Annotated in this window: 39 protein-coding genes (1 of these 39 running past the window's edge); 7 read left to right on the top strand and 32 right to left on the bottom strand. The window is 55.2% G+C overall.

Going from position 1 to position 57,671, the window contains the following annotated elements; genetic code table 11:
* Window positions 1-527: the 5' portion of a MurR/RpiR family transcriptional regulator gene (locus Tam1G_RS05875; RefSeq protein ID WP_101625785.1), read on the bottom strand. It extends 343 nt beyond the left edge of the window; only the first 527 of its 870 coding nucleotides appear in the window; the start codon lies at window positions 525-527; its stop codon lies off the left edge, out of view.
* Between the two features lie 166 nt (window positions 528-693).
* Here Tam1G_RS05875 and Tam1G_RS05870 point away from each other — a divergent pair, with 166 nt between their 5' ends.
* A complete protein-coding gene (locus Tam1G_RS05870) occupies window positions 694-3,024 on the top strand; it encodes an alpha-L-arabinofuranosidase C-terminal domain-containing protein (protein WP_101625784.1) in 2,331 nt (776 codons plus the stop codon).
* 12 nt (window positions 3,025-3,036) lie between these two features.
* Here the strand turns inward: Tam1G_RS05870 and Tam1G_RS05865 are convergent, their stop codons facing one another.
* On the bottom strand, window positions 3,037-4,215 hold the full coding sequence (locus tag Tam1G_RS05865) for an anion transporter (RefSeq protein WP_101625783.1): 1,179 nt from the start codon (window positions 4,213-4,215) through the stop codon (window positions 3,037-3,039).
* 484 nt (window positions 4,216-4,699) lie between these two features.
* Here Tam1G_RS05865 and Tam1G_RS05860 point away from each other — a divergent pair, with 484 nt between their 5' ends.
* The 4 genes from Tam1G_RS05860 to phnX all read left to right on the top strand — a co-directional run bounded on the left by Tam1G_RS05860 (window position 4,700) and on the right by phnX (window position 10,831).
* The gene (locus Tam1G_RS05860; protein ID WP_101625782.1) at window positions 4,700-5,488 is read left to right on the top strand and encodes an ABC transporter ATP-binding protein; all 789 of its coding nucleotides are present in this window, start codon (window positions 4,700-4,702) and stop codon (window positions 5,486-5,488) included.
* A 3-nt stretch (window positions 5,489-5,491) separates the two neighbouring features.
* Window positions 5,492-8,371, top strand: coding sequence for an extracellular solute-binding protein (locus Tam1G_RS11785; RefSeq protein WP_207553075.1), 2,880 nt, complete (start codon window positions 5,492-5,494; stop codon window positions 8,369-8,371).
* Between the two features lie 291 nt (window positions 8,372-8,662).
* A complete protein-coding gene (gene phnW / locus Tam1G_RS05850; RefSeq protein ID WP_101625781.1) occupies window positions 8,663-9,871 on the top strand; it encodes a 2-aminoethylphosphonate--pyruvate transaminase in 1,209 nt (402 codons plus the stop codon).
* 177 nt (window positions 9,872-10,048) lie between these two features.
* Window positions 10,049-10,831, top strand: a complete 783-nt coding sequence (gene phnX, locus Tam1G_RS05845; protein WP_101625780.1) for a phosphonoacetaldehyde hydrolase — start codon at window positions 10,049-10,051, stop codon at window positions 10,829-10,831.
* Here the strand turns inward: phnX and pdxR are convergent.
* From pdxR to alr, 12 genes are all read right to left on the bottom strand, one after another.
* Window positions 10,819-12,321 (bottom strand): MocR-like pyridoxine biosynthesis transcription factor PdxR, encoded by a 1,503-nt coding sequence (gene pdxR / locus Tam1G_RS05840; RefSeq protein ID WP_101625779.1) that lies wholly within the window; start codon window positions 12,319-12,321, stop codon window positions 10,819-10,821. The genes phnX and pdxR overlap by 13 nt on opposite strands.
* A gap of 199 nt (window positions 12,322-12,520) precedes the next feature.
* Window positions 12,521-13,159: a pyridoxal 5'-phosphate synthase glutaminase subunit PdxT gene (gene pdxT, locus Tam1G_RS05835; RefSeq protein WP_101625778.1), complete on the bottom strand. Its 639-nt coding sequence runs from the start codon at window positions 13,157-13,159 to the stop codon at window positions 12,521-12,523.
* An 81-nt stretch (window positions 13,160-13,240) separates the two neighbouring features.
* On the bottom strand, window positions 13,241-14,116 hold the full coding sequence (gene pdxS, locus Tam1G_RS05830) for a pyridoxal 5'-phosphate synthase lyase subunit PdxS (RefSeq protein WP_033889567.1): 876 nt from the start codon (window positions 14,114-14,116) through the stop codon (window positions 13,241-13,243).
* A 250-nt stretch (window positions 14,117-14,366) separates the two neighbouring features.
* Window positions 14,367-16,544 carry a S8 family serine peptidase gene (locus Tam1G_RS05825; protein WP_165781920.1) on the bottom strand — a complete coding sequence of 726 codons (2,178 nt, stop codon included), beginning with the start codon at window positions 16,542-16,544 and terminating at the stop codon, window positions 14,367-14,369.
* 221 nt (window positions 16,545-16,765) lie between these two features.
* Window positions 16,766-19,585, bottom strand: a complete 2,820-nt coding sequence (locus Tam1G_RS05820; RefSeq protein ID WP_101625776.1) for a transglutaminase domain-containing protein — start codon at window positions 19,583-19,585, stop codon at window positions 16,766-16,768.
* A 171-nt stretch (window positions 19,586-19,756) separates the two neighbouring features.
* On the bottom strand, window positions 19,757-21,847 hold the full coding sequence (dnaG, locus tag Tam1G_RS05815) for a DNA primase (protein WP_101625775.1): 2,091 nt from the start codon (window positions 21,845-21,847) through the stop codon (window positions 19,757-19,759).
* 78 nt (window positions 21,848-21,925) lie between these two features.
* On the bottom strand, window positions 21,926-23,212 hold the full coding sequence (locus tag Tam1G_RS05810) for a deoxyguanosinetriphosphate triphosphohydrolase (RefSeq protein WP_101625811.1): 1,287 nt from the start codon (window positions 23,210-23,212) through the stop codon (window positions 21,926-21,928).
* 218 nt (window positions 23,213-23,430) lie between these two features.
* Window positions 23,431-24,900 (bottom strand): NfeD family protein, encoded by a 1,470-nt coding sequence (locus Tam1G_RS05805; protein ID WP_101625774.1) that lies wholly within the window; start codon window positions 24,898-24,900, stop codon window positions 23,431-23,433.
* Between the two features lie 412 nt (window positions 24,901-25,312).
* Window positions 25,313-25,879, bottom strand: coding sequence for a transposase (locus tag Tam1G_RS05800; protein WP_207553076.1), 567 nt, complete (start codon window positions 25,877-25,879; stop codon window positions 25,313-25,315).
* Between the two features lie 243 nt (window positions 25,880-26,122).
* Window positions 26,123-27,727, bottom strand: a complete 1,605-nt coding sequence (locus Tam1G_RS05795; RefSeq protein ID WP_101625773.1) for a SpaH/EbpB family LPXTG-anchored major pilin — start codon at window positions 27,725-27,727, stop codon at window positions 26,123-26,125.
* A 213-nt stretch (window positions 27,728-27,940) separates the two neighbouring features.
* A complete protein-coding gene (locus Tam1G_RS05790) occupies window positions 27,941-31,657 on the bottom strand; it encodes a Spy0128 family protein (protein ID WP_101625772.1) in 3,717 nt (1,238 codons plus the stop codon).
* A 777-nt stretch (window positions 31,658-32,434) separates the two neighbouring features.
* A complete protein-coding gene (alr, locus tag Tam1G_RS05785; RefSeq protein ID WP_101625771.1) occupies window positions 32,435-33,793 on the bottom strand; it encodes an alanine racemase in 1,359 nt (452 codons plus the stop codon).
* Window positions 33,794-34,076: 283 nt separating this feature from the next.
* On the opposite strand from alr, the gene Tam1G_RS05780 reads away from it, so the two are divergent.
* Window positions 34,077-35,552, top strand: coding sequence for an APC family permease (locus Tam1G_RS05780; RefSeq protein ID WP_101625770.1), 1,476 nt, complete (start codon window positions 34,077-34,079; stop codon window positions 35,550-35,552).
* A 52-nt stretch (window positions 35,553-35,604) separates the two neighbouring features.
* Here Tam1G_RS05780 and Tam1G_RS05775 read toward each other — a convergent pair whose 3' ends face one another.
* The 13 genes from Tam1G_RS05775 to Tam1G_RS05715 form a co-directional block, all read right to left on the bottom strand.
* Window positions 35,605-36,147, bottom strand: coding sequence for a GNAT family N-acetyltransferase (locus Tam1G_RS05775; RefSeq protein ID WP_033889560.1), 543 nt, complete (start codon window positions 36,145-36,147; stop codon window positions 35,605-35,607).
* A gap of 163 nt (window positions 36,148-36,310) precedes the next feature.
* Window positions 36,311-36,805, bottom strand: coding sequence for an S-ribosylhomocysteine lyase (locus tag Tam1G_RS05770; RefSeq protein ID WP_033889558.1), 495 nt, complete (start codon window positions 36,803-36,805; stop codon window positions 36,311-36,313).
* A 124-nt stretch (window positions 36,806-36,929) separates the two neighbouring features.
* Window positions 36,930-38,864, bottom strand: coding sequence for a DNA helicase RecQ (recQ, locus tag Tam1G_RS05765; RefSeq protein ID WP_101625769.1), 1,935 nt, complete (start codon window positions 38,862-38,864; stop codon window positions 36,930-36,932).
* A 50-nt stretch (window positions 38,865-38,914) separates the two neighbouring features.
* Window positions 38,915-40,099, bottom strand: a complete 1,185-nt coding sequence (locus tag Tam1G_RS05760; RefSeq protein WP_101625768.1) for a cystathionine gamma-synthase — start codon at window positions 40,097-40,099, stop codon at window positions 38,915-38,917.
* 147 nt (window positions 40,100-40,246) lie between these two features.
* The gene (locus tag Tam1G_RS05755; RefSeq protein ID WP_101625767.1) at window positions 40,247-41,311 is read right to left on the bottom strand and encodes a pyridoxal-phosphate dependent enzyme; all 1,065 of its coding nucleotides are present in this window, start codon (window positions 41,309-41,311) and stop codon (window positions 40,247-40,249) included.
* A gap of 436 nt (window positions 41,312-41,747) precedes the next feature.
* Entirely contained in the window at window positions 41,748-42,686 is a 939-nt protein-coding gene (locus Tam1G_RS05750; protein WP_033889554.1) for a hypothetical protein, read from the bottom strand.
* Window position 42,687: 1 nt separating this feature from the next.
* Window positions 42,688-43,608, bottom strand: a complete 921-nt coding sequence (locus Tam1G_RS05745) for an ATP-binding cassette domain-containing protein (RefSeq protein WP_101625766.1) — start codon at window positions 43,606-43,608, stop codon at window positions 42,688-42,690.
* Window positions 43,605-43,985 carry a GntR family transcriptional regulator gene (locus tag Tam1G_RS05740; protein ID WP_242689671.1) on the bottom strand — a complete coding sequence of 127 codons (381 nt, stop codon included), beginning with the start codon at window positions 43,983-43,985 and terminating at the stop codon, window positions 43,605-43,607. Before Tam1G_RS05740 ends, Tam1G_RS05745 begins: the two co-directional genes overlap by 4 nt.
* 221 nt (window positions 43,986-44,206) lie before the next feature.
* A complete protein-coding gene (locus tag Tam1G_RS05735) occupies window positions 44,207-45,055 on the bottom strand; it encodes an ABC transporter ATP-binding protein (protein ID WP_101625765.1) in 849 nt (282 codons plus the stop codon).
* Window positions 45,048-45,839, bottom strand: a complete 792-nt coding sequence (locus tag Tam1G_RS05730) for an ABC transporter ATP-binding protein (protein ID WP_101625764.1) — start codon at window positions 45,837-45,839, stop codon at window positions 45,048-45,050. The genes Tam1G_RS05735 and Tam1G_RS05730 overlap by 8 nt, the downstream gene beginning before the upstream one ends.
* Window positions 45,836-46,735, bottom strand: coding sequence for an ABC transporter permease (locus Tam1G_RS05725; RefSeq protein WP_101625763.1), 900 nt, complete (start codon window positions 46,733-46,735; stop codon window positions 45,836-45,838). Before Tam1G_RS05725 ends, Tam1G_RS05730 begins: the two co-directional genes overlap by 4 nt.
* Window positions 46,732-47,709, bottom strand: coding sequence for an ABC transporter permease (locus Tam1G_RS05720; protein ID WP_101625762.1), 978 nt, complete (start codon window positions 47,707-47,709; stop codon window positions 46,732-46,734). The genes Tam1G_RS05725 and Tam1G_RS05720 overlap by 4 nt, the downstream gene beginning before the upstream one ends.
* A gap of 87 nt (window positions 47,710-47,796) precedes the next feature.
* Window positions 47,797-49,434 (bottom strand): ABC transporter substrate-binding protein, encoded by a 1,638-nt coding sequence (locus tag Tam1G_RS05715; protein ID WP_101625761.1) that lies wholly within the window; start codon window positions 49,432-49,434, stop codon window positions 47,797-47,799.
* Between the two features lie 141 nt (window positions 49,435-49,575).
* Between Tam1G_RS05715 and Tam1G_RS05710 the strand changes: the two genes are divergently transcribed.
* Window positions 49,576-50,355 (top strand): type III pantothenate kinase, encoded by a 780-nt coding sequence (locus Tam1G_RS05710; protein WP_101625760.1) that lies wholly within the window; start codon window positions 49,576-49,578, stop codon window positions 50,353-50,355.
* A gap of 175 nt (window positions 50,356-50,530) precedes the next feature.
* Here the strand turns inward: Tam1G_RS05710 and Tam1G_RS05705 are convergent, their stop codons facing one another.
* From Tam1G_RS05705 to Tam1G_RS05685, 5 genes are all read right to left on the bottom strand, one after another.
* Window positions 50,531-51,952, bottom strand: coding sequence for an ABC transporter substrate-binding protein (locus tag Tam1G_RS05705; RefSeq protein ID WP_165781919.1), 1,422 nt, complete (start codon window positions 51,950-51,952; stop codon window positions 50,531-50,533).
* Window positions 51,953-52,099: 147 nt separating this feature from the next.
* A complete protein-coding gene (locus tag Tam1G_RS05700) occupies window positions 52,100-53,443 on the bottom strand; it encodes an ABC transporter substrate-binding protein (protein WP_101625808.1) in 1,344 nt (447 codons plus the stop codon).
* A gap of 450 nt (window positions 53,444-53,893) precedes the next feature.
* Window positions 53,894-55,975 carry a beta-galactosidase gene (locus Tam1G_RS05695; RefSeq protein ID WP_101625759.1) on the bottom strand — a complete coding sequence of 694 codons (2,082 nt, stop codon included), beginning with the start codon at window positions 55,973-55,975 and terminating at the stop codon, window positions 53,894-53,896.
* Window positions 55,976-55,978: 3 nt separating this feature from the next.
* Window positions 55,979-56,977 carry a carbohydrate ABC transporter permease gene (locus Tam1G_RS05690; RefSeq protein WP_165781918.1) on the bottom strand — a complete coding sequence of 333 codons (999 nt, stop codon included), beginning with the start codon at window positions 56,975-56,977 and terminating at the stop codon, window positions 55,979-55,981.
* Between the two features lie 58 nt (window positions 56,978-57,035).
* On the bottom strand, window positions 57,036-57,671 hold a 636-nt coding region (locus Tam1G_RS05685; RefSeq protein ID WP_101625757.1), incomplete at its 5' end, for a carbohydrate ABC transporter permease.

Raw genomic sequence — 57,671 nt, 5'->3', positions numbered from 1 at the left:
ATCTGCTGCAGGTAAGCGTCCGTATTGAGGCGGCATGTGAGCCCCAGATACTCGAACTTCGTGAACAGATCCATAGCCGGCGTCAGCGAATTCTCCACGCCGAAAATATCAATTAATCCCGCTTCGGCAATAATCTCAATCGCCTTACGGTACGCTTTGGCGTCCAATGCCCCGCGCATTTCATCAATCAGCGCCTTGGCACCATCCGCAGCCTTTGAGGGAATCTCATCCACACTGTCCCACGGATTCAAATCGAACCCGGACAGCGGATCGAACGTCACCTCATGCGCGGCGGTCGGATGCCGCAGCACATAACGCAATTCACGGTAACCGCCGAAACCAAGTTTGCGAGAAAAACGAATAACCGTGGGCTGACTGACATGCGCCACATCAGCCAACTGTCCTACTGTGAGTTCGGCAGCCTCATCCGTGTGATCGCGAATATACTGCGCCACAGCTCGTTCGGCCGGACGTAATGTTGGATATACGTGGTCGATACGCTCGCGTATTCCCACCGAGGATTGCACAGGCCCGCTCCTGATCGTCGCCATCATTAATTATTCACTGCCTTCGAGCGTACCGGCTCGCACGTGGAAAACCCCCGATTTGCATTAACCGCAATATGAACTGTGAGCGAACTTTTTCGTTTACCTTCGCCATGCCATCACGCAGCCAGCACCTACAATTGGAGACATGGTTCGGATTACGGTCTCAGACCCTACTCATCGTACGAGTGAGCGGCTGTACGGCGTCTTTTTCGAAGATATCAATCACAGTGCCGATGGTGGCCTGAACGCCAATATGGTGAATAATTACAGCTTCGACGGCGTCTATCTCGACCATCGCACTTGGAGATTTTCCGGCTCTGATCGTTGGCGTACCGAAGCCGACCCGTTACGCTTCTGGCATTTCATCAACTGTTCCGCTGAAAGTTATGGCACGGAAATTCGCGGCGAGCATGGTCAGATACTTGCCACATACTGCCCTGATCCTCCGATTCATGCACACAGTCGGTACGCACGCGTGCGCGCCACGCTTCCCGCATATAGCTGCCAAACCGATACGGCCGGCGCCATTCGTTCGGACGAGTCTGTTTGCATTGAAAACTTTGGTTATAACGGCGGCGGCAGCAACGGCAACGAGCCTGCTTTCTCCATTGTTGACGGGCATTCCTATGACATTGACTTCCAGTTGCGCCCGGTATTGGGGCGCGCTGTGCTGGACATCAGTGTGATTGATGAGCAGGGCAATCCATTGACTGAAGTCGCCCGGTTTGATTGTGCTGCTGCGCATTCCGTTGGCTCCAGCAATGATGTTCATCATGATTCCGAGGATTCCAAGGATTACGCTGGCGAGCAGAGCAACTGGGTACACTGTAGAGCGCAGGTGCGCGGCACGGGGACCGACTATGGCATTTTGCGCATTGCCGTTGAGCCGGCACCCAGAGACGATACTGTGCCCAATGACTACACATCAAGCGATGATGCACCGACCGCCGCCGACTACCCTACTACTCCTATCCGCACTGGTGTGATGTTTGATCTGGACACAGTGCAATTCATGGATGCCGATTATTGGGGCGCGGGAGACCCGAAATGGCGCTATGGCAAGCTTCGGCGTGATTTGGTGGAAACCATTCAGGCGTTGCATCCAACCTTTATGCGATTCCCCGGCGGCTGCATTGTGGAAGGCGTCACTCCCGGCAATGAATATCGTTGGAAGGATACAATCGGCGCGCTTCCCGCTCGGCGCCCGCAGTATTCCATGTGGTCGTTCAAAATGCCGGATGGTTCCAGCTACTGCCAGAGTTATCAAATCGGCTTTTATGAATACTTCTGCCTATGCGAGGATTTGGGTGCCAAGCCGCTGCCGACGCTGTTTGCCGGTATTGCATGCCAGTCTCCCGGCCGCGATCCGAAGCATATGGATATTGATTCCGAAGCGTTCCGGCACAATGTGGTTCAGGATTATCTGGATTTGATTGAATTCGCCAATGGGAACCCGGATACGAGCCCGTGGGCTGCGGTTCGCCGAGACATGGGGCATCCGGAACCGTTTGGTTTGGACATGATTGGCGTGGGCAATGAGAATTTCGGCGCGGATTATGTGGCGAAGTTCACGCGTATCAGCGAAGCGATTCATGAACGCTACCCGCATATGCTGTGCGTGATGAGCGCTGGTCTTTTCCCATTCCAGCCTGCAATGAAACGTACATGGGATTATGCGCGCACTGCGGCATCCACCGGCAAGGGAGCGCAGGATTCCGCCACCGGAGATGCAATCATCGTGGATGAGCATTCCTATCATTCGGCACAATGGTTTGAAGCGCAAGCCTATCGTTTTGACCATTACCCGCGTTGCGGTGCCGGCGTGTATTTTGGCGAATACTCCGCGAACGGGTATTTTGCAGGCCAGCCACAAACCGAACAGGGCGCGAATACGTGGAAGTCGGCGCTTGGCGAGGCCGCGTTTTTGACTGGCTGCGAACGCAATTCGGATGTGGTGAAGATGACGTCTTATGCTCCACTACTGGCTCATATTCCAGCGAAGGGTTGGGCACAGAATCTTATTGAATTCAATCCGGCGCATGTGAACCCCACATTGAACTATGAGACGGAACGCATGTTTTCCACGCATGTGGGCGAGCTGACCTATCGGGTGGATACGGAAAAGACCGAGGAAGCGCAACACTTGTATGTGAGCGCGACCGGTGGCAACAAGCCCGGCAACTATCGATATATCAAAATCGTCAACACCGGTGCCACTGCCGTGGATGTGACGTTGGAAATCGAACGCGGATTGGCGGTATTGGGCAGCAGCTCCAACAGGACGGGTGCGGTCCACCTTGATATTGAGACGCTGGCCGCCGCGCCGAAAGCCAAAACCACTATCGACTATCGCGGTGAGGCGCAGGGCGCTATTGTTCCAGAGCTTCGCAAAGTATCTTTGCCTGCTACGAATTCGCTGATGGCAATGAAAATCAAGCCTTACAGCCTGACTGTGGTCACCGCTCGCTGGCAGTAAATCAAATCATCGCTATTCGATAATCCAGCTCAAGCCTACGAGTACTACGAGGAACAGTACGTTGACTGCCGAGCAGATGGCCAGATAACGGCCTTTCCTATCGGGATACTGACGTACCACGTTCTTGTAGGAAATCAGCGAAGCCATTGAAGCAATCAGCGTACCCATGCCACCCAAGTTGGTGCCGATGATCAGTTCACGCCACTGATCGCAGAAGCCGGAAAGCAGAATTGTAGTCGGTACGTTGCTGATCACCTGACTGGAGGCCACGGCCACTTCGAGCGGATGGCCGCCGACCAGCGAGCGCGCCAATTCATAGAATTCAGGCACGCGCTTCATGTTGCCGATGAAGATGAAGAACATGCAGAAGGTGAGCGGCAGGCCCCAATCCACGTAGCGGAATACGCGGCGGTCGGTGAACAGGAACACCACTACCACGATCACGCACATGGCCCACAGCGGAATCACATCGGAGACGGCAAGCAGGCAGACCACGAACAGCAGCGTGTAGACCACGGTTCGCCAACCGCCGTAGCCGGCTCCATAGCCGGTGATGCGAATTTCGTCAGGCTGATGCTTGTTGCGCTCAGGGGCCAGTACACCGGTTTCGAGGTTGCCGAGATTGCCGACCGGCTGCTTGCCGAATACCACGCTGGCCACAATCACCAGCAGTATGGCGGCAACGATGGAATATGGAGCCATGATGCCAATGAATTCCAGCGTCGGCATGCCAGTGAGGGCTTTTAAGTACAGGTTGTGTGCGTTGCCAATCGGGGTGAGCATACTACCCACGTTGGCGCCGATGGTCATCAACGTGACCACTAAGATCGTGCGCTCCTGCTGGCCGGCCATGATGAGTACGGCTACTGCAAACGGTACGAATGTCACCAGCGCCACATCATTGGTGATGAGCATGGCGGAGAAGAAGGTAAGCGATACCAGTGTGATGACGAGGCCGCGCATTGTGCTGGTTTTCTCCAGCAGGCGAGAGCCGATGATGCGGAAGACGCCGATGCGCTGGAATCCACACACCACAATCATCAGACAGATGAGCTGGCTGATGGTGCTGGCGTGAATGTAACCCTTGTAGTCGGCGTCTGGCGGAACTATGAAACAGGAGATGAGTGCGAGTACTGCGGCGACCACCAGAATCGTCTCGTTCTTCAGCAGCTTGATCAGCCAGCGCCGCATGAATCCTCCGTGTTTAAGCCATTCTGACGTGGTTAATAGTATCGGAACGCCTTGCCTAGTACGTAGTCTCGGCGTGCTGTTTTCCGACCTTTTTTGCGCAAATTGGCACTTATCCTTACTGGCGATTGGGCTGCGCTCCCGACTTTTTTATTAGAGCCTTGTTTACGGCAGGGTGAACGGATAGCAAATTGCAGATATATGCATGTTGTTGGAAGTAAAGCCGTTGGCAGGAACTCAGCTTGGTCGCTTTCGAGGCAGCGCACCTACGCAATTATCGACAAACTACGGCGACTACGGGTAAAACATGTAGTTTTACTTACTGTTCACCGTCGCTTCCTTGAGCTTTCCCCAATGTAAGATTCACGCCACCCACTTTTGCCGGACTATGAAAGTACGACCTAGCGGTTTTGGCCGCGCATAACTGAATGTTGAATGTCCGGAAAATTCAATTCTGCAGTGAGCTGCGGAAGGCAAGTTGGGAAATATGCTCGAACTGAAAAACATCACCAAATCGTTCGGTGACACTCATGTGTTGAACGGCATCAGCCTCACCTTGGGCGATGGCCAAATCATGTCCATCCTTGGTCCCTCCGGCGGCGGCAAAACTACGCTGCTCAACATCATTCTTGGCATTACCGATGCCACCAGCGGCCAGATCTTGTACAACGGCGAGGATCTGACCCAGGTGCCGATGGAGAAGCGCGGCTTCAACATCGTATTCCAGGATTACGCCCTGTTCCCGAACCTCACCGCTTACGAGAACATCACCTATGGTCTTCGCAACAACCCCGGCATCTCCTCCGAAGCGGAAATCAAGGAGCTTATCAAGCTGCTCGGTTTGGAAGAGCACCTGAACAAGCACATTGACGAGCTGTCCGGTGGCCAGAAGCAACGCGTGGCGTTGGCCCGCACACTGGTGATGAAGCCGAAGCTGCTGCTGCTCGACGAGCCACTTTCCGCATTGGACGGCGTGATCAAGGAATCCATCAAGGCCAAGATCAAGCAGATCGTGGACCAGTACAAGCTCACCACCATCATGGTCACCCACGATCCCGAGGAAGCCTGCACGATGAGCGACAAGGTGCTCATCATCAACCACGGCAAGATCGCCCAGTTCGATACGCCGGAGAACATTATCGAGCATCCGGCAAGCGACTTCGTCAAGAAGTTCATCCTGCACCAGCTTGAGGCGAAGCGCAACAACATCTACTCGCTGTTCAACGAAGCCGAGGCCGACGAAAAAGCTCACGCGCTCGCAGGGCAGGAGGCCTGAGCCATGTCCGTCGAATCCATTCAGGCAGGCAAGCAGCTGCCTAACATCCGCCCTGAGATCGTCAACTATGAGCGCCGCCCGCGCGCTCCGAAGCAGACTGAATTATGGACGCTGCTGGCTATTGTGGCCGTCTGTTTCGCCGCGTTCCTCGTGGTACCTATGGTGCTGGTCATCATCCGCTCCTTCACCACCGCTTCCGGCGCCGCAACGCTCTCCAACTATGCGGCCGTGCTCTCCCGTCCGGAGTTCACCCGCTCGATCACTAACTCGCTGGCCGTTTCCGCCACCTCCGCGCTGGTGGCCGTGCTGCTGGCATTCCTGCTGGCTTACACCATCAATTGCACGAATGTGCCGGCCGGATTCAAGAAGGCCGTAGCGTTGCTCGCCCAGCTGCCGATGCTGCTGCCGACCATCACCTACGGTTTCGCCATCATCTACTCGTTCGGCAAGCAGGGTCTGATCACTCGCCTGTTCGGGCATCAGCTGTTCGATATCTATGGTTTCAACGGCCTGTTGATGGGCTACGTGATCTACACGCTGCCTACCTGCTTCCTGCTGATCAACAACAGCTTCCAGTTCGTGGATAAGAAGTTCATCATCGTCTCGCACATTATGGGAGATAAGCCCTTCACCACGTTCCTCAACACTGTGTTGCGGCCGTTGATTGGCACGAGGGCCGTGGCGTTTATCCAGTCGTTCTTCCTCGCGTTTACCGACTATGGCATTCCGACTTCGGTGGGCGGCGAGTATGACGTGCTGGCTATGACCTTGTTCAACCAGATGCTTGGTTCCATTCCGAACTTCAACCGTGGTGCAGTGATCGCCGTGTTCATGCTTATTCCTTCGATCATCTCCATCATTCTGATGACCGTGCTGGAGCGTTTCGCCATCCGTTACAAGCAAATCAGCCAGGTTGAACTGCCGAAGGGCAAGCGCCGCGACTGGGCGTGCGGCATCGCTTCCGTGGTGGTGCTGGTGTGCACGCTCTCGGTGTTCGCCGTGATTCTGCTGATTCCGTTCGTCACCGAATGGCCGTTCAATGTGGCGCCCACCTTCTCGCACATTACGAACATGTTCACCGATTCCGAACTGACGCAAGTGTTCACCAACTCGCTGTACGTGGCCGTGATGACCGCCATCGTGGGCTGCCTGTTCGCTTACGCCGCGGGTCTCGTGACCTCTCGCTCCAAGTTGCCGAACTGGGCGAAGCGCTCGGTGGACGCAATCTCCGCAATCATCAACACCGTGCCTGGCATGGTGCTCGGCATCGCCTTCCTGTTCGCCTTCTCCGGCTCCTCGCTGCAGAACACGTTCTGGATTCTGATTATTGCGAACATCATCCACTACTTCGCCACCCCATACCAGATGATTAAAGATTCGCTCTCCAAGATGAACGCCGGTTGGGAAACCACAGCCAAGCTTATGGGCGATAACTGGATCAAAACCATCGTGCGCGTGGTCACGCCAAACGCATGGCCTACCATTCTGCAGGTCTTCGGCTACTACTTCGTCAACGCTATGGTGACGATTTCCGCAGTGGTCTTCCTGACCGGTGCCCGCACGCAGGTGATCACCACGAAGATCTCCGCATTGCAGCACATCGCCAAGTTCGATGACGTGTTCGTGCTCTCGCTGCTGATTCTGGTCACCAACCTGGTGGTCAAGGGTGTGATTGCCTTCGCCACGCGCGACCGCTCGGCTGAGCGCGCTAAGGTTGCCGCCCGCGCGACTGTCAAGACCCCGCAGCTGGCCGCCGCCCGTTCCACGGTCGCCGCCGATACGCGACTGACCGCCGCCGCACAGGCCGCGCATACCGGCACGCCGGACTTCCCGCTGCCGACTTCCGGCAACCGCAAGGCTCGCAACGCCTTCACTGCAGGGCTGTCCGCGGTGCTCGCCGTGCTGCTAGTCGGCTTCGGTTTCGGAGCTACGGCGACCGCAAGCACCAATGGCCAAGTGGTGATTTACACAAACGCCGACGATGAGGCTGTAGTGGCCTTCCAGCATGCTTTGGATAACAACGGTTTCAAGAACCAGTACATCATCCAAAGCTTCGGCACCTCCGAACTCGGCGGCAAGATGCTCGCCGAAGGCAAGGCTCTCGAAGCGGACATGCTCACCATGAGCTCCTACTACGTGGATTCTGCGCAGGATCGCAACCATATGTTCGCCGATCTGACCGACGTGCACTCCAAGCTGCTCGGCACCTCCGAGAATTCCAAGGCTCCCGCCTACCGATCCCCCACCACTGCGCAAGAAGGTGCGATCATCGTGAACACCACCGCGCTGAAGGAAGCCGGAGTGCCCGAGCCGAAGAGCTTCAATGATTTGGCCGACCCACAGTACAAGGGCCTGATTTCCGTGCCGGATATGGAAGGCTCCTCCACCGGTTGGCTGATGATTCAGGCCATCGCCGACGCCTATGGTACCGGCGATGAAGGCAAGCAGATTCTGACCTCCATCTACCGCAACGCGGGCCCGCACCTTGAACAGTCCGGCTCAGGACCGTTGAAGGCCGTGCGTTCCGGCGAAGTGGCAATCGGTTTCGGCCTGCGCCATCAGGCCGTGGCCGATAAGAAGAAGGGGCTGCCGATCGATTACGTGGACCCCGAGGAAGGCAACTACTCGCTGACTGAATCGGTGGCCGTGCTCGATAAGGGCGCCAAGACCAGCCCGAAGGCACAGAAGATGGCCGGCGTGATCATCGACGAAGGCCGCAAGGAGCTGCTGAAGACCTATCCGACGCCGCTCCACCAGGGCGAGAAGGCTCCGGCGAACGCCTCCAAGCGCTCCAAGACCTTCCCGAAGCCCCTGACCGTGGACCTGCTGCAAGAGCACCAGGACTTCTCATCTGAATGCAAGCGCCTCGCGCAGGGCAAATAATCACAGGTCCTGGTTCTACAAATCATGCATTGCGCAGCGTTTGGTTGGGATGTGTGATGCCCGACCGTAAGCAGCGAAGGCGTGTGCTAAGCTCCGCGGGCACACGCCGGAGCGAGGCCGAACGGCCTTGAGTGTGTCGGGCATCATACATGCCAACCAAACGCGCCAACACTCATCACATACAGAACTACATACGACACTCCGTCTGTCTTTATAAAACTACGTAGAAGATTACAGACACTACGTGGCTGATTAGACTCGGCCGCAGAATCCAAGAAAGGAAATCCACCAATGGCAAACGAATACAAGCTGCTGACCCCCGGCCCGCTGACCACCACCCGCACGGTCAAGGAAGAGATGCTCTTCGACCACTGCACTTGGGATGAGGATTACCAGCAGATCACCCAGAAGATTCGCCGCCAGCTGCTCGAACTCGCCCACGTGAACGCCGACGATTACACCGTCGTGCTGATGCAGGGCTCCGGCACCTTCGGCGTGGAAAGCGTGCTGACCTCCGTAATCGGCAAGGATGAGAAGGTGCTGCTGTGCACCAACGGTGCTTACGGCGACCGTCAGGCCAAGATCTGCGACCACGCCGGCATCGCCTACACCCAGTACGCCGAGCCGTACGATCGCATCCCGGATGCCGCCAAGGTTGAGGAATACCTTGCTGCCGACCCGACCATCACCCACGTTTCGATGATTCACTCCGAAACCACCTCCGGCCTGCTGAACGACATTCAGGCCGTGGCCGCTGTGGCCAAGAAGCACGGCTGCACTTTCATGGTGGATGCCATGAGCTCCTTCGGCGGCGTGGATATTCCGGTGGCCGACTGGGGCATCGACTTCCTCGTCTCCTCCGCCAACAAGTGCATTCAGGGTGTGCCTGGCTTCAGCTTCATCATCTGCAACGAGGCCAAGCTGGAAGCCTCCAAGGGCAAGGCCCGTTCCCTCTCCCTTGACCTGTGGGATCAGTGGAACACCCTCGAGAAGGCCAACGGCAAGTGGCGTTACACCTCCCCCACCCACGTGGTGCTCGCTTTCTCCAAGGCGCTTGACGAAATGTTCGCCGAAGGTGGCATTCCGGCCCGCTCCGCTCGCTACACGCTCAACAACCATCTGCTTATCGCCCGCATGAAGGCACTTGGCTTCCGCGTGTTCCTCAAGGACCATCAGGGTCCGATCATCACCACCTTCCTCTACCCGGAAGGCACCAAGTTCGACTTCCACGACATGTACGAGTTCATCAAGGAACGCGGTTACGCCATCTACCCGGGCAAGCTCACCAACGAAGACACCTTCCGTCTGGGCAACATCGGTGAAATCTACACCGATGATATTGAAAAAGTGACCGAGCTGCTGGCCCTCTACATGGGTGAGCGCGGCCTGCTTCAGGCCGCTACCGGCTCCGTCTCCGTGCCGGAAGCCATTGCCGCTATGGATAAGGCCGGCGAACCGATCAAGGCCACCGCCCCCGCCAACGTCAAGCTCACCGCCTGACTATTGCCGGCTTGGTGATGTGGCGTGTGCTTCCCGACACACTCAAGGCCGTTTGGCCTCGCTCCGGCGCGTGCTCGCAGAGCTTAGCACACGCCTGCGCTGCTTACAGTCGGAAAGCACACACCACATCACCAAGCCTTCCTTACATACCGCATTCAACGATAAAGGAATTCTCACATGACCAACCGTTTTGAAGCTGTTATTTTTGATTGGGCCGGCACCACTGTGGATTATGGCTGCTTTGCTCCGGTTCGCGCCTTCCAGGAGGCGTTCAAGGAGTTCGGTATCGAGCCCACGATGGCCGAAACCCGCAAGCCGATGGGCATGCTGAAGCATGACCATATCAATACGATGCTGCACATGAATCGCATTGCTCGCGCTTGGGAGGATGAGCATGGCGCAGCCCCCACCGATGCGGATGTGGATGCCGTCTACAGCCATTTTGAGCCGAAACTGCTTTCCATTCTCGATGGTTTCGCCGACCCGAAGCCGGGTGTGGTGGATGCGGTTGCCGCGCTGCGTGAAGCCGGCATCAAGATCGGTTCCACCACTGGCTACACGGATAAGATGATGGAGATTGTGGTTCCGAAGGCCGCCGAGAATGGCTATGCTCCGGATTTCTGGATTAGCCCGGACGGTACGAACGGTTTTGGCCGCCCGTACCCGTACATGGTGTTCAGGAATCTTGAGAAGTTGGGCGTCACTGATGTGCGCAAGGCCGCTAAGGTGGGAGACACGCTTTCCGATATTCGCGAAGGCAAGAATGCCGGTGTCTTCACCATCGGCGTGACGGAGGGCAGCTCTCAAATGGCGCTCTCTGAGGACGAATTCAACGCATTGTCTGATGCCGATAAGGCCAAAGCTCGCGCAGCCGCACGCGACGCGTTCGTCAACGCTGGTGCCGACGCCGTGATCGACACGATGGCCGAACTGCCGACGCTGCTCACTCAGCTTGCCTGAGCAATCGATTCGCAAATCATCCGGATGCCGCGTTCAATATCAGCAGCATCCGGATGCACCATATTCAGCCGAATATGTGAATCATCCGTTTCATCAACATCAAAAACGCTTCCTGGCATGAACGTGACGCCTTTCGCACGGCATCGGTCAAGTACTTCCAGCGAGCGCACGCCTTCCGGTAACGTCACCCAAATGTAGTAGCCGCCTTCCGGTACATTCCATGTCATACCGGCAGTTGCATAGTGTTCCAATGCCGCCACTGCTGTATCTCGTCGCTGCTGATAAGCGACCGTCAATGTTTTCACATGCTCGGCGATGCGTCCTTCTTTGAGCAGTTCCAAACAGATGCGTTGCGATGATGTGCTCGTATGCTGATCGACCATGCGGCGCAAGGCGGCCAATCGCCCGATCACATGAGGGTCCGCTACAATCCATCCGGTTCGCAATCCTGATGTTACGGTTTTTGAGAAGGTGGAGAGATACATTACGTATCCTGCATTTTCCATACCTTTGAGAGGCACCGGGCGATTGGCATCACTATTCGCCGTATCCACTCCCCCATACCAGAGTTCCCCGTATGCATCGTCCTCGATGATGAGGCACTGGTAGCGTCGCGCCACATCGATGAGTTCTTTGCGGCGTGCTGCCGGCATTGTTGAGCCGGTCGGATTCTGGAAAGTCGGAATTGTGTAGATGAATTTTGGATGGAATCGGGCACAGTAACCTTCCAATAGGTCGGTTCGCATACCGTATGCATCCACGGGTACGCCCACGATTCGAGCATCGGCTGACCGGAAGGCCTGCAGAGCCGGAAAGAACGTGGATTGTTCCACGAGCACGCAGTCTCCAGGGTTAATGAATGCGCGTACGCACAGGTCGATGCCTTGTTCGGAGCCTGATAGCACCATCACATTGCGCGCATTACAATGCACGCCTCGGGAGCGCATATGTTCGGCCAATAGTTCGCGCAGTTCAGGGAATCCTTCAATCGGAGATTCCGGCTGCCCGTCGAATTCGTGCGATGCGAATGCTTCCAAGCTTACCGAGCGAAGCAAATCATCGGGAATATCAGCTGGGTTTGGCGAACCGGTGGCGAAGTCAATCAGTGATTGACCATTTTGCGCACGATTCGCCACAGCAATGTCATGGTACGTGAATCGGTTGGAGTAATCGCTGAACAATACGGACCACGGCGGGCGGATGATGGTTGGTTCGATATCATCCGTCGCCGGCTGCAAATCGCCAGTAACCGTTTGCGGCAATACGAATGTGCCTTTGCCGACTTTGGATGCGATGAATCCTTCATCTTTGAGCTGCTGGTATGCCTGCAACACTGTGGTGCGATTGACTTCCAGCCGTTTTGCAAGCTCGCGTTCGGGAGGTAAGCGGTAGCCTTCCGCAAGAGCGCCGGAGACGATTTGCTCACGCAATTCACCGGCCAGCTGCCTATACAGCGGCACGCTGCTGCGCCGGTTCAACTGCAACTGCATAATCGCCTCCTTAATCACCCCACCCTAGCGTTCTGTGCACTTCCATGCGGCAACCGCCCTCCACCATGTGGCAATTATTCCACGGTGTGGTTTTACGGAACCGCAGAATATCTGCGTTTTGGCGTTATTCCGCCATTTTCGAAAACCACACCGTGAAAGATTTGCCACACCGTGGAGTAATTGCCACACCGTGGGCAATTTACAGTGAGAGGAACAGCTCGTGGATGCGTGTATCGTCCGTCAATTCCGGATGGAATGCGGTGGCAAGAATCCTGCCTTGCCGCAAAGCAACCGCATGACCGTCCACTTCGGTTTCCACGGAGGCTTCAGGGCCAACGGACACCACATAGGGTCCACGAATGAACACCAGCGGGAAGTCAGCGATATAGTCCGGCGAGCCGGATTGCCCGAAATTCGCGGTGGCGGCGAAACTGCCAAGCTGGCGGCCGTACGCATTGCGGCGCACCACGGCATCCAACGCGCCAAAATACACATTCGGGTCGTTATCGAGTTTTTTAGCCAAGAGAATCATGCCGGCGCAGGTGCCGAACACTGGTTTTCCAGCCTTGATGTGTGCATCGATTTTCTCAAACAAGCCAGTGGACTTCAGCAGCTTGCCTTGTGTGGTGGATTCTCCGCCCGGCAAGATCACACGGTCGATGGAATCATCGAAATCCTCGGCGGCACGCAGCAGTTTCCACGGGGCGCCAAGCTTATCCAGCACGGCGGCATGCTCGGCGAATGCGCCTTGGACGGCCAGAATGCCGGTTACGCCGTGGGTCGCGCGTTCGGCGTCATCTGATTCTTCTTTGGATATGTATTCAACAGCTACAACCATTACGTCCTCTTTTTACGGTAACCCCTCAGCCAGCAAAGCTGACGGCTCCCCTGGAAGGGGAGCCGAAGGGAAGCGCCATTGTCACTCTCCGCGAGCGGCCATGATGGTTTGGATTTCGTCTTCGTTGATGCCGACCATAGCTTCACCAAGGTTTTCGGACAGTTTGGCGAGCAGGTCCGCATCCTGCCAGTTTGCAGTGGCCTTGACGATGGCGGCGGCACGCTTGGCCGGGTCGCCGGACTTGAAGATGCCGGAGCCTACGAACACACCTTCCGCGCCCAGTTCCATCATCAGCGCGGCATCGGCCGGAGTGGCCACACCGCCGGCGGCAAAGTTCACTACAGGCAGACGGCCGTTGTCGTGCACGTACTTGGCCAGATCGTAAGGCACGGCGAGCTGCTTGGCCGCCTCGTATACTTCGTCATCGCGCAGGGAGACCAGCTCGTGAATCTGCTTGTTCATCGTGCGCATGTGGCGCACGGCCTGAATCACATCACCGGTGCCGGGCTCGCCCTTGGTGCGAATCATGGCAGCACCTTCGGCGATGCGACGCAACGCCTCGCCCAGGTTCTTTGCACCGCACACGAATGGCACATCGAACTGGTTCTTATCGATGTGGTACACGTCATCGGCCGGAGAGAGCACTTCGGATTCGTCGATGTAATCGATATCGATGGCCTGCAGGATGCGGGCTTCGGCAATGTGTCCGATACGCACCTTGGCCATAACCGGAATGGAAACGGCTTCCTGAATGCCCTTGATCATGGCCGGGTCGCTCATGCGGGAAACACCGCCAGCTGCACGAATATCGGCCGGAATACGTTCCAGCGCCATGACCGCGCAAGCGCCTGCATCCTGAGCAATCTTCGCCTGTTCGGGCGTGGTGACATCCATAATGACGCCGCCCTTGAGCATCTGAGCCAAGTTTCGGTTGAGTTCCGCACGATTGCCTGCCATGAGTATCCCCTTCGTTTGAAAGTGAACGTTATCGTCCCGCTCATTATTAGGCACGCATATAAGCACACCACCAAACCAGTCCAATTTGGATGGGGCCAATCGCCAACCTCTTCACCCATCCAATTCCATCAGCTTCCGCATAGCAAAAGCGGGAATATGCCAATATCCAGCACATTCCCGCTTCAAATCACCGACTATCAGTTGGCCAGTCAACCAATCAGTCAGCCATCGAGGGCATTAATCTGCCGTATCATGCACGACGACGAACCGCCAGCACCACACCACCGGCAACCACCAGCACGGCGACCGCCGCAGCAATAGCGGCGATATCGCTACCGGTCAACGGCATGCCCGGCTTCTTGGCAGAAGGCTTTGCCGTATTGGCATGATCCTTATTTGCATCCCCGGTGCCAGTACCCGGCTTGTTGCCGCTGTTACCCTTATCGGCAGCTGCGGCCACGAAATGCACGGATTGGCTGATGTCATCGTCCGCATCAGGCGCAGAGTTCAAGCCGTCTGCGGCGATGGAGAGCTCACTGTCCGCATCCTTAGCCAGCTTCGAATAGTCAAGCTTCAGCGTCACGGTAACCGGCTTGCCAGCTTCCGCAGTGCCTTGCTCCTTGACGTCTCCGCTGCTGAGCGTAACGGCGGACACCGAGCCGCCCACCGTGGCTCGCACTTCAACCGTACCGGTCAGTCGCGTACCATCCGCAAACGAAGCCCACGTATTGCCGCCGTCCGTGGAGTATTCCACGCTTTGCACCTTGGGCTGCGGCTGATCCTTGGTCACGGCAGCATAGGCGTTCACCAAGCCGGCACCGCGGAATTCAGCACCATCGGTAGGCGGTGCGATGAGATCGTAATCGTAACCGGCCTGCTTCTTGAGCAATTCAACCGTCTGAGCGGCGGTGAAATCAGGGTGAATGCCACGAATCAGAGCCACCACGCCGGTAGCGTGCGGCGTGGCCATCGAAGTGCCGCTGAAGGTGTCGTACGAAGCCTTATTCCAATCCACCGGCGTGACCGGAGTCGTGGAATAAATACGGTCGCCAGGAGCGTTCACGGTAATGGTCTTCTTACCGTAGTTGGAACCATACGGGTCATCCGGGCGAGTCAATGGGAACATGCCGGCTCCCGGATTGGTTACGGAAGCCTTGCGGCTGGAGGAAACGATTACCGTTCCGGGCAGCATGGATGGCAGCTGAACACCATTGCTCACATCACGGTCCGGGATGGCGGTGCCGTCATACGGGCTTTCGGAATCGGTGGTCGGATGGTCCAGATCGGAGTTTTCATTGCCGGCGGCCACCACGGTCACCACGTTCTGCGAGGTGGCGTATGCCACCGCACGGCGAATGATTTCGTAACCGGCGGTCTGCGTGGGATCGCTCGGCACCCAGTACAGCCACGGGTCAACGCTGTAGCTGTTGTTGGTGGCGGCGAAATGATGGTCGGCAGCCCACACCATTGCACAGGTCACATACTCTGGGTACAGGAGGCCATCATCATTACCGGTCTTTACTGCGGCGATGGTGGCTTGCGGGTCCACACCGTCCACGCCAATGCCGTTGTGTGCAGCGGCCACAGTGCCTGCGGTATGCGTGCCGTGCGCGTTCGAAGTCGGGCGCCATGCGCCATAGGAATTATCCGGGATACCGTTCACATTGCAGTTGGCGGAATCGGCGGCATCAAAGTTCGGAGCAATATCCGGGTGGGTGTCGTCCACACCGGAGTCAAGGATGCCCACCACGGTTTTAGCGAGCTCCACATTATGTTCGATAACCGGCAATGCCTGGCTTGCACCGGTGGCAATAACACCCCATGCCTTATCTTCCGTTACATCCGGATCGGATTCGCTGGATGCCGTAGGCCCATTGGCATTCGTGCTGTCGGTATCGGAAGCATCAGCATCCTTGGATTGCGCGGAATTCTTGGCGGTCTTATAGGACTGCGATTCCTCGTTTTCCAGCTTTGCTTCCGACTGTGCGCTCACATCATCGTTATTGTCCGCACCGGAGCTAGCATTGCTGCTATCGTCACCGAACAAATCCTCTTGGCCGGTGACAACTGCGGTACGCGTGGTTCCAACCGAATCCAATGTGACGCCGGCTTTCTGAGAAGCGGCGGCAACCTGCTGTGCGAAATCCTTGGCTTGCGCCTGAACGAACACGGCGTGCAGTTGCGGATATTGCATAAGCGGCTTGGCACCCAATTGTTCGGCCGCGTTCACTACTGCGGCAAGCTGATTTGCAGACGTATTTTCCGGCAGGTTCAGCACATAGTTACGCACGCCGTCTTCTTGGGCGGCTGGCGAAACCACAGTGGAGGCTGTTTCTGCTTGTGCACTTGATGCCAGACCTGCTAGGCAGAGGCCGGCTGCAAGCGCGATGCTTATGCCGCATGCGGCAGCATTGCGCAATGTTGTCATGTCTTCCCTCTCATGTGCGATCATTGTGCACCATCGGCGCACAAAACGTTCGGCCACATGATAATTGCGGGAATGTTTCAAATCTGGACATTTTCTCAATTTTGAGAACATCATCATCGGCAGGAATCAAAAATGCGTCTCCTCTGCAGAGGGCAGAGGAGACGCATTACGAGGCGACGGTACGTTGCAGCACATCAGTACTACAACGCCGCATCTATTGCCTACTTGTAGTTGCCAGCTTCGGAGGCCAAAGTCCAGCCCTGCTCAAAGGCAAAATGGTCGGTCACGTCGGATGGCTTCTTGAGCTGATACTTGTCGTAGGCCGTGCTGCCGGTATCATCCCATGTGGAATCGATGAGCAGCCACTCACCATTGATATGCACGTAGTTCCACGCGTGAGATATCTTCGCTCCAGATACGGAGCCGACCACCACACGGCTATCCAATCCCGCAGCCTTGGCCAGCACCTGATACGCGTAGGCGTAAGACATGCACACGCCCTTGCCGCTAACCATGCCGTACACACTCCATGCGTTCGGATACTTCTCCAGCACATCAGTATTGCTGTTGTCAAACGTACTCTTGGAAGTATTCTTGTCTCCCAGCGTGCTAATCGAGTCATAGTCATATTCCATCTTGCCAGCCAGGTACTGGTCGATGGCAACCGCCTTGTCACTGTCGGAGCCCTGGAACTGCCCCTTAACGGAGTTCACCAAAGACTCGACTTCCTTCTGGCGCTGCTGGTAATTCTCGGGATACTTGACCCACATCACGGTCTTATTGCCATTCTTACGAACCGTGTAACTCACACGCGTCGAATCGACGGCAATATACGGATTCTGGTAAATAACCTCGGACATCACATCCTGCGTGCTGGTCTGATATTCGTCGCTGGCATACTTGGTGATGTCAATCACTTCATGGCCATTGAGAATATTGTTCGCCAGATATTTGCCGAAATCAGTGGACGCGTAGCTGAAGAACGGCGATTCCTTGGTGTCGGAATCAATCTTCTTCTTGTCGTAACCGGTCCAGTCCGTTTTGCCGACCGAATTCAACCGATCCAAGACGCCACCAGCCTTAGGCAGCGCATCCGTGGCAGCCTTGGTGATTTGGCTGAAGGTCTGAGTGAGGTCGCCTTCGTAATACAAATTTCCAGTGTTCTTAATCTTAGTTCCCGGAGCACTGTAAATGAATTTCCAGCCATTGCGGCCGTTACTCGTCAAATCACTGAATTCGCTGGGAACAGCCACGGTGGCTCCGTTCGCCATTTCCACGAACGTGTACACGTAGGCTTGCATGTCTTCCTCAACGGTGTTGTCTTCACCAAAGACACCTTTCAGACCGTAAGACCATTGATCAGTCTGAGCCTGCGTTGCCTGCCCGATGGGTATGGTGGGCACCAGATTATTGGCGTCAATAGCATGCCAACGGCCTTCGTGGCCATCCTTATCCACTGCCGTAACCACAAAGTACAGTTTGCCGGCCGACTCGGCATCCCAACCGCCGCCTGCTTCCTGCAACGCTTCGGCACAATATTCAGACGTGTCCTTCTCGCATCGATTCAGGTAATCCTGACTTTCCACAGCCAGCGACTGGAATGCCATGTTTTGTTTTAACACGCTAGTGCCGAGCGTATCATCCTTGTATTCCTTGGGCTTGTCGTAGTCGGCGGACAACAGCTGCGTCTTGCTGGACGATCCAATCTTCTCCAGGCTGAAGTGCTCCGGCGAGTAGTTTTCGTCGCCCTCGTTACCTCGCGCCTGGAATCGAATGTACGCATATACGTTGTACGACTTCGCGCCATCGACCTTGTCCCAGGAAATGTCGACGCCACCGTCTTTGTTCACCACCGGCGTCACATTGTTCACCTGCGGCAAGCGGGTGATATCCGTGTGCTCCTTGACGCGGAAGAATTGCACGATGGGCTTGGTGAGTTTCTTGCCGTTCGCGCCCACGTACTGCACGTAGTAATAACCGTCCGAAGGCAGGAAACCGCGCTCCTTGCCGATGGAATCACCGTGCTGCATGTCTTTCGGCAAATTCATGTTGCCCGACACCGTGATGGTGCCCGTGCCTTCTTTGTCGTTAAATGGTTCGGTGGCAATCGTCGATGTGGGCACTGGCACGCCGAATGAGGAATCCTGGTAGACGCGAACACAATCATCAAGGCTCAGATCAACGCCCGTCATCTGGGCCTCGCCCCACTTGACGCTGTCTTTGATCTTGACCGGATCCTTCATGATGAGTTCGAACTCATAATAGGTATCTACGGCAATGGGGTCTTTGAACTGGTATTTGTCGCTGGGCATGCCGGCGTAGGCTTGCTCTTTGTTGGGCATGGTGGAGTCGGCCATGATGCCGTCGATGGCACCGTCCGCCTTCAGCATGTAATAGCCGGCAACTGATGCGATGCCGAATACTAGGGCCAGCGCCACAACGATGGCGATAAGAATGATCCACCATTTCGGCTTGCGCTTTTGGCCTTTGGGATTCGTTTGTGCCGGCTTGTTTCGTTTAGGATGCTTGGCTTTATGCGATGTGCTCTGCGCGCCGGGTTGCGCTTGAGTGGGGTAGCCAGTCTGTTGGCTTGGATTCTGCGATTGGTAAGGCTGCTGCCCTGGCTGCGCGGCTTGATACTGCTGATATTGCTGAGGCTGTTGATATGCTGGCTGCCCTTGTGGGTATTGAGGTTGAGGATACTGAGGAGACTGCGGCCATTGGCTTTGTGGCTGTTGCGGGTTGGGCTGCTGTGCCGGGTTCGTCTGGTATTGCGCGGGGTATGGCGGTTGTGTAGGCTGCGGTTGCTGCGGCTGCGCGTATTGCACTGGCTGATATTGCGGCTGCGCAGGTTGAGGCGACTGCTGACCATACTGGTTGTACTGGCCATACTGACCGTATTGACTGTACTGTCCTTGCGAATTGTACTGGCCTTGCTGCGGCCACTGGTTCGCGCCGGTGTTCTGCCCAGGACCTTGCTGCCATTGCCCGGACGGCTGGGATGGTTGGTTATTGTCGTTGCTCGGCTGCTGCGATTCCACGGTGATTCGCCCTTCTCAATATTTCCGAGATACTTCGGAAAACCCCTTCGTTCTGTACCGCCGTGACGTTACTCACGTTGAGCTCGAGCTTAGCACTGAAAGATGTAGCGCGAAATAATCGCGCTACTGATTTTCAACGTGTACAACCATTGTTCATATGTGCATTACTCATTATCCGACGGTATTGCCGTATACCTGTGCTTGCAGATCCTTGCGCGCAGTTTCCATGCGAGTGATTTGTCCGAGCAGCGCAATCTTCTCTTCACCGTCCGGCAGTTGGACCATACGGCGTTTGGCCAAACCGATTTGACGCATGAAGCCCATGTCCAACAATCTGGTGAGCAGTTCGGAGGCATACCGCTGCTCTTCCTTGGTGGCGGGGCGCAATTGCACGGCCGCAGCATTGCCTGGCACGTTGGGTTGCGGAGGTTGAGCTCCATTCCCCGTATCATCTCCCGGCAATGGCAATGGCATAACGGCCAGCTCATTGATTACTTGATTGAGCATGGGGCCACCGGCCTTGGTGAGGTTATGCATCCATAGGCCTTGCGGAGTGTCATCGGAGGGCAATCCTCCCGCTGCCGCAATCGCTTGGAATAGGGTGCGGAATACTGGGCTCATGAAATGGTCGAGCGTCAGCTGACTGAACATCGTGCGGTCAATGGCGCGCGGCACTTGAATAAGCGTGGCCATGAATTGCTGTTCGGCAATGAACACGGCATCATCAATTTTGAAGTACGCTTGCTCCTTGGCATCTTGACGTTCCAACGCTTTGCGCGCAGCCGGGTTGGCGTATGGATTGGTACCGGGTTCCACGCGTAGAGCTTCGTTCTGGAAGCGGCGTTTGGCGGCGTATGCGTCTTCGTCGCGCACATGCATTTGGCGGCGCGCGGTCATGACTTCGCGGCGCATTACTTCCAAATCCACGCCGATGCGTCCTGCGGCTTTACGCGCATACGCATCCCAGAGGGAACGGTCGCGAATTTGTGCCACGAGCGGTGCCACTGCCTTCATTGCGCCCACTTGGCCTGGCGTATACGTCAAGTCAAAGCGTGCAATGGCGGCATCGATCACGAAATCGTAGAGCGGCTTGGCATGGGCGATGAGCGAGCGCACTGCCTCATTGCCTCGTTCGATTCTCAAATCGCAAGGGTCGAGATTGTCATCGGCCACGGCCACGAACGTTTGGGAAAGGAATGCCGAGTCCAAGCCGAATGCATGCAATGCGGCTTTCTGACCGGCCGCATCACCATCGAATGTGAACACGATGCGCGAGCTCAACGGTTGGTCCTTAACCTTAAGCGGACCAACCAATTGCACAGCACCCAGTGAATCATCGGCGATGAGGCGACGCACGATTTTGGCATGTTCGGCACCGAATGCGGTACCACAGGTAGCGATGGCGGTGTCGATGCCGGCCAAATGCATGGCCATCACATCCGTGTAGCCTTCCACAATCACTACTTGGCGCTTTTTCACAATCGCGGATTTGGCCAAATCAATGCCGTACAGCACTTGGGTTTTACGGTACAGCTGTGTATCCGGCGTATTAATGTATTTCGCCGCGATCTGGTCATCCTCATAGAGTTTGCGGGCACCGAAACCGAGCGTTCGGCCGGTCGAATCGCGGATAGGCCAGGTTACACGGCCGCGGAAGTAGTCGTAGATACCGCGCTGGCCTTGGCGTGCCAGACCAGCGTCAAGGATCTCTTTTTGCGTAAAGCCTTTGGATGCCAAATGGCGTACGAGATTATCCCAGCCTTGCGGCGCATAACCGCAGCCGAAGCGTTCGCAGTCGGCTTGCGAGAAATTGCGGCCTCCGAGCAGCTTGCGCGCGGGCAATGCTTCCTGGGTCAGTATCTGCGAGACGAAGAATCGCTGCGCTTCCTCGCAGGCTTCCAGCAGACGCGTGCGTTTGGAGCCGGTGCCGTCCGGACGGCCTGCGGCATTGCCGCTGTTCTCGTAATGCAGTTCGATGTGGTATTTGTCCGCGAGCAGTTCCACGGCTTCGCGGAAGTCAATGTTTTCGGACTGCTCCACGTATTTAAATACGTCGCCGCCCAAACCGCAGCCGAAGCAATGCCATACGCCAAGCGAAGGGCGCACATTGAAGCTGCCGGTTTTCTCGTCATGGAAGGGGCATAGACCCACATACGTACCAGTGCCGGATGGCTTCAGCGTTACGGTCGCGGATACGATGTCATATAGGTCCGCGGCAGCACGCACCTTCTCAACGTCTTCTTTCTTAATCATCCCGACCATAGTTCTCTAGACTACCGCCTGATTACGGACAGGGTAAAATTTTGCCCTGCCCTTTCAATCCTGATGAAAGAAGCTACATCAGCACAGGATGGAGTGGAGGGCTAGGGCGGAGCCATCGGTCAGGGAGGCTACCTGATCGACGGCGACGCGAAGGCGTTCGTCGTCATTGGTGGATTCGTTCCAGTCTTCCAAAAATTGACTTTCCAAAGCGTCTGAGGGAGCTGGAGAATCAGCCATGAGCACGTCAATCAGATCTTCGACGATTTTGAGTTCTTCCTCATGGAACGGTTCGCGTTCGCGCGGTGCCATAACGAAATACACAGCAATGCCTTTGAGCGCCACAATCTCGTAATTGGTTTCCTCGGGAATCACGATATTGGCGGAATATCGCGTCAACGGACCGTTCCCATACATGTCTCTGGTGGCGGTTTCCACCGACCAGCAGAAGCGCCCAATCAAATCGGATGTAATGTTTTTCAGCTGTGCTAAAGCCTGCCGCGACCCGTTGAAGTGTGCGGGGAACACATGTTCACGGCGGAATCGCATGAATGCGGCGAGCAGCTTATCGGCATCCCATTTCGTTCCATACCAAGCTCGCGTCTGCTCAATAATATGATCGAGAATCTGCGGGTCGGCCAATACAATCGGATCGAATGCACCAGTGGCAATGGAATCTTCCACATCATGCACCGAGTAGGCAATGTCATCGGAAAGATCCATGATTTGGCATTCCATCGGCTTAGCAGCCTTAGGAGCGTGCTGCTTCAGCCAACGGAATACAGGCTCATCATCTGGGTAGACGCAGAATTTCTTGGACCTCTCCCCTTTCGGATGCTGGTCGGCTTCTGCCAAAGTCCACGGATATTTGACCGCCGCATCCAACGCGGCACGGGTCAGGTTCACGCCAGCTGAACGACCATCCGGGTGGAATACTTTAGGCTCCAAACGGGTCAGAATGCGCATGGTTTGCGCATTACCTTCAAAGCCGCCGATATTCTTGGCGATTTCAGCAAGCGCTCGTTCTCCATTGTGGCCGAATGGCGGGTGGCCGAGATCATGCGCAAGGCAAGCGCAATCGACCACATCCGGGTCGCATCCGAGCAAAGCGCCGATTTGGCGACCTATTTGGGCGACTTCCAACGTATGAGTGAGCCGCGTGCGGGCGAAGTCATCGGTGCCGGCCACCAAAATCTGACTTTTAGCACCGAGCCGCCGCAACGCAGACGAATGAATGAGTCGCGCGCGATCGCGTTCGAAAGCGGTGCGCGACTTGGATTTAGGAGGCTCCGGAGCCCAACGCTCCTCATCGAAAGCACTGTACCCCTCGTTAACCAGTACCGGTTCCCCATCCCGTGTTGTTTCCATAACCCCAGCATAGATGGCAACCGGACGAGCTTTAAGAACGAAACTAGCCAACATCCCCCAGAAATATGCCGGAACTCCGAAAACTCGCTCATGAAAGAACGGAATCGTTGCTATCACTGGGTGCAGCACCAAAGTGAACAGGAAGTAGCATACGAAGATTCACCAAACAGGTGTTTGCCGATGGAAAGCAACGGCAAACACCTAACCTAAATAGCCAATTATGATTGCATCTCTGTCTGCCGATTTGGTGTCACGGTTGCAGCGATATTCGCATCTCCTACCGATTGATTCTCTTGAGAATCACATGCGTAAAGAACAATATCTTCATTGACTACATGAAGTGTTCCCGGTTTCCATGTCATACCTTTGCCATCCGACTGAGTATTCCAAGTCAGATTGATGTCATCCTTAAGATTCAAAGCCTCCTTCGGCGATTTGACTTTGATAACAGTTCCCCTCATCTCTCTGCAAGTAAGAGAATCCTGCAATTGTTGGTATTGAGATTTACGCGAATCCTTTGTATTCTTTTGTTTCTTAGGCTTCCTTACCTTCTTCGCTTCCTTCGATTCATCTGTTTTCTGCTGCGCATCTAGATTATTCTCCGCAACATTCCCGTTGGGGTCGTATCGCAACGTTTGCACCTCAGCCATTGCAATTGTCAGCGTCTGAATTCTTCTCCAGTAATAGGAGCGAATCATTTGAACAACACAAACGATTAGAGAAGTAATCATCAGCAAAAGAAAAGTTGTACCTGAATCCGCAGTGATAGCTTTTAACAAGTTCTCCGGAATTTTCTCGTTCACCCAATCTAAAACGGTAATGGGGATAATAATACAGGCAATAACATTGAGAGAAATTACCTTCGTTTTACAATCGTCATAATGATTGACAACAATCTTAGTTGCTTGACTGTCCCATTCCACTGGATTATTAACATCCAAAGAGTCAACATTTCGCATATGGCAGCGGAAAAGCATATGCCGAACATGCAATGTCGTAATTCGATCAAGAAATTGCATTCCCATATGTGTTTCTGGAATGCAATCAAGGAATAGAACAACTGTAATCCACAATCCTGCAACTATTGCAAACGAATAAATAAGAGACCAAGGCATATGGCTAGGGAATGGAACCACATAAAATAGAATACCCGTCACACTTAGTAAAATCATCGCTTCACATACTCGTATGCTAGAAACCGGAGTGCTAGGAACAAACAATACGGTAAATAAGATGAGCCCAATTCCAGCAATAAGCATTACAAAAAATTCCCACCAGTAAGGTGTGACATTATTACCAGAAAGGAAAAGAACGAGCATAGCATTCACATATGAGCTTGTAACCACGGATATAAAAGCAGTCCCCTTTAAAACGCCCCTCTCCTTCTTATCAAATTTTCCCCTTGCCTCATGCAACAGAAAAATAGTGACAATAATCTGTACTATAGATATAACAATAAATGAAATAAACGTTACACTGGAATATATCGTGAACGTTTTTATTTTATTAAAAATTGACCACCAATTATCAAACAATAACTTAATAGAATAAGGGATAAGATTATAACCCTTATGCACTATAAAAACACCCGCATAAAACCCCAAAAACACAAATATACTGACAGCTCCATTAACAATTATTCTCCACCATAGATTTTTAGCTTTTACATCCGTAGTTTTTTCTACCATAAATCAAACATCACCCTTCTAATTCTTCCCGGTAAAAGAGATAGTATTTTATAGTAATAATCTCATTTTGTAACGTTCCCATACCCCCTCGTATGGAAATGAGACTTTTCCCTACTCCTATATGAGGAATCAACGTCCATAGTTCGAGGAATAAGGGCCTTCACCCGGAATTATGGACACTAAGGCTAAGTCAGTGTCCGAAATTTAGGGAATAACGTCCTCCACCCTAAATGATGGACGCTGAGTTAACGTCAGTGTCCATCATTTAGGTCGGGTCAGCGTCCGTGTACGAATTTTGGGGCATTAAGAACGCTGACACAACTGAGGACGTCAAAAATGGTACATAACTCCGGAAATATGGAGTTCGTTAGGCCACAACGCTTAGCGTTATGCGCACATCCTGCAAAAAGCCTTAATCGGATACCCCCCCCCCAGGCCAATTTTCGGTTTCGACGGGTGCGGTCTCTTCGCCAGCTGCATCGTGGATTTCGACGGGGTGAAAATGCTGCACCTCTTCGAGCTCATGCTTGGTCTCTTCAAGATCGTGCTCGAGTTCAGCGATGCGGCGCACCTGTTGTGCAATCAGAAGATCACGTAAATCCCGTTTACCGTTACGTACTCGTAGCTTCGGCGTGAACGTACGTTCATTGGTACGGTCGGCCACAAAGCTTTCCACTTGAGAGTGAGCATCAGCATTGATAGGCTCAGCAGCCACCTCATCACCGTAATGGGCACGCCATCGAGCAATACAACGTTCGATGCGCTTGTACCCTATCAAAGATGAATCCAGCCCGGAATCATGGAAAATACGCGCAGGAGATTCGCCAGCCAGATAGCGTCGGATACATTCTCGTTTAAACTGCTCCGTATACCGTATACGCCCATTGGTTACGCGTTCTACAGCCGGCAACGAACGCAGATAAGCAATCTCCTCGTTCGTGAACTCGCCGATTTCCACAGCGGCCTCCGTTCGACTCACTCGCATCACATTGAAAATATGTTCGGAATGCGTCGCTTGGCATAGCTGTGTCAGCCAAGCACTGCAATCGTTTAGATATCTAGATGGTATCTATAACGAACCTAAGTATGCAAGGACAATTAATTCAAAAAGGCAACAAATTAATTACGATACAGAAAAGGACGCGCAACCGATTTGGCTGACGCGTCCTTTTCCTTATTACACACGCATCTTGCTCATGACGAACAAGCTGCATGCTATGCATCACGCGTTCAGTGCACGCTTGGTACCACGGCTCTTGGTGAACACGGTCACGCCAGCGCCAGCCAGCAGCAGTGCCACAACGGCGAACAGTGCAGTGCCAGCAGCACCAGTCAGCGGCAGCTGAGTGATGGACTTGACGTTCTTGACGGTCTTAGCAGTCGTATCAACCTGGTGCAGAGCATCCTGCTGCAGAGTGCCCTCGCCGCCATTCTCACCAATCACGACAGTAAAGGTGACCTTGAAGTTCTGAGCGTAAGAACTCGGAGCGTTGGTCTCCTCGACGGTGTAAGTGCCAGCGGCAAGACCACGGACGGCAATCTTACCCTTGGCGAGCTTGCCCTGCTCACCAGCAGCGGAAGTCAGAGTGTCAGAACCATTGGCATCCGGATAGTAAGTGCCATCGGCATCCTGGGAGAACTTAATAGCATTGCCATCAGTACCCTTGACCTTGAACTCAGCACCCGCCAGACCATTGGCGTCAGCATCAACACCGATCTTAGTGAAGTCGAACTTGCCAAGGTACTTGGTGACTGGGGTACCTTCAGAAGTCTGATCATTGTTATTGGTCACGGAAGCAGTGTTGGTAACGGAATCAACAGCATCCTTAGTCACAGTGCCCTTGTAGGTGACCACAATATCCTTGCCGGCGTAGTCCTTGACATTGTCGAACACAATGGTGGTCTTGGTGCCCTGAGCGGCGTTACCGGTCTGAGTCAGCGTGTAGTCAGTGCCAGCTGCAAGCGTCTTGTCGCCGTTCGCGTCGAAGTTCTTGACCACGACAGTGAACGGATTGGAATCAGACTGGGTAACATCAAGGCCCTTGGATGCGTTATCGGAAATGGTGAACTTGTACGGATCGTAACCGGAAGCGGTAGATGGAACCGTGGCGGTGATGGTGTAGGTCAGCACATCGCCGACGTTCACGGTCGAAGCGGTCTTATCCACAGTCTTGGTCGGCGGAACAGGAGCATTCTCGTTCTTGGCGTTGAAGACGCCGAGCGTCTCAATGTCGTTCTGACCGCCTTCCTTGTTCAGGTCGATCTTGGTGAACGTGTTGTCGCCGTTCTTGATCTGGGTGGCGACCAGAGCGGACTTACCAGTCTTCGTCTCGTTATCACTCTTATAGGAATCGGTGACCAGGAACCATCCCTCGGTCACAGAGATGGAACCATCAGCCGCAGCCGTACCAGTCTGGCCAGCAGGAATGTTCTTGGACAGCTCATCCACAAACTTACGGGCGGTCGCAGCATCAAACGTAGCGACATACGCAGCCGCGTTGGTGCCAGAGTAGTCACCGTCGGTAGGAGCACCGTACTCAGCCGGAACAGCAGCATCGCCGTTGGCAACATCAGCAGCCTTGTATACGGCTTCCTTCCAAGCAGCCTCGGTGTTCACGTCAACGGAAGTGGCGGTATCGTCAGTACCTTGAGCATTATCGAATGTGGCGAACTTGTAGGCAGTGTAAGTGTGTCCCTCCTGCGCATTGTTCACCGTGATGGTGGCAGCATCATTGGATGCCGCGTTAGCGGTGGTGGCGCTGATGGCCAGGCCACCGAGCAGGGTCGCCGCAGCGGCGAGACCCGCGAAAAGCTTCCTCATCTTCATGAGAAATCCTCTCTTCCTTAATTACTTCTTGTGCCGGCAGAGGAGACCACCGGCAGGTGTTTTCTTGCAATCGCGGAGGCTCGGGCCCATTCCCATGCACCTTCGCGATCCGCAAATCTTTGATTGTGTGAGGGATAATCGTGTACCGCTCCCCTCAGTCACCTGCAGTGCCGGCTCCCCTCAAGGAGAGGAGCCGAAGACCACAGATTCGGGTCAGAGCATCAGCCCGTTGCGCTTGCGATACTCGTTGACGATCATTGCGACCACCGCAGCGGCAACCACTGCAAGCCCGCCGAAGATCAGCCAGTTACGAGCCGACATGCCACCAGTCAGCGGTAGCGCAGAAACCGCCACGTAGGAGTTCGTGAAGGTTGGAATCTCATCACCGTCGTTGTCGTATTTGACAGTTGCAGTCAGAGATCCGTCGTTGTTCCTAGCCACTGTGACCGTTGCAGTATGGGTCTTCGTATCGAAGTTCCACCCCGCAACCGTGTCCTTCTTTTCGGCAATCGAGAACGTGTACGTACCTTGCTGACCAAAAGTCATCTCCGCAAATGCACCATCAGTGATTGAGCCATCGTCTTTCACACCAACTCGCTGCGTCGAGCCACTACTAATCTCACCGACGGTATGAGCGGACAAGGTCGAGCAATCATTCCAGTCGGCAGCCGTGCATTGAGTGAGCTTCGTTTCGCCCGCCGTCACTTCGCCGGTTTCACTATCCGTACGAATCAACGTGAACGTGAAGTTCTTGTTATTCGCGCCAGACCAGTTACCACCTACGACTTTCTTGTTGAGCGAAATACGAGCCTTCGCGTCATAGGTACCATCGGTAAACTGCACTACGACCGAACCAGTGACGGCACCACTCAAACGAGTCGAACCTAGATCCATATGATCTGCATACTCGCTGTAATCAGAATCTTCCTTATTTACGCCATCCTGAGTCGTGCTAATGATGCCCATGCCCGTATCAAACATGTACATCATGTCTCCGTCAGCATTACGAGGGCTATAACCATTCGTCAGTACAGCACCTTCACCGACCGTGTCGTACTTCAGCTGCAATGCATCAGTACTGGTCGTAGTGTTTGCCGTGACTTCGCCGGCCGAAACCTTGCTACGATACGCCGTAACGCTGTCGAAGGACACATTCGGAGTACCGGCGGCATCGGAACCAGAGCCCGTATTAAAGCCAGTCACAGTGCCCGGCGTGCTCTTGACCCAAGTCAGGGTGTTGTTCACATCGTCGTTCGTGGCAAACATTGACAACGGACGCACCAGCCAGCCAACGCCGCGAAGCACCTTAAGACCATCGTTCTGTGTACCTGCATCGGCAAAGACACCAGAATTAGTCACCACAATCTTCGACCGGTGCTCGTTTACCTTGTAATTCGTTGGCGCAGAAGTCTCCACAAGACAATACGTGCCGCTGTTCAGCGTGCCTGCACCATTGTTCGCCTGAGCGGTCGGCATGATGCCAGAACCGTTGATCGCCAAGTTGTCCGGCTTGGTATTTCCGTTGACATTGAGCGTATCATACGCCGCCGCATTAGCGGTGTCCACGGAATCACAGTCACCATCGCCAGTCACACTGTCACTCAATCGATACAACTTGAATTGAGCATACGAAGCAATCGACTTGCCCGACTCATCCACCTTTTGCACGAACAGTTCATTCTTGATGTTCGACACGTAGAAGTTCGCGGAGAACTGACGTGAGAAGCCGGAGAAGTCCAGACGCCTCGTGTTGTCAGCTGTGACACCGTTGACAGTGGAAGCCGTCGAATGGTAATACGCCACCGTATAGTCGGCATCATTCTTCTGGTTATCCTGCAGCATGTAGTAGTACTGCTGAATGTCACCCGGCATATCCTCGATGGTGACGGCATAGCTACCGCTCGTCTGCAACGTGAACACGTTTGCAGTACCGCCATTCGGATTCATGGCTTTAATGGTTTTTACGATACCATCCATGCCGCCAGTGGTCTCATACTTCCAACCACCCAACTGGCTGCCGTACACGCCACGCCACGCATCGGCATCATCGATGCTCTTGGATTTGTCATGCTTGAGAACAACAGCAAACATGATGCCCTGACTCGGGTCGACATCATTGCCATCAATATCTTTGACTTCAGTGGACGCGGTCGTGGTTACTTTGCCCAGCGCCAACGAACCGGTATTCCATAGGCTGCCGGCATCATCCTTGTTATAGGACGACACCACCACGCCGCTCCTGGTACCGGATGTGGAACTCGTGTCCTCCACGTAATGCAGGTACAAGCCCACCGTACTTGCCGCACCTTGACGGTAACCGGCCGGAACTGAAGTTTCCTTGAGTACGTAATAATCCTTGCCTTGGGTATGTAGATCATCAAAGCTGACGATCTTGCCCTCGTCATCCTGAAGAACCAGCGTGCCCTGGGCATCGGTCGTGCCGTGGCCAACCTCCACCAGATTGCCGTACTGAGCGTCCGACGTGTATAGGGTGAATCCGGCGTTAGCAACCGCACCGTTGTTCTGATCAACCTTATGGATTTCACTTTCCGGAATCGTCTTCAGGTTGAACTTCAGACTCATGTTGGAATCGGTGTTACCACGCTCCAAGTAGAAGAACTTCAATGTGTGATATGTGCCATCGGCAAAGGTATTGCCGCGCCAAGTAGTCGCACCGGTCTTTTGCGCTGCGGCATACAACGCGCGCAAATTAGTCTGTCGCACGCCACTCACGCTCACAGCACCGGTCGCAAAGTTGATATCCAGTGTGGATGCGTTATGAATACCGCCCAAGTCGCCGACCAGCACATCATCGATGTACACCCACACATCATCATCACCGGAGAAGTGATATTGCATGGTCTCACCCTTGCCAACACCTTCTTCAATGACACCATTCGTTGGCTGCACAAAGCGGGATGACATCGACAAACCGAAGTAATGGTCCAGCGCTCCAGCCTTGGACTCGATATTTCTCTGAGCGAGGCCATTCCTTCCTTCGGAGAAAACCGTGCTGGCATGATTGAATGGGAAGAACTGACCATTCATGGACGAATCATTGCCACCAGCGTGCACAGCCCAAGTGTTATATAGCGTCCAAGCCTTCGAATTCGTGTCGAGCGTAGCGAAATTCGCACTATCGAATGTGCCGTTCTGATATGCGGTAGCCAGTGCGTTGTAATAGTAGTATCCCTTGCTATCAACCTGCAGCAGACCAGACGTACCCATATAGGAACTCTTACCATTCACATTGTTGCCGTTAAACAGATAAGACAGCGACTCACTGTCATACGTCGAGTTCAATTGCGGATAACCGTCAACAAGCGTATTGGATACCAAACCCTGACGCGGCGTAGAGTTTGTAGTCCACTTATTAATCGAATCCCTAAATGTGTTGTCATTGGTGCGGAACTTAAGATTGTGGCCTGCATTGATACCACTATCACCTATGCCATCGCAATCTGTATTGTCCTGAGTCGGATCCGTGTCGCACACCCAGTAATCAAACGCGTTAATCGTCGTGCCGCTCGGAGAGACACCCTGCACGGTGTAATCATTCAGCGCATATGGAGAAATGCCACCATCGGAAGCGTCGGAAGCGGAATCGTTGGCACCAGAATTATCAGATTGAATCGTCTGAGTCTCGGCGACCTGTGCATCATCGACTTGTGCCGCATTAGCATCAGACTGGGTGCTGTTTGCCTGACTACCCTGGCCATCCGCAGCCTGACCATCCGTGGTCTGAGCTTGGGTGGCTTGGGTGGTTTGTGTCTGAGCGTCGGAGGCATTCTCGTCTTGGGCCATAGCCGTAGCACTTACGCCGGCAACCGTGCCCAGCATGGCGAGCGCAACAATTGCAGCCGTCGCCCGGTTGACGGTTGTACTGGTCCTCTTCTTCGCCTCGTTCAGCAGATCCGCAATCTTCCGCATTGCCGTCTCTTCTCTTCCCGCATTTTCATGCGTCAGCGTTCTCGTTCTTGCGGGCCCCGAAGTTTTACCCCTTCAGCGGGTATGCACAACCTCTTCAAGGCCTCATACAAAACGCATCGTAACGGCTTAAAATAGCGGTTTACAGCCCCCTAAAATGACTCAAGAAATGTGGATATACCCCCTTTGCGCGGGGTTACCCATGCATCGCAAGGGGCATTAAGAACCACCCTCCCATAGGGGGTTACGTGAAATTAACCACAAAATGTGGAACGCTCACCGGCGTGGCGCACAATCACCACACACATTTTGTTAGTGAATACTTGCTAACCATATCAGGCTATAGCCAGAAACACAACGAGGTCTTCCGAATATATCGGAAGACCTCGAGTAACTCTATATAAAGGAGTAATTTACCTTGTGTTTACTGTTGTCTTGTATTTATCACCGGTCTTTATCCCTTTTCCGGTCTTTATTCCAATCACCGGTCTATATTCATCTCCCCCACCGCCGCTAAGTGCATCTTTCTCCACCGCTAAGCGCAACTTATTCGGGCAGCGAAGCCACACCTCCCAAAATTCTTGTACTGAGAGTCCGTCAGTACAAGAAATTCCGGAGAATAGGCCACACTACCCAAAATCCTTGCACTGAGAGGGACTCAGTACAAAGATTTCGGGAGATTACCGTTGTTTACCCGAATTTTGGACGCTGACAGAACCTCAGTGTCCAAAATTCAGGAAGATTCCCCCTACACCGGAACCAATCCCAGACTCAACCGCTTCACAACAAGGTGGCAGCGTCGAGCTTGGCCAAATCCTCGGGCGGCAACACCTCAGCGGCGTGCTCGTAGAGGCGCGGAATACGGTTCCTCAAGCAAGTGAAGATCTCGTAGCTGATGGTGTCGGCGGCGCGAGCCCAATCATCGGCGGTCGGCTCGGCAAAGTCCTCACCGCGGCCAGGACCGAACAATTCCACCGTGTCACCCTCATGTACGCCAAGCTCAGCGGCGGAACCGTGCAAGTCCACAATGAACTGGTCCATGCACACGCGGCCGCACACACGCAACAGGCGCGGACCCTGAGTGGTCATGATGCGCACCGGGCCGCCTTCCTTCTCCACATGCTTGGCGCCTTCCATATCAAAGCCAGAAGCCAAACGGTGAATACCGTCCGCGTAGCCGAGCGGCACGATGGCGGTGGAAGTATTGTCCGGAGTCAAATAAGTGCGGCCATAGGAGATGCCGTGGCCGGCTTCCACATCCTTCACGGTGCCAAGCTGGGCCTGAAGGCGCATGGCCGGGGTCAGATGCCAATCGCGCGGAGTGCCCATAGCCGGGTCCGGCTCATAACCATACAATCCAATGCCCGGGCGAGTCAGTTCGAAGTGAATCTCCGGGCGATCCAATGTGGCCGCGGTATTTGCCAAATGGCGAATCTGCGGCGGAATGCCAGCGGCTTCCATACGGCGGGTGAAATCCTTGAACGTTTCAATCTGACGATCAGTAGAAGCCACGAACTCCGGTACATCCGGCGAATCAGCCACAGCCAAATGGCTCCACTGGCCAATAATCTGGATCACGCCTTCCTTCGTGAGCGGCACCAGCTTGGCGAGTGCCACGTCAAAGCCAGCCGGAGTGAAACCGTTGCGGCCAAAGCCGGAGTCCACCTTCACATGCACGCGAGCCGGCTTGCCCAGCTTGCGAGCAGCGGCGGCCACGGCATCAATGCCCGGCAGAGAGCCCACGGAAACATCAATATCAGCGGCGATCAGCTCATCGAACGGAACTTCGGTGCCGTTATAGACCCAAGTCAAAATATGGCAGCGGTCAGGGCCGATGCCCAGCTTGCGCAGCAGCAATGCTTCATGCGATTGCGCAGTGCCCAGCCAAGTGGCGCCGCCAGCCAAGGCAGCCAAAGCAGCAGGCAGCAGACCGTGGCCGTATGCATCCGCCTTCACCACGCCCATCACCGCAGTACCGGAGTTCGGGCCGCCAACCACGGAAACCAGATGCGCCATGTTGTCTCGCAAGGCCTTCAAATCCACAATGGCCTGTGCGGGGTATTGGCGACGGGCGGCCGCATAATTGGCCTTGCCCTGCTCGCCGGAAAAACTAATATCAGGTGCTGCATTCATGCTCATGAGTCCCTATTCTTGCGCGACAATGTGACGTGTGGGGCATAAGGCCACATTTCAGCAAACTTTGAACGAAAAGTAACCCAAAAGTTACACATAAACGGCCCTTATCGCGGACTTGAAACATTGTTGTCCGCAAGTGCAGCGTAGACTTACCGAACTATACGGTTCTTAAGCATAATTCCAATCAATTACGCGACCCGTTGTTTGATTCCCGGCGTTGAGGCGTGCCGGGATCCCGGAAATCCGTCCGGTTTAGCCCCATAAACCAAGTTCATGAGAGAAGAACATGGATCTCTTCCGCAAAAAAAGCGTGGATCAGCTTGTATCTGAATCCACTCCTCTAAAGCGCACTATGCACACGTTTGATCTGACGATGCTTGGCATCGGCGCGATCATCGGTACCGGTATCTTCGTGCTTACCGGTAAGGGTGCGCTTACCGCCGGCCCGGCACTGTCCGTCTCGTTCCTGCTTGCCGCTATCTGCTGCGGTTTTGCAGGCCTGTGCTACGCCGAATTCGCTTCTATGGCGCCGGTTTCCGGTTCCGCTTACTCCTATGCCTATCTGGCGTTCGGCGAACTCATCGCCTTCATCATTGGCTGGGATCTTATTTTGGAATACGCTCTGCAGGCGGCCACCGTGTCTGCCGGCTGGTCTGGCTATTTCAACAAACTGCTTGAAGGCTTCGGCCTGCATCTGCCAGTTGAATTGACCGCCGCCTATGGCACGACTCCGGGTGTCACCACGTATTTCAACCTGCCTGGTTTCGTGATTGTGCTGCTGATTACCTGGGTGTTGTCCATCGGTATCAATCAAACTAAGCGCACTAACGACATTATGGTGATGATCAAGCTCATTATTATTGTGCTGTTCATCGTCTGCACCGCATGGTTTGTGAACCCGGCCAACTGGAAGCCGTTCTCCCCGTACGGCATCTACACCTTCCAGCCTGGTTCCACTCAGCCGTATGGCATTGTGCCCGCCGCTTCGATTGTGTTCTTCAGCTTCATCGGCTTCGATGCAGTCTCTTCCTCCGCTGAGGAGACCGTGAACCCGAACAAGACACTGCCGAAGGGCATTCTGCTTTCCTTGGCTATTTCCACGGTGCTCTACATTGTGATGACGTTCATCATGACCGGCGTGGTGCCGTACAAGGAGTTCGCTAACTTCATCGACGCTCCGGTCGCCGGCGTGATTCTGGCCACCGGCCTGAACTGGCTGGCCGTGATTGTGAATCTCGGCGCTCTGATTGGTATGACCACGGTGATGCTCGTGCAGCTCTACGGCCAGTCCCGTATCTGCTATGCCATGAGCCGCGACGGCTTGTTCCCGGAGTTCTTCGGCCATGTGCATGAGAAGTACCGCACCCCGTTCAAGGGCACTTGGTTCTTCGGCATTCTGACCGCTATCGCCGGTGGTTTCATCAACATTAACGTGCTGTTCGAGCTGGTGAACATCGGTACACTGTCTGCATTCATTATTGTGTCCGCAGGTATTCTGTGGATGCGCAAGACGCAGCCGGATGCGCATCGCGGTTTCAAGGCTCCGCTCGTACCGTTCACACCGATTATCTCCATTGTGTTCTGCTTTGTGCTGATTGCAGGTTTGAACTGGGAGACTTGGGTGCGATTCGCCATTTGGTTCGGCTTGGGTCTGATTGTGTACTTCGGCTACAGCCGCAAGCGCTCCAAGCTTGAGCATGGCAACAAACCTGAAGTTACCGATGATTATGTCGAAGCCGCTGAAGCTGAGACAACCAAATAATCAGCATCGCTGAATGGTAGTAATAAAGCCCCTCATTTGAGGGGCTTTATTACTACCATTCATGTCTTTGATAGGCGATTCTGGTGGTATCCGTGGGGCGATCCAACAGTTGAATCAGGCCGCAGCGGGCGAATCCTGCGGTTTCCAACACATGCTGCATGGCCTTATTATTCGGGTGCGTATCGGCGCGCACGTTGCCGTAATGCTTCAATGCCCAAGTAATGCAGTCGCGCGCGGCATGGCGCACCAAACCGGATGAGGCGATACGGTGAATGGTCACGTACGTGTCATTATCAAGCCACGCGCCATCGATGGAAGCATACGTCGGGTCTTCGCCCGGGCAGAGGGCGAACTGGGCCAGAATCCGTTCGCGACCATTATGCACATCGACCAGCAGCATCGTGCGCTGATTGGCAATGTCATCGATAATCACAGATTCGCGTGGAAATTCCGTACCCCATTGCGTAGGATTACCATTCGCAGCCATGAGTGCGCGCGCATGTGCGTAAATCTTTTGCATTTGAGGCAAGTCGTGCATTGTGGCACGGCGGAATCGGCGGCCCGTCGCCTTATTCGCAATATTCGCCTGAGTCACCTCTTACCTCTTTTCTGTGCCGTTCGCATACTGCCCATCACGCAAAAACGAATGGTTGAACTGACGGTAAACCTATCATGACGTTGATATAGGAATCCCCGCCCACGTCATAGCGTGGACGGGGATTGTCTCAAAGACGCTTAGCTAACAAGCGAAAATTCAATCAGACAACTTTGCGTTCGAATGGATCGGAGCTGATGCCTTCCTCGAGAATCTGCTTCGCCCATTCCTTAGCGGTGAACAGGCTGTGATCACGGTAGTTGCCACAGCTCTTCTCCGTAGTGGCCGGCACATCATCCCAAGTTGCCTTGTAGGCAATGAATTCCAAGGATTCCTTCAACGCCTTGGCTACTTCCTCAGTGGGATGCTCGCCCCAGGTCAGCAGGTGGAAGCCGGTGCGGCAGCCGAACGGCGAGCAGTCGATGTAGCCCGGAATACGTTCGCGCAGCAGCACGGCAATCGTGTGCTCGATGGTGTGCAGACCACCGGTCGGAATAGCCTGCTTGTTCGGCTGGGTCAGGCGCAAATCATAATTGGAGATCACATCGCCGTGCGGCCCCTTTTCGGTATCAATGTAACGCACATATGGAGCCTTGACCTTCGTATGATCAAGCTGGAACGACTCGACAACAGGCTTTTCCTGAGTTTCTTCTGCCATGCTTCACCTTTCTACTGTGTTTGCACTTGCTCTGTTTGACCATCGTAGCCAGCAATAACGGCTTGTGCGCGCGCGACTTGCAGGCTCGCTATAGACGTTTGTTATTGAGACTTATTACGAGTGCTTACGCATTACCAGCATTAAACGCGGCAACAACTTCCATGAATCTCTTGCCGTAAAGCTCGAGCTTATGCTCGCCCACACCGTTTACGGCCAGGAACTGCGCGTTGGTAACCGGCCGAATCACAGCCATATCGCGCAACGTCTTATCCGAAAAGACGATATATGGCGGTTTGCCGATTTCCTGCGCAATAGTTCGGCGAAGTTCACGCAGCTTCTGGAACAATGCTCCAGCATCATCGTTCGGCACATAGGAGCTCAGAGGCACGGCAGAGCCAGACTCACTGTCACCAACCGCTCCCCCAGCGTATGCGCCACGATTTGCCGCATGAGACGACGACTTGCGCTCCACTTTCTTAATCTCGTAATGGAAATCAGGTGCAACAGTTTTCGCAGCATGCTCACCGAATTGCACAATGGGTAAGCGTCCCTCAGCAATAGAAAGGTAACCGTCCGTGGCCATCTGATTCAACACATCGCGAATCAATGCAGTATTGGCATCTTTAAGCATGCCAAATGTAGGCAGCTGTTCAGGGTTCAACCATGCCAAATCCTGGGCTTGAGAACCGCGCAAAATCTTGACGATCTTTCCCGCGCCGACGCGCTGGTTCACATCATGTACGCAGCGACTGATGGCACGCGCTACCTGAGTCACATCCGTGGTGGCAAATGTACTTTCACAGTTGGAGCATGCGCCGCACTTGCTATTGCCGCTATTGGCGACATCGGGTGCAGTCATCTCCAGCTCTTGACCAAAATACCGGGTCATATACCGATGCAGGCAGTCAGTGGTACGGCAATAACCAATCATGGCATTCAGCAAATTGCGCTTATGCTGACGGTTCCGCTCCTGCCGTTCAGGAGTCATGCGCTCATTTTCATAGTCATCGTCCAAAAGCCGGCGACGCGTCACAATATCCGATTCGTTCCATAGCAACGTGCAACGGCTGGGTTCACCGTCTCGCCCGGCGCGTCCAGCTTCCTGATAGTAGGCTTCGATGGATTCCGGCATGTTGTAATGGATTACGAAGCGCACATCGGATTTATCGATGCCCATGCCGAACGCGTTGGTGGCCACTACCACCGGCACCTTGTCGGTGATGAAATCACGCTGGGCACGTTCGCGAACATCCGCAGCCATGCCGCCGTGGTAGGCGACCGCGCTGTGCCCCATATCGTTGAGCGTGGTGGCAAGCTCTTCCGTGGTTTTGCGGGTAGCACAGTAGATGATGCCGGACCCATCCGCATGTTCGGCAATATAAGAGCACACCCATGCGGTCTTGTATTTGTTTTCGAGCTTGACCACGTCAAAAAACAGGTTCGGCCGGTCGAAACCGGTCACAGTGACCGCAGGATTGTGTAGACCAATCAGTTGGATAATATCGCGCCGCACATCTTCAGTGGCGGTGGCGGTGAATGCACCAACCGGCGGGCGTTTGGGGAGCCCGGCGATGAATTCGCCAATCCCGAGATATGAAGAGCGGAAATCCTGTCCCCATTGGGAAACGCAATGGGCTTCATCTACTGCGATCAAGGAAATCGGCGTACGGGCGGCAAAATCGCGGAATCGCCCAGTTTCCAAGCGTTCCGGAGCCACATACAGCAGTTTGATTTGCCCTGCAGCGGCTTGGGCAAGCACCATAGCCTGCTCGTCCATGTCTTGTGTGGTGTTAATGAATGCGGCCGGCAGACCAATATCATTCAGCGCATCCACCTGATCGCGCATGAGGGAAATCAGCGGCGAAATCACTAAAGTGACACCCGGCAGCAAGGCCGCGGGAATCTGATAGCACACGGATTTGCCGGCGCCGGTGGGCATCACGCCCAACACATCACGGCCGGCAAGCAGGGCTTCAACAATGCCTTGCTGGCCGGGCCGGAATGAATCGTAACCGTAATACTGTTTGAGCGCGGCGAGCGCTGCATCCTGTGCCGTCATGGCTCCCACCATAGCGCATCGAATGCAGCGCCGCGTTGTGTCACAAAGTATTACAGGCGCTCGAGGGCCTGCTTGAGGTCGGCGATGAGGTCATCGGCATTTTCGATGCCCACGGAGATGCGCACCAGATTGGCGGGCACCTGCAGCGTGGTGCCGGCAACGGAAGCGTGGGTCATGGCGGCCGGCACCTCGATGAGGCTTTCCACACCGCCCAGAGACTCAGCCAGCGTGAAGATCTGAGTGTGGTCCACGAAGCGCTTGGCGGCTTCAGCACCGGCAGCAAGCTGCACGGAAACAATGCCACCAAAGCCGCCGTGCATCTGGCGGGCGGCGATCTCGTGGCCCGGATGGGATTCGAGACCCGGGTACCAGACGCGCTCGATCACGTCGGCCGGCTGGGATTCCAGCCATTCGGCCACCTTGAGGGCGTTGGCGCTGTGGCGCTTGACGCGCAGGTCCAGGGTCTTCAAGCCGCGGATGTCCAGCCAGGAGTCGAACGGGGAGGGCACGGCACCGGCGGCATTCTGCATGAATGCCACCTTTTCGCGGGTCTCCTCATCGTTCAACACCACGGCACCGCCGACCACATCGGAGTGGCCGCCAATGTACTTGGTGGTGGAATAGACCACCACGTCGGCACCATCGGCGAGCGGGTGTTGGAGGGCCGGGGATGCAAAGGTGTTATCCACGGCAACCTTGGTGCCGTACTTGTGCGCCACTTCGGCGGTGGCGGCGATATCAGTGATGTTGAGCAGCGGGTTGGATGGGGTTTCAACCCACACGTACTCATAATGCTTGGAAGACAAGGCGGCTTCTACAGCGGCAAGATCGGTGATGTCCACTACGTCGAGGCCCACGCCCCACGGCACGAACACCTTGGAAAGCAGACGGTAGGTGCCGCCATACACGTCGTTGCCGAGCAGGATGTTGTCGCCGGGCTTGATGGTGGAGCGCAGCAGCACGTCGATGGCGGCAAGACCGGAGGAGAAGCTCAGCGCGTACTTGGCACCTTCCACGGATGCCAGCTGCTCGTCGAAGCTGGTGCGGGTGGGGTTGATGGAGCGGGAGTAGTCATGGCCGCCGCGCAAGCCGAGAACGCCATCCTGCTTGAAGGTGGAGGTAGCGAAAATCGGTGTCACCACAGCGCCGGTGGTGGGGTCAGGCTCCTGGCCAGCGTGGATGGCACGGGTGGCGAGGGCGTTCTGAGCAAACTTGGCATTGTATTCAGCGGACATGGTTGTAATGTTCCTTTCCATTGTGCTGCCTTCGAGAGTACGACAGCTGCCGGCTTGTGCGGCGTGTGTTGGTATTGGTGTTAGTGATAACGGGTTATTGCAAGGTTGATTATGTTTTTTAATGCGACTACGTCGCATGTCTCTCCCTCAGTCAGCTTCGCTGACAGCTCCCTCATCAGAGGGAGCCTGAGCAAGGTACTGCTCGGCGAGGGAAGGCTTGGTGGTGCGGTCCACCACGTCGCCGTAGCCGTTGTCGCGCATCCAGTCGTCGTTGAAAATCTTCTCCATGTAGCTGCGGCCGGAATCCGGTGCGAGCACCACCACAAGCTGGTTTTCGTCGAGATCGTTGGCGAGCGCGTACTTGATGGCGCTGGCGACGGCCATACCGGAGGAGCCGCCCACGAGCAGGGCTTCTTCGCCGGTCAGGCGGCGGGTCATTTCGAAGGCTTCGGCATCGCCTACTTTGACGATGTCATCGGTGATGTTGCGGTCGAATGCCTTGGGGTAGAAGTCCTCCCCCACGCCTTCGATGTCGTACTGGTGCACGTCGGCGAGCGAGTCAGCGGAGTAGATGGAGCCTTCTGGGTCGGAGCCGATGACTTTGACCGCTCCGTTCGAGGCTTCTTTGAGGTAGCGCCCGGTGCCGGAGATGGTGCCGCCGGTGCCGATGCCGGCAACGAAATGAGTGACCTTATGATCAGTGGCTTCCCAGATTTCCGGGCCGGTGGTGTAGTAGTGGCTTTCCGGGCCGTTCGGGTTGTCGTACTGGTTCGGACGGAACCCGCCGGGGATTTCGTTGGCGAGGCGTTCGGCTACTTGATAGTAGGAGCGAGGATCGTCCGGGCCGGCATCGGTAGGAGTCACGATGACTTCGGCACCGTAGGCGCGCAGCACTGCACGCTTGGATTCGGAGACTTTGTCCGGCAGGGTGAAGATCGTACGGTAGCCGCGCTGCTGGGCGACGAGGGCCAGTCCAACGCCGGTGTTGCCAGAGGTGGGCTCCACGATAACGCCGCCGGGCTTCAACTGGCCGGAACGTTCGGCGGCATCGATGATGCGCTCGGCGATGCGATCCTTGGAGGAGCCGCCTGGGTTGAAGTATTCGACTTTGACAGCGATGGTGGCTTTGACTCCGGCCGCCTGGGGAATGTGGTTCAGCTTGATGAGCGGAGTGTTGCCGATGAGTTCCGCGAGGCTGTTGTGGATGGTCATGTGAAGTCCTTTGGTCCGGGGTTATTGAATTTGCTGTTAGGTTTACGTGATTCGGTTCTGTTGTTTTCGTGAACCGACGTTCCCGGACGAGCGGACTTTGACGTTATGTTGATTGGAGCATCCATACCCCTTCATTCGCTAAGGGTTATGCTGCAATTCTGTGTTTCCAATGTTGTGATGCGAACCATCACGCCGCGCCAACTTCCGCGGTTTGAAATTCATGGAAAGATTCGCAGCCATCCTACTGCGATATGAATGCTCGTTCTCAAGTTATGCGTCGCTGACCGTGCGCCCGGGGGCGTCGGTTAGCGACAACAACATGAGAAAATCTGCATGCCTCACACCATAGCACAGGTTGCGGCATGCGCGTGTCGCCGGCGTTCATATTGCGGAAACGGCTCCCCTCTTCTTGAACAGAGGGGAGCCGCAACTCTCATCACCCGCGCTGGCGTGCGGGGTGGATTTCTCGGCGTTTGGTGAACATCCAGATAATCCACATGCACAATACGAACAGCACTAGCGATTCAGCGAGTGGAATCCACACCACATAGGTGCCGATTTCCACACCATCAGCCGTATAGCTGACTACGCGCCCAGACATGGCCTGCACCAATCGGTTCTGGGCAGTTCCTAGTTCATAGAAATTGCTTATCACCTGCATTTTGGGCATGTATATCAGCATTGAGGGCGAAGAACTCAACTGTTGCGCCGCATACCAAAGCACGACAACACCGATGGAGACTGCCCAGATTCCTCTGCGAGCCAGCCAAGCCAGCACCGCACCAATCAGTGCACCAATCGCCGTATATGAAAGCATCAGCGAGAAGAACTTCAGTCCCACAAACAATGGCCCAGCCGGCAAGGCCGGAGAATATTGTGCTTCCCACATCGAAGGAGCCCGATTCCAATCCATGCGTTCCCACGCATACATGAATTGTTCGGACAGATGCGCATAGAACGGGCCAGTGATCCGGCATCCATCCGATTTCTCATAGCAAATCGCCGTTCCTGTTGCGATAACCACGAATCGAGCCATCAGATAGAGCACCGATAGCAACAGCGGTACCACGGCGGCACTGATCGCGGTCGCTTTCATGTACGATTTACGCGAAACCCCGTGGCAGAGTGCCGAATCGAAGAAGAACCACTGCCATGCCATTGCCGTGAATAACAATATGGGGCGGAAATATAGCTCAACATCGTTGATTCCCGGAAACACAATCGCGCTCGAACCGGTATATCCGAGCATTACCGACTGATAGCACAGCGGCACGAACAGTAGCAACCCTACCGCAAGCACCACGCCATATACCGTAAGGCATCGGCGCAACGTCAAAAGGAACTGCCTGCTCAATCCTTGGGTTTTGCCAGTCATGTCATTGGCCTTTCTGGATGTCGGTTGCCGATGTGGCGCGTATGACGTATTCCTGCAACCCAAGTCGGTTGGCAGACACATCGGATGGCAATTCGGATGTATCGACCTGCCCGCGAACCACGACGGAAACCAAATGCCCCATCTCCTCGTGCGAAATGATTTGCAACTGATTACTAGCGATAACAGTGTTCACACGGTCCGATTCGCCGACCAGCACGGTTGCCCGTGAACCCACCGATTCGGCATCGAATTCATCGATGATTCTGCCTTGGTCGAGGAGGGCGACTCGTTCCACCACGTGCGCGATTTCGCTGATGATATGGGTCGAAAGTACGATGATGCGCGGATGCTCGCTGAACGATTCGAGCAGGAACTTGTAGAACAATTCACGATTGGCGGCATCCAATCCAAGCACCGGCTCGTCCAGCAGCAACACGTCCACCGGCACGCACAGGGCGGCTACCAATCGCACGATCATGCGCTGGCCAAGCGAAAGCTGGCCGTACAAGCTGCCCGGCATAATGCCAAATTCGGCGAGCATGCGTGCACTGAACGCCCAGTCGAAATCACCATAGTACCGTTCTTCTCGCTTGAAAATCGTGTTGAGTCGAACGCCCACCATGAATGGCACGGTTTCATTGAGCAGGTAGATGCGCGATTGTGCAGTTTCGTTCTCGAAAACGCTCGCACCGTCCAGTTCAATCGATCCGCCACCCGGTAGTAGACGATTGGCGATGATGCCCATTAACGTGGATTTGCCGGCTCCATTGCGCCCGAAGAGACCGTAAATCGCGGGCCGTAGCGTAAGATTCACGCCATTCAATGCCACAGTTGAGCCGTATCGTTTGTGCAAGTCAGTAATAGTGAGCTTCACAGCGGCGACTGCATCCGCAGCAGCCGTAGCGTATTCCGTTGCGCTCATGATGCATACTCCTTCTCAATCAGCTCGGTGAGTTCTTTGGGGCCGAAGCCCAGACGCCGCGCTTCGGCAATGAATTGAGGCAATTGCCGGTCAAGGAATTCCTCGCGTTTGGCGCCGCGCGCGCGATTCGCCGCACCGGCAGCCACGAACATACCCAAACCGCGGCGCTTTTCCAGCAATCCTTGCTCAACCAGCAGATTCATGCCTTTGAGCACAGTGGCCGGATTGATGCGGTAGGTTGTGGAGATTTCCGTGGTGCTCGGCACTTGGTCGCCTTCCTTATAGAGGCCCAGCACGATGGCCTCGTTCAGCTGGTCGGCCACCTGTCTGAACAGCGGCTCGCCACTGGAATCATCGAAGTGCAAGGTTTGGTTCACCTCCCCAAACGTTGGCTCGAAAGCACAGCAGTTGATCACACGGGATTAAGACAGCCTGACCGTGACTTCTGGCCGGCATAGCGTAGAGCTACTTCATTGGTTAGTTACTTATGTAACTAACCATATAACTAAAACAGGCAATAGTCAAGGTCGTAATGAATCAAATAGCGAACCAACGAATACAGCGGCAAGTCACCATTTCCTACAAATTACCGCACCGACTATAGCGAGGCGGCGGCGATGAGCTGACGGGTGTAATCGGACTGGGGATTATTGAGTACAGCTGCGGTAGTGCCGGATTCCACTACTTTGCCTGCGCACAGCACAAGAATGCGGTCGGCGATGTGCTGCACTACGCCAAGGTCGTGCGAAACCATGATGATGGCCGGTTTAATGGGCTGCCCGGTGGCTGGGTCGATGTCCTGCGAACCTTCTGCAGCGAGAATCGATTGGAAGGTTTCCAGGATCTGCACGCGAGCGGCCACATCGATGGCGCTCATCGGCTCATCGGCCAAAATCAGGCGCGGCTCATTGACGATGGCCCTGGCAATAGCCACGCGCTGAGCCTGGCCTCCGGACAGATCACATGGATAGCGGCCCATGAATTCACGCGGGTCGAGGCCAACTCGAGCCAATGCTTGTGCGGTTTTGCCTTCAACTTCGTCGGCCGCGAATCCAAGCGCACGGCGACGCAACCATAAAGGTTCGGAAACCGAGCGTTCAACCGTCCAGCGCGGGTCGAGCGAAGAGAACGGGTCCTGGAACACGATGGAGGATTCAGCTCGCAACGTGCGCATACCTTCCGAGCCGTGGCGGACTTCAGCGCCACGGTATTCGACGGTCCCGGAATCGGCAGCGGCAAGGCCCAGCATGATGCGAGTCAGCGTGGTTTTGCCCGAACCAGATGCGCCGATAACGGCCAAGCACTCCCCTGCTTTGACTTCCGCAGACACATCGAAAAGCACTTGGCGGCGGGGCGCACGGCCGAAATCGAACAGACCGCGATGCATATTGCGGTCCGCAAAGGATGCGTTGATACTGCGCGCGGTGAGCAGGAGCTCGTTACTCATGGGAATCCTCCTTGGTGTTGTGGAGGGTGAGGCTGCGGGCCGCAGAAACCAAGCGTTTGGATTCAGGCGTCTTTGGGTTCGCCAGCACGTCGGCAGTCGCTCCGGAATCCACAATACGCCCGGATTCCAGCACATAGCAGCGCGTGGTGGCGCGTGCGAGCACGGAAAAATCATGGGTGATGAACAGCATCGAAGCGCCAGCATCATCTACCAGCGAGGTCAGCAAATCGACAATCTGACGTTGTGTGATCGAATCCAGCGCAGTAGTTGGTTCGTCGGCAATGATGAATCGCGGTGAAGTAATCAATGCTGTAGCAATGCCAACGCGCTGCTGCTGGCCACCGGAAAGCTCATGCGGATACTTGCCTGCAACCTCTTCTTGAAGCCCGACTTTGCCAAGCATTGCGGCCACGCGCTCAGATCGTTCAACGGCGGTGAGGTCATAGTGAAGCTTCAACGGCAGGCCAATCTGCTGAGCCACCGTCATCACCGGATTTAGCGAAGCGGCCGGATTCTGGAATACCGTACCCACATAGCGGCCACGCAAGTCCGCAAGCTTACGCTCACAAGTGCCTACAACCTGAGCATCTCCCAAAGTAATGGAACCGGATACCGTGGCATTCAGCGGCAATAATCCCAGCATAGCCTTGGAAATCATGGATTTGCCGGAGCCGGAAGAACCGATGAGACCCACTCGCTCACCGTCCGCAATGTTCAAATCCACATCAGCAACAATCGGCTTGCCACCGATGGCAATATTCAAGCCTTCTACGGTAACGCTCATCGCTCGCCTTCTTTCTCGGCAACGATAACCGTCTGCCGCAATGCGGGATTCGCCACTGGATCGATGGCATCGCGCAGCACGTCACCGAACACGTTCAAAGCCACAACCACCACCGTAACGATCAGACCCGGCCAAAGCACGGTCAAAGGAAATACGTTGATGAGTTTGACTGAAGTAGCCAGCGAATGCCCCCAGCTTGGCACGCCGGAGGGTACGCCAATGCCAAGGTACGTCAATCCAGATTCAGCCAATACCGCAGTACCGGCAGAGAGCGACAACTGCACGGCCAGTACCGGGAAAATATTGGGGATGATATGGCTTACGAGCACACGCCACCCGCTTGCACCATTGGCCAGAGCTGATTCCACGTAGGCCGAACGAGCAGCCAACAGCGCAGCCGGGCGGGCCACACGGGCAAGATTGAGGCCATACCCAAAACCGCAGGCAATCACAATGACAGTGATGGAAGCACCCATCGGCACAGCAAGAATCAGCGCAATCAGCACTGTTGGTATAGAAATCAGCGCGTCAATCACCACCACGGAGGTGCTGGCGAGCGCGGAATTGCGTGCCGCCATCGCAGCGACCAAGAGCAATCCCCACAGCGCGGATACCACTACGGTCAGCAGCACAATCAATAGGTTGGTGCGCGAGCCAGCCATCAGCCAACTGAACACATCGGCACCTGTGCCGTCCGTGCCGAGCCAATGCGAGGCGGACGGCTTGGCCCACACATGGTAACCGTCGGTGGTCCACAATGATTGCGGTGTCCAGACCAGCGAAATCAACGCTATGGCTAGCCAGAGCGCGAGCACGATCAACGTGAATTTGCCCTCGCCGCGCTGCCAGATGGATTGCATAATAATTCCCAGCTTGTTAGTTCTCCGCTTGCTCATGCGTTCACCTCCGCAACACTGCTGGCGCTCTTCAAACGCGGGTCGAGAATACGATGCAGCACATCCACAATCAGCCCTATCCCTAGGAAGAATGCGGCGAGCAGGAACAATTCGCTTTGCACGGCAATCAGGTCGCGATTGCCTACGTCGGTGACCAGTCCATTGCCGATGCCAGGCAAAGCGAAAAGGTTTTCGATGACCATGACGCCGGTAATCATGGATGCGAAAGTCAAGCCGATGACCGACACCAACTGAGGCATGGCGAGACGAAGACCGACATTGAGCACCGCTTGAGTGCGGGTCATGCCGCAGGAGCGGGCCATATCGATGTAACCGGAGCTGGACAAGTCGCCGAGTGTCGCACGCGTGTAGCGCATCAGTGAAGCACCAACGATGATGCCGACCGTGAGCGCCGGCAGAACCAACGACAATATCGCACTGCCCGGTTTGCCCCAGCCGTCCAATGGGAAGCCCTGCGAGGGGAGAATACCGACGAGCCCAACGCCTTTGCCGAACAGCAGAATCAGCAATAAACCGCCCCATAATGCAGGCACAGAGCCGCCAATAATAGCTAATACATGAAATGCTGCGCGTACGCGAGGCGAACGCGCCAATACTGCCGCACATCCCAGGGGCAGTCCAATGACCATTGCAATCAGCAGGCCCAGAATAATCAGCGGGAAGGTGATGGCGGCGCGCGCACCGATCAGGGAAGTGACCGAGCGACCAGTCAGAATCGAAGTACCAAAATCTCCGGTGACCAGCGCGCCCATCCAATCGAAGTATTGCGCAATCAGCGGTCGGTTCAGGCCAAGCTGTTCGCGCAATTGTGCCACGCGACTGGCAGGCGCGTTGATGCCGGCCATGATGGATGCCACATCGCCAGGCAGGATGCGCAACGCTGCGAATACCACAATGGAGATGCCGAACAGTGCCACTACAAACAGCAATAGTCGGCGAATCACAAATCGCATATGCAGCTCCTTTGCTCCATCATCTTGGACTCCCCTCAGTCAGCTACACTGACAGCTCCCCTCAAAGAGGGGAGCCGGGGAATAACACTATTTCTGACTGAACTCAGCCAGCGAGTAGGTCACGTTGTAGAGGGGTAGGACGGTCTGGTTCAGGTCGAACGGGAAGCCTTTCACGCCCTTGACCGCAACCGTGGTGATGCGGTAGTTGAACAGCCAGTCGGCCGGCGCATCTTCGGAAATGAGCTTGGCGGCTTCGGCGAACTTGGCGTCACGTTCCTTGTCAGTGGTGGCAGCCACGCCCTCATTGTAGAGCTTCTGCACTTCAGCATTGTCGTAGCCGAAGTAGTAGGTCGGATCAGCCCAGGAGTAGAAATCGTGGCTTTCGTTGTGGTCCACCAGCGAGATGTCGAAATCGTGGTTGGTGTACACGTCCTGCAGCCAAGTGGAGAATTCCACCACGTTAACCTTCAGATCAATGCCGATCGGCTTCAGCTGCGAGCGCAACTGGTCGCCGATTTCGGTGCCGTAAATGTTCGCATAGGTGAGGCTCAATTCCAGTGGATTGCTTTCGGAATAACCGGCTTCCTCCATCAGTGATTTGGCCTTGGCCTGATCGTACGGGTACAACTTGGTCAAGTCCTCATAACCGGGGTCGAGGGAAGGGATCGGGCCACCGAGCGCCTTGTCCGCGCCACCACGGGAGGCGATAATCTCCTTGTGGTTAATGGCGTAACGAATGGCCTGGCGGATACGCTTGTCGGCGAGTTTGGAACCGGAAGCGTTATTAAAGCCGAGCACATACTTATCAGTGCCGTTGCCGGCCTTCACCGTGTACTTGGCCGAGTCGGACTTGAACGGGCCGGCCAGGGTTTCGGTGATTGGGGCGAGTACCTGCACGTCACCGGATTTCAGCGCATTCACTGCAGCGTTATCGTCGGCCAGATACTTGATGACGATGGTCGGCGTCTTGGCCTTGTTCTTGCCCCAGTACTTGTTGTTGGCCTTCAGCGTGATGGAATCATTCTCGACGAACTTGGCCACGGTGTATGGGCCGGAGCCTACGGCCTGGGTCTTCAGGTCATACTTGGCGTCCTTGTCGAATACCAAGCCGGCGCGGCCGGTCAGGGTCCACAACAGGTTCGAATTCGGGGTTTTGAGCGTCATGACCACAGTGTCGGCATCCTTGGCTTCCACTTTGCTTACCGCAGTGAGCGCGTCGGCATCATGGTACTGCTTGGCGATGAGCTCGTTGATGGACCATGCCACATCCTCAGCATCCAGCTTGTCGCCATTGGAGAAGGTCATGTTCTTGTTGAGGTGGAAGGTGTAGGTCAGACCGTCCTTGGATTCTTCCCAGCTGGAGGCCAAACCGGGTGCCACCTGGTTCTTGGAGTCGCGGGCCACAATGCCTTCGTACACGTTGCCGATCAACACCTGATCCAATGCGGAGCCTGCGGTGTTGCGAATATCCAAGTTGGTGGGAGCCAGTTTGAGGCCGATAGTCACGGTGTCCGCATACATGTTGCCAGCGGAAACGTTCGCTGAATCATCCTTCTTGCTGTATGCCAAGGTCACGCCAATCACCACGGCCACTGCCACGATGACGGCAATCAGGGAGATCAGCCACCATTTCGGGCCGTTCTTCTTCGGATTTTTGGCGCGCGAGGCCAAGCTCGCGTCCGTGGTTGCGCCGTCCTGAGCGTGCACACCATTGTCTTGAGACATAGTTCTTCCTCTGTCATTCCTTATGTAATTATTCATTGCAATCGGTTGGCCGCCCGAGCCGGGTCGACCACCGAAGCTCAATCATAGGCGCGGGTGCGTAGAATGAGGCCGTGAAATCCATCTCAACGCTGGAGGGTTATCATGCTGGTCGCCGTTGATATCGGCAATACGAATATTGTGATCGGGTTTTTGGATGGTGAGACGGGCCGCACCAATGTGGGCACGTATCGTATCACGTCCAAGGCGAACCATACATCAGACGAATATGGTCTGTTTTTGACCGAATTCCTGAGAATGAGCGGTTTCACTCCGCGCGATGTGGACGATGTGATCATCTGCTCGGTGGTACCGAAGGTGATGCATTCCTTCCGCTCATCAATTATCAAGTTTCTCGATATTGAGCCGATGGTGATTGGCCCTGGCATCAAAACCGGCATGAACGTGCGCGTGGATGATCCGAAATCGCTCGGCGCGGACATTCTGGCCGATTGCGCCGGTGCTTATAACGAATACGGCGGCCCAGTGCTGGTGGCCGATTTCGGCACAGCGACCACATTCACGCATGTGGATGCTCGCGGCGTGATTGATTCCGGTGTGATTACCACCGGCATTCGCACAGGCGCTGCGGCGTTGTGGGGCGATACCGCGCAGCTGCCGGAAGTGGAAATCACCCGGCCGTCTACGATTTTGGGCACGAATACCAAGACTTGTATGCAGGCAGGCCTGTATTACACGTTCCTGGGTGGCGTGGAGCGCACCATCAACCAGTTCCGCAAAGAGCTTGACGGCGAGGATTTCAAGGTGATCGCCACCGGTGGCCTGGGCCGCGTGTTTGCCGACGACACCGAACTCATCGACGTGTACGACCCGGACTTGATTTTTAAGGGCATGGCGCACATTTACGCGCGCAACGTGCGCTAGCTACCAACCGAATCGTTTGTATGTTCGCGCAACTGACAGATGCTGCGCGAACATACAAACATTTTCGTAGCCAATTTCCTCTGTATGTTCGCGCGGAGTACGTGACCACGCGAACATACAAAGGAATAAGCATGGTAGGAAAAACAGCAGACCGTCTATCGCCGCCCCGCCACCGCTATTTAATGGTGAAGCCTTGATTGAAGCCGTATTCCTTCAGATCTTTCTGCCATTGGGTTAGGCCATCTTCAAGGCTCACCTTTTTACCCGGGTCTTCCAAAGGCTGCAATGGATTGCCGTCTTCGTCCTTCCATCCCAGATCAATGGCGGCCTGTCTGCGCTGGTACGCTTGGAAACTGCTCGACCATTTGTATGCTTTGCCCACTGTGGTTTCAAAATCACTGCGCGCATACACCTCGAATGGCAGATACTGGTATCCCACAGATACATCTTCGGCAGCCTCGGAAAGCACACGGTTGAATTTCTGCCCGCCAAAATATGGGATTTCCATGCCACTCTCATTGGTGATAGTGGTTTTGTCCAAAAAATCCTCGGAGTTCAGCGTCGCATAATCCGCGGGGAATGCGCCGCCTGCCACGCGCGCACTGATGCCTTGCGTGTCATGGGTGACGAAATCCACGAATCGGTATGCTGCATCCGGTTTGCGTGTGAGTTGCAGCACGGCGAGCGCCGAGCCGCCACTTTCCGCATTGGTTGGGTTGCCGTCATATGTGGGCATGGTGGTCACGCGCCACAAGCCTGCCGCGCCCGGCACATTGGATAGCAGCATCGACGGCATCCATGCTCCCATGAATACGGAGGCAATGGTGCCGTTGCCTACGCGGCTTTTCCATCGGCTGGACCATGTAGCCGAAGTGGTGTCCACTAAGCCTTCGTCAATCATCTTCTGCCAGAATGCAGTGAAACGTTGCGTGCCTGCATCATGACTCAAATCAATGGTCACGGTTTTACCGTCTGACGATGTGTGGAATGGTTGGCCGCCTGCGAGCCAGATCATCGCATCGTAGAAACTGCCGTCGCCGGCATCGGCTGCAATATATACGCCGATGTCCTTGAGTCTTTTTGCTGCTTCGTAATAGTCGTCCCAAGTCTTAATCTGAGTGGCATCCACGCCGGCCTGCTCGAATACGTCCTGGTTATAGAAGAATCCCATCGGGCCGGAATCCATCGGCAGACCATACGTGCGGCCGGCAAGCTGTACGGAAGACCATGTACCAAGGGTAAAGAAGTTCGCGTAATCGGAACCGATGCGGTCGGTCAGGTCCAGTAACTGGCCGGAAACCTCATACTGCGGCAGTGCATAATATTCGATTTGTGCCACGTCTGGAGTGCCGTAGCCGTCTTGGATGGCGGTGTTGAGATTGTTGTAGCCGGAGATGTTCGTCCAATTGACTTTGATGTCTGGATTGGCTTTTTCGAATCGACTGATGACCTTGCCCATGCTGGGCTCCCAGCTCCACACTGTGATTTCAGTGCGATTATCTTGGGTGGCTTGCCCGCATGATGCGAGGGATACGGAAAGGATGGCGGCCACTGCTGCGGCTGCCATCCTTCTGATTCGCCGGTCAATCAAACTCATAGTGCCGAGTCTACTAGTATGTCTGCGCTCGAATCATTCTGCATCATGTATTCCTTGACAAGAGCATGAGAGCATAAGTAAAGCTCCGGGTGCATAATGCACTCGGAGCTTTTGCAGTCAGTTATGAATGAGACTCAGACGTGGAGCTTACTTCACAGTGAAGCCCTGATCCTTGCCGTAATCCTGCAGTGCCTTCTGCCAAGCAGCGACACCGTCAGAGAGCTTCTGATCGCCAGTGTAGGACTTGCCAACATAGTCGCCGAAGATGGTGCGAGCCTTGACCTCGAACGGCAGGAACTGGTAGTCGGAGGAGACGTTCTCAGCAGCCTGAGCAAGAACCTCGTTGTACTTCTGACCACCGAAGTAGTCCACATCCTCACCATCGGAGTTCTTCACGGTGGTGGCGTTCTTGAAGGAATCGGATTCCATGGAAGCCTTGTCAGCCGGGAATGCGCCGCCAGCCACACGGGTGGCCACGCCATCGCCGTGGTTAGCGTACTCGATGAACTTGTAGGCAGCGTCAGCCTTCTTGGAGGAAGACAGCACGGCCAGCGAAGAACCACCATTCTCGGAGTTGGTTGCGGAGCCGTCAGCGGTCGGCATCTGGGTCACACGCCACTTGCCAGCGCCACCAGCAGCGGAGTTAGCAAGGTTTGCAGGCATCCAAGCACCGGTGAGCAGGGAGGCGATGGTGCCGTCAACCATGCCCTTGAACCAATCCTCAGACCAGCCAGCAGTCTTGGTGTCAAGCAGGCCTTCATCCAGCATCTTCTGCCAGAACTCGTTGAACTTCTGCACGTTCTCATCACCGGTCAGGTTGATGGTCACTTCGGTGCCGTCGGAGGAGGTCTTGAACGGCTGACCGCCAGCAAGCCAGGTCATGGAATCGTAGAAGCCGGCGTCACCGGTATCGGAGGTGATGTAGTAGTTGTCGCCCAGAGCGTGAATCTTCTTGGCGGCCTCGTAGTAATCGTCCCAAGTCTTGATCTGCTCGGCGTCAACACCGGCCTTGTCGAAGACTTCCTTGTTGTAGAAGAAGGCCATTGGGCCGGAATCCATCGGCAGACCGTAAACCTTGCCACCGAACTGCACGGATGCCCACGGGCCAGGAGTGTAGAAGTCGGAGTAGCCGGAGGTCTTGTCAGTGATGTCCAGCAGGTTGCCCTTGATGGCGTACTGCGGGATGGCGTAGTACTCGACCTGAGCCACATCCGGAGCGCCGTTGCCGGCCTCGATGGCGTTATCAAGCTGAGTGTATTCCTTGGTGTTGGTGCCGACGTTCTTCAGATCGACCTTAATGCCGGTCTTCTTCGTGAAGTCCTTGGCAACCTGGGTCAGCGTAGGCTCCCAAGCCCACACGGTGATTTCCTGTACATCCTTTTCCTGTTCCGGCTGAGAGCCAGCGCTGTCGGAACCGCAAGCAGCGACGGACACCAGCATGGCAACTGCGCCTGTGAGAGCGATGGCCTTCTTGGCGGTAGTGAACTTCATCGTTCTGTTCTCCTTCCTCGAATCGTCCAGAACGATCCAAATATGTTTGTCGTTCGCAATCATCGCTTCTGATTGATTCAAACTCCTTGGAATTCTCCTCAACCTCGAGAAGTGGCTCCTCTCGCCATTTCCAAAACTATGATTGCGATAACATTTATCAGTATACACAGGAGTCCAGTATTGGCAAACAATTACGCTCGGCGTGTTATCGTAAACATAACCTATTTTCCAGTAAACATTTACCTCACCCACAATCTGCTACAGGTATTTTGCGCCATTAGGCCGCTTATGCTCATGCGCAGCTCTACGCTCCAGCCAATGCAGAACCGTACGAAAAAGGCTGGGGTTGTCGAAAATGGTTCCGACAATCCCAGCCTTTGAGCAGGAGACAGTATTTATAGACTTATGGTCTTGCGCCGCACATATGCACAGCGCACCTACGCACAGCCTTTACAGCTTCACCACCAGCACACCGTTCGGCTGGATGGCCGCCGTGTGTTCGGACTCGTTGACCTGAGCCAACGACGCGACCAACGGCTCGCCTTCCACATCCACCACGGCAACGTCATGCGTGCGGTTGAACAGGAACACAAAGTGGTTCTCATCGGCGGCATCAGCGCGTTCGACGCGCAGCACTTCACCGCAATCATCTTCCGCAGGCGTATCGATGCCAAACTCCTCCAGCAGGGCCGGCAGAGACTTGGCCAAACCTTCACGGCCCAGGCGAGCGCCGATGTACGCCGCCTTGCCGTCACCGTATTCGTTGACGGTAATGGCGGGGGCGCCATCGAAGCCAGTCCACTTATCGGCCTTGAAGGAAGCCACCACATGAGCGGTTGGAGCCACGGAAGTGATGACGTCGGCGAAATCATGTGCCACTGTGCCGTTAGTTAGGTCCAGATGATCCATAGCACCGGAGAAGTCATTGCCCATAGCGGCAAATTCCTCCACGCGAACGCCCACAACGTCTCGAATGGAACCTGGGTATCCACCAAGCCAAACGTGATCCTTCTCGTCCACCAAACCGGTGTAGTAGGTCACGAACAGCTTGCCGCCGTTCGCCACATACTCGCGCACTCGGCGTGAGGTTTCTTCGGAAAGAATGGTCAGGCTTGGCAGCACCACGGCTTCATACTCGTCCCAGGGTCCACGAACCGGTACCACGTCTGCGGTAAGACCGTTATCCGCAAGCGCACGGAACCATGCGAGCGGTTCGGTCCAATGGCGTACCTCCTGTGTAGGCGTGGCGGTATGTTCCGTAGCCCACTGGGACTCGTAATCAAAGACCACTGCGACTTTGGACTTGACCAACGTGGTATTCAACAGACCCTCGTCGGCCAACTTGTGCAAATCAGCACCCAGTTCACACACATCGCGGAAGATCTGGGAGTCAGGGCCTGCATGCGGCACCATCGAGGAGTGCCACTTCTCAGCACCGGCCTTGGATTGGCGCCACTGGAAGTAGCAGATAGCGTCAGCGCCCATAGCCAGGTGAGCCAGAGAGTCGCGCACAAGCTCGCCGGGCTCCACACGATAGTTGATCGGACGCCAGTTGACGGCCGAAGTGGAGTGTTCCATCAGGAACCACGGCTTCTTACGGGCAATGCCATCGCACAAGGAGGCCGAGTAGGCCAGCTCGTCAAGATGCTCCTCACCCGGAGTGAAGTAGTGGTCGTTGGAGACGAAGTCGACGTCGTAGCCCCACTTGTCGTAGTCAAGACCTGTGCCGCCGGCAGAGACCATGAAATTGGTGGTCTGCGGCTTGCCAGGGGTGATTTCAAGCAGGGTGTCGCGCTCGGCTTTGTAGAAGTCGAGCAATGCATCGGAGCTGAAGCGCTTCCAGTCGAGCAGCTTGCCCGGGTTCATGAAGTTGCCGTCGCCAATGAAACGCGGCGGAATGATCTCGGAGAAGTTGTTCATGCGCTGCGCCCAGAAGGCGGTGCCCCACGCGTCGTTGACTGCGTCAATGGTGCCGTACTTCTTTTCGCACCACTTTTGGAAGGCGCGTTCGGCATCATCGGAGTAGTCGAAACGATTGTGGCAACCGTATTCGTTGCTCACATGCCAGGAGACGACGTATGGATTGTCCTTGTAATGTTCGGCCATCTTACGGCACAGATTCAGCGCATAGTCGAGGAAGACCGGGCTGGTGGCGCGCCAATGCTGACGGGCGCCCGGCTGACAGACATCGCCACGGTAGTCCACCCATAGAATCTCCGGGTGGGCTTGGGTAAGCCACATCGGCGGGGATGCGGTACCGGTGGCGAGGTCCACGGCGATCCCGGCTTTGCCGAGCTTATCGATGACGCGGTCGAGCCAGTCGAAATCGTAGACGCCCTCTTCTGGTTCGAGCTTGGCCCAGGAGAAGATAGCTACGGAAACCAGATTGACTCCGGCCTTCTGCATCAGTTCGATGTCTTCATCCCAGACTTCCTCGGGCCACTGGTCAGGGTTGTAGTCGCCGCCGTACCAGATGCGCGGGCTTTTGCCGGCAAGTGGCTGCGGCCAGTTGAATGGACGGTGTTCAGTCATGTCTTACTCCTTGACGGCTCCTGCGGCGAGGCCGGACTGCCAGTACTTCTGCAGGCACAGGAAGGCGATGACCAGCGGAATGATCGTGATCAGCGAGCCCGTGATCACCAGATTCTGGATGGCCTGGCCACCAGCGGTGGACGCCTGGTCCTTCCATTGGTTCAGACCAATGGTCAGCGGGTACCAATCAGCATCCTTCAACATGATCAATGGCAGGAAGTAGTTGTTCCAAGTGGCCACGATGGTGAACAGAGCGGTGGTCACAATACCGGGAGCCAGCAGCGGCAAGCTGATGGTCCAGAACGTGCGGAACTCGCTTGCACCATCCACGCGGGCGGCTTCCAGCAACTCGGTCGGCACGGCCTGCTCGGAGAAAATCCACATGAGGTACAGGCCGAACGGGGAGATCAAGGACGGGATAATCATAGCCCACGGGGTGTTGGTCAAACCCAGCTTGGCGAACAGGAGGAACTGCGGCACGGCCAAGGCGATGCCCGGCACGGAGATGGAGCCGATGATCACCGCGAACACGGCCTTGCGGCCCGGGAAGCGGAACTTGGCCAGTGCATAGCCGCCCATGATAGCCAGCAAGGTTGCACCGCCTGCGCCCACCACCACGTAAAGCAGGGTGTTGATCAGCCAGCGGCCGAAGATGCCACCCTGATAGGTGAACACAGTGACGATGTTGTCCCACAGAGCAAAGGTCTTACCGAAGCCGAGACCGAACGTACTGGTGAAGTCGGCCTGGGTCTTCGTGGCGTTGATCGCCAGGTAGACGAACGGGAAGAGGCAGTAGACCGCGAAGATGGCGCATAGGATGGTCATCAGGGTGGAACGACGCGGGTTATTCACGTTCGCGAAGCCGGCCTTCTCGCTGCGCTTGCGCTCAGCAGCCTCATCGCGAGCGATACGCTTCTGACGTTCCTTCTCGGCCCTTTTGGCGGCCTTCTCCTGGGCCCTCAATTCCGCCTCGGTCAGACGGGCACTTGTTGCTGCACTCATCACGCACGCTCCTTCACAATTACAGTCACAGTCATTTCAGCAATCAGCATCCGGCGCATCACTTCATCTGCTCCTTCATGCTGTTGAGCTGGACCGCGTAGGCGATGGCCATAGTGATCACGGCCATGACGATGGCCAATGCTGCGGCGTAATTTGACTGGTTGCCGGAGAAGCTCAGGTTGTACGCGTACATGTTCGGCGTGTAGTACGTGGTGATCGCGTTGCCCGGCACCATGTTCTGCAAAATGCTCGGTTCGTTGAACAGCTGGAACGAACCGATGATCGAGAAGATCACCGTGATCGCCAGGGAGCCCTTCAACTCCGGCAGTTTGATCGACTTGACGATCTGCCACTCCGAGGCACCATCGATGCTGGCCGCCTCATACAAGCTGTGCGGAATCGTGGACAGGGAGCTGTAGAAGATCAGCATGTTGTAACCGGTGAACTCCCAGGTGTTGATGTTTGCGATGGCGGCAAGCAACACGTCTGAGCTCAACACATCGATATGGGTGCCGAAGAAGCTGTTGAAGGAGCCGACCAGGCCGTACTTGGCGCCGTATACGAAGCCCCAGATTAACGTGGAGACCACGGCGGGCACTGCGTAAGGCAGGAAGGTGGAGATGCGGAAGAATTTCGTGCCGTGCAGCTTCATCGAATCCAATGCCAATGCCATAGCTGCCGCGAGGAAGAGCAT

This window comes from Bifidobacterium imperatoris (assembly GCF_002860405.1).
Taxonomy (GTDB): domain Bacteria; phylum Actinomycetota; class Actinomycetes; order Actinomycetales; family Bifidobacteriaceae; genus Bifidobacterium; species Bifidobacterium imperatoris.
The sequence above is the reverse complement of the archived record's forward strand: the minus strand, read 5'-3'. Positions and strand labels throughout refer to the sequence as shown.

What these genes read in the sequence shown, in the direction of transcription:
- Tam1G_RS05870 (WP_101625784.1), top strand. Translation starts at nt 694, where the DNA reads ATGGTTCGGATTACGGTCTCAGACCCTACTCATCGTACGAGTGAGCGG.
- Tam1G_RS05865 (WP_101625783.1), bottom strand. Translation starts at nt 4,215, where the DNA reads ATGCGGCGCTGGCTGATCAAGCTGCTGAAGAACGAGACGATTCTGGTG.
- Tam1G_RS05860 (WP_101625782.1), top strand. Translation starts at nt 4,700, where the DNA reads ATGCTCGAACTGAAAAACATCACCAAATCGTTCGGTGACACTCATGTG.
- Tam1G_RS11785 (WP_207553075.1), top strand. Translation starts at nt 5,492, where the DNA reads ATGTCCGTCGAATCCATTCAGGCAGGCAAGCAGCTGCCTAACATCCGC.
- phnW (WP_101625781.1), top strand. Translation starts at nt 8,663, where the DNA reads ATGGCAAACGAATACAAGCTGCTGACCCCCGGCCCGCTGACCACCACC.
- phnX (WP_101625780.1), top strand. Translation starts at nt 10,049, where the DNA reads ATGACCAACCGTTTTGAAGCTGTTATTTTTGATTGGGCCGGCACCACT.
- pdxR (WP_101625779.1), bottom strand. Translation starts at nt 12,321, where the DNA reads ATGCAGTTGCAGTTGAACCGGCGCAGCAGCGTGCCGCTGTATAGGCAG.
- pdxT (WP_101625778.1), bottom strand. Translation starts at nt 13,159, where the DNA reads ATGGTTGTAGCTGTTGAATACATATCCAAAGAAGAATCAGATGACGCC.
- pdxS (WP_033889567.1), bottom strand. Translation starts at nt 14,116, where the DNA reads ATGGCAGGCAATCGTGCGGAACTCAACCGAAACTTGGCTCAGATGCTC.
- Tam1G_RS05825 (WP_165781920.1), bottom strand. Translation starts at nt 16,544, where the DNA reads ATGACAACATTGCGCAATGCTGCCGCATGCGGCATAAGCATCGCGCTT.
- dnaG (WP_101625775.1), bottom strand. Translation starts at nt 21,847, where the DNA reads ATGGTCGGGATGATTAAGAAAGAAGACGTTGAGAAGGTGCGTGCTGCC.
- Tam1G_RS05810 (WP_101625811.1), bottom strand. Translation starts at nt 23,212, where the DNA reads ATGGAAACAACACGGGATGGGGAACCGGTACTGGTTAACGAGGGGTAC.
- Tam1G_RS05805 (WP_101625774.1), bottom strand. Translation starts at nt 24,900, where the DNA reads ATGGTAGAAAAAACTACGGATGTAAAAGCTAAAAATCTATGGTGGAGA.
- Tam1G_RS05795 (WP_101625773.1), bottom strand. Translation starts at nt 27,727, where the DNA reads ATGAAGATGAGGAAGCTTTTCGCGGGTCTCGCCGCTGCGGCGACCCTG.
- Tam1G_RS05790 (WP_101625772.1), bottom strand. Translation starts at nt 31,657, where the DNA reads ATGCGGAAGATTGCGGATCTGCTGAACGAGGCGAAGAAGAGGACCAGT.
- alr (WP_101625771.1), bottom strand. Translation starts at nt 33,793, where the DNA reads ATGAGCATGAATGCAGCACCTGATATTAGTTTTTCCGGCGAGCAGGGC.
- Tam1G_RS05780 (WP_101625770.1), top strand. Translation starts at nt 34,077, where the DNA reads ATGGATCTCTTCCGCAAAAAAAGCGTGGATCAGCTTGTATCTGAATCC.
- Tam1G_RS05770 (WP_033889558.1), bottom strand. Translation starts at nt 36,805, where the DNA reads ATGGCAGAAGAAACTCAGGAAAAGCCTGTTGTCGAGTCGTTCCAGCTT.
- recQ (WP_101625769.1), bottom strand. Translation starts at nt 38,864, where the DNA reads ATGACGGCACAGGATGCAGCGCTCGCCGCGCTCAAACAGTATTACGGT.
- Tam1G_RS05760 (WP_101625768.1), bottom strand. Translation starts at nt 40,099, where the DNA reads ATGTCCGCTGAATACAATGCCAAGTTTGCTCAGAACGCCCTCGCCACC.
- Tam1G_RS05755 (WP_101625767.1), bottom strand. Translation starts at nt 41,311, where the DNA reads ATGACCATCCACAACAGCCTCGCGGAACTCATCGGCAACACTCCGCTC.
- Tam1G_RS05750 (WP_033889554.1), bottom strand. Translation starts at nt 42,686, where the DNA reads ATGACTGGCAAAACCCAAGGATTGAGCAGGCAGTTCCTTTTGACGTTG.
- Tam1G_RS05745 (WP_101625766.1), bottom strand. Translation starts at nt 43,608, where the DNA reads ATGAGCGCAACGGAATACGCTACGGCTGCTGCGGATGCAGTCGCCGCT.
- Tam1G_RS05735 (WP_101625765.1), bottom strand. Translation starts at nt 45,055, where the DNA reads ATGAGTAACGAGCTCCTGCTCACCGCGCGCAGTATCAACGCATCCTTT.
- Tam1G_RS05730 (WP_101625764.1), bottom strand. Translation starts at nt 45,839, where the DNA reads ATGAGCGTTACCGTAGAAGGCTTGAATATTGCCATCGGTGGCAAGCCG.
- Tam1G_RS05725 (WP_101625763.1), bottom strand. Translation starts at nt 46,735, where the DNA reads ATGAGCAAGCGGAGAACTAACAAGCTGGGAATTATTATGCAATCCATC.
- Tam1G_RS05720 (WP_101625762.1), bottom strand. Translation starts at nt 47,709, where the DNA reads ATGCGATTTGTGATTCGCCGACTATTGCTGTTTGTAGTGGCACTGTTC.
- Tam1G_RS05715 (WP_101625761.1), bottom strand. Translation starts at nt 49,434, where the DNA reads ATGTCTCAAGACAATGGTGTGCACGCTCAGGACGGCGCAACCACGGAC.
- Tam1G_RS05710 (WP_101625760.1), top strand. Translation starts at nt 49,576, where the DNA reads ATGCTGGTCGCCGTTGATATCGGCAATACGAATATTGTGATCGGGTTT.
- Tam1G_RS05705 (WP_165781919.1), bottom strand. Translation starts at nt 51,952, where the DNA reads ATGAGTTTGATTGACCGGCGAATCAGAAGGATGGCAGCCGCAGCAGTG.
- Tam1G_RS05700 (WP_101625808.1), bottom strand. Translation starts at nt 53,443, where the DNA reads ATGAAGTTCACTACCGCCAAGAAGGCCATCGCTCTCACAGGCGCAGTT.
- Tam1G_RS05695 (WP_101625759.1), bottom strand. Translation starts at nt 55,975, where the DNA reads ATGACTGAACACCGTCCATTCAACTGGCCGCAGCCACTTGCCGGCAAA.
- Tam1G_RS05690 (WP_165781918.1), bottom strand. Translation starts at nt 56,977, where the DNA reads ATGAGTGCAGCAACAAGTGCCCGTCTGACCGAGGCGGAATTGAGGGCC.